Source organism: Paenibacillus sp. 2TAB19 (genome assembly GCF_052115185.1).
GTDB lineage: Bacteria > Bacillota > Bacilli > Paenibacillales > Paenibacillaceae > Pristimantibacillus.
On the sequence record NZ_JBFRGE010000037.1, the window covers coordinates 1 to 57,389 of the forward strand.

At 52.3% G+C, this 57,389-nt stretch carries 49 protein-coding genes and 1 tRNA gene; 40 read left to right on the top strand and 10 right to left on the bottom strand.

Going from position 1 to position 57,389, the window contains the following annotated elements:
- Positions 1–245: 245 nt before the first annotated feature.
- The 3 genes from AB4Z33_RS17435 to AB4Z33_RS17445 are packed head-to-tail and all read left to right on the top strand — an operon-like array spanning position 246 to position 5,322.
- Positions 246–2,057, top strand: coding sequence for a cache domain-containing sensor histidine kinase (locus AB4Z33_RS17435; RefSeq protein WP_442051127.1), 1,812 nt, complete (start codon positions 246–248; stop codon positions 2,055–2,057).
- Complete coding sequence (locus AB4Z33_RS17440; protein ID WP_442051128.1) at positions 2,054–3,682, top strand: response regulator transcription factor; 1,629 nt, start codon at positions 2,054–2,056, stop codon at positions 3,680–3,682. The genes AB4Z33_RS17435 and AB4Z33_RS17440 overlap by 4 nt, the downstream gene beginning before the upstream one ends.
- A 20-nt stretch (positions 3,683–3,702) precedes the next feature.
- A complete protein-coding gene (locus tag AB4Z33_RS17445; RefSeq protein WP_442051129.1) occupies positions 3,703–5,322 on the top strand; it encodes a glycoside hydrolase family 3 protein in 1,620 nt (539 codons plus the stop codon).
- 405 nt (positions 5,323–5,727) lie between these two features.
- Here AB4Z33_RS17445 and modA read toward each other — a convergent pair whose 3' ends face one another.
- Positions 5,728–6,543, bottom strand: coding sequence for a molybdate ABC transporter substrate-binding protein (gene modA / locus AB4Z33_RS17450; RefSeq protein WP_442051130.1), 816 nt, complete (start codon positions 6,541–6,543; stop codon positions 5,728–5,730).
- 244 nt (positions 6,544–6,787) lie between these two features.
- Here modA and AB4Z33_RS17455 point away from each other — a divergent pair, with 244 nt between their 5' ends.
- Positions 6,788–7,729 carry a substrate-binding domain-containing protein gene (locus AB4Z33_RS17455; RefSeq protein ID WP_442051131.1) on the top strand — a complete coding sequence of 314 codons (942 nt, stop codon included), beginning with the start codon at positions 6,788–6,790 and terminating at the stop codon, positions 7,727–7,729.
- 27 nt (positions 7,730–7,756) lie between these two features.
- On the opposite strand, the gene AB4Z33_RS17460 is transcribed toward AB4Z33_RS17455, so the two are convergent.
- Entirely contained in the window at positions 7,757–8,890 is a 1,134-nt protein-coding gene (locus tag AB4Z33_RS17460) for a YfbR-like 5'-deoxynucleotidase (protein ID WP_442051132.1), read from the bottom strand.
- A 209-nt stretch (positions 8,891–9,099) separates the two neighbouring features.
- Between AB4Z33_RS17460 and AB4Z33_RS17465 the strand changes: the two genes are divergently transcribed.
- The 3 genes from AB4Z33_RS17465 (at position 9,100) to AB4Z33_RS17475 (ending at position 12,689) form a co-directional block, all read left to right on the top strand.
- A complete protein-coding gene (locus AB4Z33_RS17465; protein ID WP_442051133.1) occupies positions 9,100–10,032 on the top strand; it encodes a bile acid:sodium symporter family protein in 933 nt (310 codons plus the stop codon).
- Between the two features lie 33 nt (positions 10,033–10,065).
- A complete protein-coding gene (pnpS, locus tag AB4Z33_RS17470) occupies positions 10,066–11,841 on the top strand; it encodes a two-component system histidine kinase PnpS (protein ID WP_442051134.1) in 1,776 nt (591 codons plus the stop codon).
- Positions 11,842–11,966: 125 nt separating this feature from the next.
- A complete protein-coding gene (locus AB4Z33_RS17475; RefSeq protein WP_442051171.1) occupies positions 11,967–12,689 on the top strand; it encodes a response regulator transcription factor in 723 nt (240 codons plus the stop codon).
- A 44-nt stretch (positions 12,690–12,733) separates the two neighbouring features.
- On the opposite strand, the gene AB4Z33_RS17480 is transcribed toward AB4Z33_RS17475, so the two are convergent.
- Entirely contained in the window at positions 12,734–13,600 is an 867-nt protein-coding gene (locus tag AB4Z33_RS17480; RefSeq protein ID WP_442051135.1) for a helix-turn-helix domain-containing protein, read from the bottom strand.
- Between the two features lie 94 nt (positions 13,601–13,694).
- Between AB4Z33_RS17480 and AB4Z33_RS17485 the strand changes: the two genes are divergently transcribed.
- Positions 13,695–14,564 (top strand): lipoate--protein ligase family protein, encoded by an 870-nt coding sequence (locus tag AB4Z33_RS17485; RefSeq protein ID WP_442051136.1) that lies wholly within the window; start codon positions 13,695–13,697, stop codon positions 14,562–14,564.
- Positions 14,565–14,571: 7 nt separating this feature from the next.
- Here the strand turns inward: AB4Z33_RS17485 and AB4Z33_RS17490 are convergent, their stop codons facing one another.
- Genes AB4Z33_RS17490 through AB4Z33_RS17510 form a run of 5 tightly spaced genes read right to left on the bottom strand, consistent with a single transcriptional unit; the run spans position 14,572 to position 18,832 of the window.
- Positions 14,572–15,510 (bottom strand): phosphotransferase family protein, encoded by a 939-nt coding sequence (locus AB4Z33_RS17490; protein WP_442051137.1) that lies wholly within the window; start codon positions 15,508–15,510, stop codon positions 14,572–14,574.
- 22 nt (positions 15,511–15,532) lie between these two features.
- Positions 15,533–16,009 (bottom strand): threonine/serine exporter family protein, encoded by a 477-nt coding sequence (locus AB4Z33_RS17495; protein ID WP_442051172.1) that lies wholly within the window; start codon positions 16,007–16,009, stop codon positions 15,533–15,535.
- Positions 16,010–16,012: 3 nt separating this feature from the next.
- Complete coding sequence (locus AB4Z33_RS17500) at positions 16,013–16,792, bottom strand: threonine/serine exporter family protein (protein WP_442051138.1); 780 nt, start codon at positions 16,790–16,792, stop codon at positions 16,013–16,015.
- Positions 16,789–17,967 (bottom strand): M20 family metallopeptidase, encoded by a 1,179-nt coding sequence (locus AB4Z33_RS17505; protein WP_442051139.1) that lies wholly within the window; start codon positions 17,965–17,967, stop codon positions 16,789–16,791. Before AB4Z33_RS17505 ends, AB4Z33_RS17500 begins: the two co-directional genes overlap by 4 nt.
- A 37-nt stretch (positions 17,968–18,004) precedes the next feature.
- Positions 18,005–18,832 (bottom strand): AraC family transcriptional regulator, encoded by an 828-nt coding sequence (locus AB4Z33_RS17510; RefSeq protein WP_442051140.1) that lies wholly within the window; start codon positions 18,830–18,832, stop codon positions 18,005–18,007.
- Between the two features lie 145 nt (positions 18,833–18,977).
- Between AB4Z33_RS17510 and AB4Z33_RS17515 the strand changes: the two genes are divergently transcribed.
- The 25 genes from AB4Z33_RS17515 to AB4Z33_RS17635 all read left to right on the top strand — a co-directional run bounded on the left by AB4Z33_RS17515 (position 18,978) and on the right by AB4Z33_RS17635 (position 49,711).
- Positions 18,978–21,047 carry a beta-galactosidase gene (locus AB4Z33_RS17515; protein WP_442051141.1) on the top strand — a complete coding sequence of 690 codons (2,070 nt, stop codon included), beginning with the start codon at positions 18,978–18,980 and terminating at the stop codon, positions 21,045–21,047.
- Positions 21,048–21,470: 423 nt separating this feature from the next.
- Positions 21,471–22,775: a methyl-accepting chemotaxis protein gene (locus AB4Z33_RS17520; RefSeq protein ID WP_442051142.1), complete on the top strand. Its 1,305-nt coding sequence runs from the start codon at positions 21,471–21,473 to the stop codon at positions 22,773–22,775.
- 101 nt (positions 22,776–22,876) lie between these two features.
- A complete protein-coding gene (locus AB4Z33_RS17525; RefSeq protein WP_442051143.1) occupies positions 22,877–23,881 on the top strand; it encodes a PstS family phosphate ABC transporter substrate-binding protein in 1,005 nt (334 codons plus the stop codon).
- 200 nt (positions 23,882–24,081) lie between these two features.
- Positions 24,082–24,945, top strand: coding sequence for a phosphate ABC transporter permease subunit PstC (gene pstC, locus AB4Z33_RS17530; RefSeq protein ID WP_442051173.1), 864 nt, complete (start codon positions 24,082–24,084; stop codon positions 24,943–24,945).
- 1 nt (position 24,946) lies between these two features.
- A complete protein-coding gene (pstA, locus tag AB4Z33_RS17535) occupies positions 24,947–25,822 on the top strand; it encodes a phosphate ABC transporter permease PstA (protein WP_442051144.1) in 876 nt (291 codons plus the stop codon).
- 24 nt (positions 25,823–25,846) lie between these two features.
- Positions 25,847–26,602 (top strand): phosphate ABC transporter ATP-binding protein PstB, encoded by a 756-nt coding sequence (gene pstB, locus AB4Z33_RS17540; RefSeq protein WP_337099055.1) that lies wholly within the window; start codon positions 25,847–25,849, stop codon positions 26,600–26,602.
- A 54-nt stretch (positions 26,603–26,656) separates the two neighbouring features.
- Positions 26,657–27,316, top strand: a complete 660-nt coding sequence (gene phoU, locus AB4Z33_RS17545; protein WP_442051145.1) for a phosphate signaling complex protein PhoU — start codon at positions 26,657–26,659, stop codon at positions 27,314–27,316.
- A gap of 179 nt (positions 27,317–27,495) precedes the next feature.
- Positions 27,496–28,602, top strand: coding sequence for an amidohydrolase/deacetylase family metallohydrolase (locus AB4Z33_RS17550; protein WP_442051146.1), 1,107 nt, complete (start codon positions 27,496–27,498; stop codon positions 28,600–28,602).
- Entirely contained in the window at positions 28,580–29,683 is a 1,104-nt protein-coding gene (locus AB4Z33_RS17555; RefSeq protein WP_442051147.1) for a DgaE family pyridoxal phosphate-dependent ammonia lyase, read from the top strand. Before AB4Z33_RS17550 ends, AB4Z33_RS17555 begins: the two co-directional genes overlap by 23 nt.
- 1 nt (position 29,684) lies before the next feature.
- Positions 29,685–30,440, top strand: a complete 756-nt coding sequence (dagF, locus tag AB4Z33_RS17560) for a 2-dehydro-3-deoxy-phosphogluconate aldolase (protein WP_442051148.1) — start codon at positions 29,685–29,687, stop codon at positions 30,438–30,440.
- Positions 30,433–31,467: a sugar kinase gene (locus tag AB4Z33_RS17565; RefSeq protein WP_442051149.1), complete on the top strand. Its 1,035-nt coding sequence runs from the start codon at positions 30,433–30,435 to the stop codon at positions 31,465–31,467. The genes dagF and AB4Z33_RS17565 overlap by 8 nt, the downstream gene beginning before the upstream one ends.
- A gap of 8 nt (positions 31,468–31,475) precedes the next feature.
- Complete coding sequence (locus tag AB4Z33_RS17570) at positions 31,476–32,189, top strand: GntR family transcriptional regulator (RefSeq protein ID WP_442051150.1); 714 nt, start codon at positions 31,476–31,478, stop codon at positions 32,187–32,189.
- 138 nt (positions 32,190–32,327) lie between these two features.
- Positions 32,328–34,100, top strand: a complete 1,773-nt coding sequence (locus AB4Z33_RS17575) for a sensor histidine kinase (RefSeq protein WP_442051151.1) — start codon at positions 32,328–32,330, stop codon at positions 34,098–34,100.
- On the top strand, positions 34,097–35,644 hold the full coding sequence (locus AB4Z33_RS17580; protein WP_442051152.1) for a response regulator: 1,548 nt from the start codon (positions 34,097–34,099) through the stop codon (positions 35,642–35,644). Before AB4Z33_RS17575 ends, AB4Z33_RS17580 begins: the two co-directional genes overlap by 4 nt.
- Positions 35,645–35,769: 125 nt before the next feature.
- On the top strand, positions 35,770–37,098 hold the full coding sequence (locus AB4Z33_RS17585; protein WP_442051153.1) for an extracellular solute-binding protein: 1,329 nt from the start codon (positions 35,770–35,772) through the stop codon (positions 37,096–37,098).
- A 112-nt stretch (positions 37,099–37,210) separates the two neighbouring features.
- Positions 37,211–38,086, top strand: a complete 876-nt coding sequence (locus tag AB4Z33_RS17590; RefSeq protein ID WP_442051154.1) for a carbohydrate ABC transporter permease — start codon at positions 37,211–37,213, stop codon at positions 38,084–38,086.
- A gap of 12 nt (positions 38,087–38,098) precedes the next feature.
- Positions 38,099–38,926, top strand: coding sequence for a carbohydrate ABC transporter permease (locus AB4Z33_RS17595; protein ID WP_442051155.1), 828 nt, complete (start codon positions 38,099–38,101; stop codon positions 38,924–38,926).
- Positions 38,927–38,994: 68 nt separating this feature from the next.
- Positions 38,995–40,941 (top strand): beta-N-acetylhexosaminidase, encoded by a 1,947-nt coding sequence (locus tag AB4Z33_RS17600; protein ID WP_442051156.1) that lies wholly within the window; start codon positions 38,995–38,997, stop codon positions 40,939–40,941.
- A 240-nt stretch (positions 40,942–41,181) separates the two neighbouring features.
- On the top strand, positions 41,182–42,693 hold the full coding sequence (locus tag AB4Z33_RS17605) for a GGDEF domain-containing protein (protein ID WP_442051157.1): 1,512 nt from the start codon (positions 41,182–41,184) through the stop codon (positions 42,691–42,693).
- Positions 42,690–43,946, top strand: coding sequence for an EAL domain-containing protein (locus tag AB4Z33_RS17610; protein ID WP_442051158.1), 1,257 nt, complete (start codon positions 42,690–42,692; stop codon positions 43,944–43,946). Before AB4Z33_RS17605 ends, AB4Z33_RS17610 begins: the two co-directional genes overlap by 4 nt.
- A gap of 123 nt (positions 43,947–44,069) precedes the next feature.
- Positions 44,070–46,748: a DNA polymerase I gene (gene polA / locus AB4Z33_RS17615; protein WP_442051159.1), complete on the top strand. Its 2,679-nt coding sequence runs from the start codon at positions 44,070–44,072 to the stop codon at positions 46,746–46,748.
- A gap of 48 nt (positions 46,749–46,796) precedes the next feature.
- The gene (gene mutM, locus AB4Z33_RS17620; RefSeq protein WP_442051160.1) at positions 46,797–47,633 is read left to right on the top strand and encodes a DNA-formamidopyrimidine glycosylase; all 837 of its coding nucleotides are present in this window, start codon (positions 46,797–46,799) and stop codon (positions 47,631–47,633) included.
- A 176-nt stretch (positions 47,634–47,809) separates the two neighbouring features.
- Complete coding sequence (locus AB4Z33_RS17625; protein ID WP_442051161.1) at positions 47,810–48,535, top strand: MntP/YtaF family protein; 726 nt, start codon at positions 47,810–47,812, stop codon at positions 48,533–48,535.
- A 16-nt stretch (positions 48,536–48,551) separates the two neighbouring features.
- Positions 48,552–49,148 carry a dephospho-CoA kinase gene (coaE, locus tag AB4Z33_RS17630; protein WP_442051162.1) on the top strand — a complete coding sequence of 199 codons (597 nt, stop codon included), beginning with the start codon at positions 48,552–48,554 and terminating at the stop codon, positions 49,146–49,148.
- Positions 49,145–49,711, top strand: a complete 567-nt coding sequence (locus tag AB4Z33_RS17635; RefSeq protein ID WP_442051163.1) for a lytic transglycosylase domain-containing protein — start codon at positions 49,145–49,147, stop codon at positions 49,709–49,711. Before coaE ends, AB4Z33_RS17635 begins: the two co-directional genes overlap by 4 nt.
- Positions 49,712–49,800: 89 nt before the next feature.
- Here the strand turns inward: AB4Z33_RS17635 and AB4Z33_RS17640 are convergent, their stop codons facing one another.
- Positions 49,801–50,022: a small, acid-soluble spore protein, alpha/beta type gene (locus tag AB4Z33_RS17640; RefSeq protein ID WP_442051164.1), complete on the bottom strand. Its 222-nt coding sequence runs from the start codon at positions 50,020–50,022 to the stop codon at positions 49,801–49,803.
- A gap of 144 nt (positions 50,023–50,166) precedes the next feature.
- On the opposite strand from AB4Z33_RS17640, the gene nrdR reads away from it, so the two are divergent.
- From nrdR to AB4Z33_RS17660, 4 genes are all read left to right on the top strand, one after another.
- On the top strand, positions 50,167–50,661 hold the full coding sequence (nrdR, locus tag AB4Z33_RS17645; RefSeq protein ID WP_337099079.1) for a transcriptional regulator NrdR: 495 nt from the start codon (positions 50,167–50,169) through the stop codon (positions 50,659–50,661).
- A 43-nt stretch (positions 50,662–50,704) separates the two neighbouring features.
- Positions 50,705–50,780 (top strand) — tRNA-Ala (locus tag AB4Z33_RS17650).
- Between the two features lie 586 nt (positions 50,781–51,366).
- On the top strand, positions 51,367–51,753 hold the full coding sequence (locus AB4Z33_RS17655; protein WP_442051165.1) for a hypothetical protein: 387 nt from the start codon (positions 51,367–51,369) through the stop codon (positions 51,751–51,753).
- Positions 51,754–51,876: 123 nt separating this feature from the next.
- Entirely contained in the window at positions 51,877–52,521 is a 645-nt protein-coding gene (locus AB4Z33_RS17660; RefSeq protein WP_442051166.1) for an S-layer homology domain-containing protein, read from the top strand.
- Between the two features lie 246 nt (positions 52,522–52,767).
- On the opposite strand, the gene AB4Z33_RS17665 is transcribed toward AB4Z33_RS17660, so the two are convergent.
- On the bottom strand, positions 52,768–53,658 hold the full coding sequence (locus AB4Z33_RS17665; protein ID WP_442051167.1) for an AraC family transcriptional regulator: 891 nt from the start codon (positions 53,656–53,658) through the stop codon (positions 52,768–52,770).
- A gap of 402 nt (positions 53,659–54,060) precedes the next feature.
- Here AB4Z33_RS17665 and AB4Z33_RS17670 point away from each other — a divergent pair, with 402 nt between their 5' ends.
- From AB4Z33_RS17670 to AB4Z33_RS17680, 3 genes are all read left to right on the top strand, one after another.
- Positions 54,061–55,422 carry an ABC transporter substrate-binding protein gene (locus tag AB4Z33_RS17670; protein ID WP_442051168.1) on the top strand — a complete coding sequence of 454 codons (1,362 nt, stop codon included), beginning with the start codon at positions 54,061–54,063 and terminating at the stop codon, positions 55,420–55,422.
- A gap of 71 nt (positions 55,423–55,493) precedes the next feature.
- Positions 55,494–56,420 (top strand): carbohydrate ABC transporter permease, encoded by a 927-nt coding sequence (locus tag AB4Z33_RS17675; protein WP_442051169.1) that lies wholly within the window; start codon positions 55,494–55,496, stop codon positions 56,418–56,420.
- Positions 56,417–57,286: a carbohydrate ABC transporter permease gene (locus AB4Z33_RS17680; protein ID WP_442051170.1), complete on the top strand. Its 870-nt coding sequence runs from the start codon at positions 56,417–56,419 to the stop codon at positions 57,284–57,286. Before AB4Z33_RS17675 ends, AB4Z33_RS17680 begins: the two co-directional genes overlap by 4 nt.
- Positions 57,287–57,389: the final 103 nt, after the last annotated feature.

Consider the following 57,389-nt stretch of genomic DNA (forward strand, 5'->3'; position numbering starts at 1 on the left):
CTGCCGACAGGCATGGCGACCTTTAACGACGGTTATCGAACGAACTTTGCTTCCCTATCGGCTGCCGTAATTATAAGTATCATTCCCGTTCTTATCGTCTATGTGTTCCTGCAACGTCAGATTATAGAAGGAATGACTGCGGGCAGCGTCAAAGGTTAATAGAATCGCTTTTCAATCAGAAGCAGCTTGCCGTCCATGGACGGCATCTGCTGTTTATGCTAGTTACCAACCAGGAGGCTCCCTAGATGAACTYGAGACCGAAGCTTATGCTCGCATTCATAGCTCTGATCGTCATTCCGATGATCGGCCTCGGCATCTWCTCGTTTCTGAATTCAGAAACGCTGCTTGAGGAAAAATATAGCGAGCAGACGGAAATTTCGCTCAAGGCGGTAGGAGGCAACATCCGCTATTTCTTCCGGGAACTCGATCAACTGTCAGACGGCAATCTGACAAGCTCCGAGGTTCAGGATACGCTCAAGTACAGCACTTATACGGCAATCGATCCAAGTACGCTCATCGCGATTAATCAGGCGGAGAAGGAGATGAACCGGATACTGTTCCAGCATCCGGCGGTCAGCTTCGTCGTGCTTTACGCGAAGGACGGTACGATGTTCCGCTCCTATCGCAACGATCCGACGACGTTTAAGCCGATTACCTTCGATATGTTCAAGCTGCATTCGATCTATGACGAGGTGATAGCGCTAGGGGGCCGTCCGCTATGGATCGGACCTTATGAGCAGCGAGAGCTGACGGGTGTTGACCCGCCCTTGTTTACTCAGCTTCGCGTCGTAAAGGATATTGAGACGTTCAACGATCTAGGCGTTATGATTACGCAGTACAAGACCGAAGAAGTGATGAGCATGCTCAAAGCTTTCCAGAATCCCGATAGCGATGTGCCAGAAACGCGTTATATGATTATTAATAATAGCGGACTCATTATGCTGGACAGCATGGGAGAAGCGCAGGGCAACAAAATCAACGAATACACGGCGCTTAAGCTGCAAAATACGGTCAATTACGAGAGCTCGCGCGAGACCTTCGATACGATTGACGCGCTTGTCTCGTCCTATCAGCTCGATCGGAGCGGGTGGATTCTCGTTTCGATTAAGTCGTGGAATTCGCTGACGAACGAGAATGTACGATTCGTGCAGTGGATCGGCATGATTACGGCGCTTGGCGTTATTTCGGCGATATTGTTCAACGTATTCTTTGTTAACCGCGTAGCGAGGTCGATTATTAAGGTCGTTCGCAAAATGCGTCTTGTAGAGCAAGGTCTATTGGATATTCGTATTACCGCCCAAGGCAAGGATGAGACGGTGCTGCTCGCAAATAGTTTCAATAGCATGGTCGAGCGAATCGGCAGTTTGCTTAATGAGGTCCGCAGAGAGCAGCAGCGCAAGCAGCATGCGGAGATGATGCTTATGCAGGCGCAGATCAAGCCTCACTTCCTGTTCAACACGTTGGAGTCCATTAATGCGCTTGCCGCTCAGAACGAAGGCAAGAAGATTATGCTGATGGTTCGCCGTCTGAGCAACCTGCTGCGTACGAGCATGCATCATTCCGAGGAAATTACGATCGCGCAAGAAATTGAGCATGTGCGAAGCTATTTGGAAATTCAGAAATACCGCTTTGAGGAGCTGTTCACGTACGAGATGAACGTTCCGGATGAAGCGCTCGATTATTCGATTTTGAAGCTGACGCTCCAGCCCCTTGTCGAGAACAGCATACAGCATGGACTTGAAGGATATGGCGACGGAGAAGGGGTTATCACGATCGAAGTGCGTGTTGAACTTCACCAAATTGTGTTGTTCATCCGCGACAATGGAGTCGGGATGAGCGAAAGCGTATTGCAAAAGCTGGCGCAGGGTTCAAGTCCAACAAGCAAGGGTCAGAATGCAGCGGAGCTTGGCGAAAGAAGAGGACTTGGTCTTAGAAACGTAGCGGACCGGCTGCGTATCCATTACGGACCGAACTTCGGTTTATGGATTTGCAGCGGCGAGGGATATGGTACCGTTATCCGCTGCGTCATTCCAAAGAGCAGAGGTGAACAGCAATGAGCGGTAAAGTACTCTTAGTCGACGACGAAGCACATATTACACGAAACTTAGAAAAGGTCATCCCCTGGGAAATGCTTGGCTTGACCGTAGCTGGCGTTGCCAAAAACGGCGTCGAGGCGCTCGAGCTGATGGAACAAGGGCCGATAGATTTGCTGCTATGCGATATTCGTATGCCGGTTATGGACGGTCTTGAGCTTGTCCGCCATATTCGCGAGAAAGAAATAGCTTGCGATATCATCATGCTTTCGGGATACCAAGATTTTACTTATACGCGTACCGCCATTCAATATGGCGTCAATGATTATATGCTGAAACCGATTCCATACGATGAGCTGACGGGCGTCATTGCCCGCATTATGGCGAACCAGCGGAACAAGCAGAAGCAGAAGCTCGAAGAGAAGCAGAAGCTGGGGCGAATGATCGATCTTGCTAGCGAAAAAATATTGTACGACATCATCATGGATTATACTGATGTGACGGCAGACAATTGGCTGCTTACAGGCGATGAACAGCAGCTTAAGGAGCAACAGTTCGTCTTGATTGTATTGGATCTGGACGTCAGCTCGGAGAAAACGAAGGATTGGCGCGACTGGTCCGACAAGGAGCGTAAGCTGTGGAACTTCGCGGTGTGCAACGTGCTTCGCGAGAAGCTGCATCAGCAGTCGCTTCACCATGCGGTCATACAAATTCGCGATGGCGAGTGGTGCGTGCTGATTGAGGTGGATAAAGATATTCCATACAATTTGGCTCAAATCAAAGAGTGGACGGAGATGCTGCTCATTACCGTAAGCGGTCATGTGAAGCTGAACCTATTCGCCGGCATATTCCGAGAATTCGCCTCTGTAGCAGACTTGTCCAGTGCGTATAAGGTTGTACAGCAAGGCATGCAGCTTACACCCGTGCACGATGTCATGGCGGTCTATCCATCGGAGCAGATGAGATCGTCGAAGGCAGATCAAGCGTTCTGGGATACGGCGGAGAAAATTATCGGCGCGGTGAAGCGCGGCGATTCGATCACCGTGGATTTCGAATTGCAGAGCGTGACGCTGCTGCTCCAGCAGATGAATGAGCCGAGTCTCGGCCGGGTGAAGCCGCTGCTCCATTTCTTCGTCCTGCATCTGATGCGGGAGATGAAGGAAATGGGCGTGTTTACCCGCGAGCAGGAGGATATGCTGTGGCGCAGGTTGGACCGCAGATTCGGCATTAAGGATTTGTTGTCAGTCATCAGGCAAGTGACAAGCGCGGTATCCGAGAAATCAATGGATAAGAAGAAGCAATCGGAGCGTTCGATGGCCGAGGCAAGATCGTTCTTGGATCGCAACCTATACCGCGATCTTAGCGTGGAGGAAGCGGCGACGCATGTGGGCCTAAGCACGTCGTACTTTAGCCTGCTGTTCAAGCAGACGTTCGGCGAGACGTTCATCGAATATGTAACGAGGCAAAGGATGGAGCGGGCGAAAGTCATGCTCGCCGATACGCAGAAGAGCGTCGCTCAGATTGCGAAAGAGGTAGGATACGCGGAACGGCGGTATTTTACGAAAGTATTCATGAAATATACGGGCGAGAATCCGACGGATTATAGAAGCAAGCATCAAGATGGGGAGCAGGGGACAGATACGTTATAAGGAGAGAGGATGGGAAAGCGGTGTCTATTAAGCGCGATTGGAAGCAATGGAGTCTTAAGGAGAAGATCGGACAGCTGTTCGTATTCGGCTTTCATGGGACGGAGCCGACGGAGCAGATTCAGGCTCTAATTCGCGAATATGGGATCGGGGGAACGATCTACTTCTCCCGTAATGTCGTGAATGCCCAGCAGGTGCATGAGCTGAGCGGCAATCTGCAGCGCATCGCAAGCGATGCGGGCAAGCCGCCTGTATTCGTCGCTATTGATCAAGAAGGCGGCATGGTTGCAAGGCTTGTAGAGGGCGTGACGCTTATGCCGGGCAACATGGCGTTAGGTGCTGCCAGTGAAGCCGAAGGTGCACGCGAGACGGCGCGAGTCTGCGGCGAGGAGCTTCGCAAGCTCGGCGTTACGATGAACTATGCGCCGTGCATTGACGTTAACAATAACCCGGACAATCCGGTTATTAACGTTCGTTCGTACAGCGACCGCTCGGGGGTCGTTGCCGAGCTGGGCGCGGCGGCGGTTCAAGGCTACCAGGCGGCGCGCATTGCCGCGACGGTGAAGCATTTTCCAGGGCATGGCGATACGTCGGTAGACTCGCATCATGCGCTGCCGGTATTGCTCCATGATCGCGCGCGTCTCGACGCGATCGAGCTTAAGCCGTTCCGAGCGGCGATCGAAGCCGGAACGGATTGTATTATGACGGCGCATGTATGCTTGCCGGCGCTTGATCCGAGCGGCGTGCCGTCGACGCTGTCGCAGCCGGTGTTGACCGGGCTGCTGCGCGAGGAGCTTGGCTACGACGGCATCGTCGTGACCGATTGCCTCGAGATGAGCGCAATCGACGAATTTTATGGTCCGGGACCGGGCGCTGTACAGGCGCTGCGGGCCGGAGCGGATATGGTGCTCGTCAGCCATACGTACGAGAAGCAATTGGCTGCACTGGAAGCTGTCGCAAGCGCGGTGGAGAGCGGTGAGCTTGCGATGGATCGGATTGACGAAGCCGTAGGCCGCGTCATGGCATTGAAGGAAAAGCTGGCACTCGATGAGCCATTGCTTCCATGGGAAGATGCACGGAGGGAGATTGCCACGGAGGACAATCAAGCGGTAGCCGCGCGTTGGAGCGAAGCATCCGTGACGCTTGTTAAGAACGAAGGCGGCTTGCTCCCGCTGAGCAAAGCAGCGAGAACGCTTGTCCTGTGGCCGGATATCGTGCCGGTATCGGTAGCTGACGAGATGCTGTCAGGTCAAGGTACGCTTGGCGATTTCCTTGGTCAGTTTCATTCGAATCTAGTGGAACGTAGATTGAGCGATCGTCACGCGCTGGCAGAGCTCGATACATTCGAGCAAATCGTCGTCGTCACCTATGACGCTTCTAAGCACCCGCCGGAGCGGGACATTGCGCGCGAGGTTGTGAAGCTCGCAGGCGAACGCACAGTTGCGGTATCCGTCCGCAACCCGCTTGATCTGCTGCTCTATCCGGATGTGCTTGCGTACATCGCGGTCTACGAATGCCGACCGCTGGCACTAGCGGCTGCGGCGAAAGCGCTCGTCGGTGAGCTTATCCCGCAAGGCAAGCTGCCGCTCGACTTTTCTAGCGACTACCCGTTCGGCTGGAGCGCTGGCGCATCGGCGTTATAATATGGAAACGGCTCCCTCTCGAAGCTATGAGCTTCGTGAGGCAGCCGTTTTTTACTAGTAATCTGACTTTTGAAAACAGAAGTTTTCCATCCCATCGGCTCAGGCAGTATGAAGCCGCATGTTCATTGGACACATTTGTTGTTTAACTCGCCTATGATTGATTGCAATAGCTCTGATTAACAGGAATTACTCCCGTTATTATCGTGTATTTCAAGTTGCAGAAACCATTAACGGGAATTTATCCTGTTATATTTACCTGAAATAGCTGCATAGGGCGAAACCGGAGGGAATAACAGGAGTTTTTCCAGTTAAGCAGCCAGGTATTGGTCTTGGACGTGAATATAACGGGAGTTTTTCCGGTTATTTAAGCAAAGGTGTGTGAAGGATCACTGGAGTAGGTTGAAGCTATTGACCGGGAGCGGTGAAGCCGTATTTCGTGAACACGGCCATCGCCTCATCGCTTTGCAAGTAATCGTAGAGCGCTGCTGCTTCATCGGGATATTTGGTCGCCTTCACGATGCCGATTGGGTATACGATCGGTTTGTGGCTGGCTGCGTCTACTTTGAACGCTACCTTCACTTTGTCGGATGTGAGCGCGTCTGTGGCGTAGACGAAGCCAATGTCGGTATTGCCTGTTTCCACGTAGGTCAATACTTGCCGAACGTCCTTGGCGAAGACAAGCTTAGGCTGTACGGCTGCCCATAGCTTGTAATATTCGAGTGCTTCTTTCGTATAGCCGCCTACCGGTACGGTTGCTGTCTCGCCTACCGCTATTTTGCCAAGTGCTGCTTGGGACAAGTCCGCCATCGTGCCGAGCGCCAAATCTGAATCTGTTGGCACAACGGCCACGAGTTCATTCGCGAGTACATTTACTTGCTGAGCTTCCTCGATAAGCTGCTTGTCGACCAAGGCTTTCATTTGCTTCGTACCTGCGGATAGGAATAAGTCTGCGGGAGCGCCTTGCTCGATCTGTTGCTGCAGCGTGCCAGATGCTCCGAAGTTGAATGTTAGCGTGACGTTATTATGCTCTTGCTCATAAGCGGATTTAAGTTCATTCAAGCTGTCTGTCAAGCTGGCCGCAGCCGAGATAAGCAACTCGACTTTCTTCGACGGAGCGTTGTTATCCGCGTCGGTGTTGGCTGGCGTATTGCTGGAGCAGCCGGCAATTGCGATTACCGCGGCGAGCAAAGCTAGCGTTAGCCATTTGGTTATTTTGTTCATTGATCGATTCTTCCTCTCCATTATGTATCTATCTATTTGTTAGCTATGTTAACATATGTTTGATTATAAATAAATATGTTTTGTTATAACTAGATATAAATAGATATAACTAAATATGAATGGACGCAATATGATGCCAGAAATCAATGATTGCGATATACTTTGGTTTAGTATTCAACGCGAAACGGGTTAGGGCCGCTCTCGGAGGCGGCAATCGTTTACGCTTGCGGAAGCAGGTGAAGGAATGACGGAACAAGTGTCCTATACGACGGAAGAAATCGCCAAGCTGCTTCGCATTTCGAAGCTAACGGTGTACGACTTAATAAAGAAAGGCGAGCTGCCCGCCTATCGCGTCGGTCGTCAGATGCGTGTGGATGCTGACGATCTTGAGCGGTACAAGCATCGGGCAAAAGGGAGCAATAGCCGAATGACGAACGTTATGCCGCATAGCGGTCAAGCGCAGACGGCAGCCACCGATGTTCGCAGCCTCGTCATTACAGGACAGGATGTGAGTCTCGATATATTATCGAAGCATATCGAGAAGCATACGAAAGAATATCGTCCGCTTCGCTCTCATATGGGCAGCATGGACAGCTTGATCGCCATGTATCAAGGACGGGCTGATATTGTTAGCACGCATCTGCTGGATGGGGATACAGGCGAATATAACTTGCCTTACATACGGAAGCTGCTCGTCGGCTTCCCTTATATCGTCATTAACTTGCTTACTCGTACTGCCGGGCTTTATGTGCAAAAAGGGAATCCGAAAAATATTGTCAGCTGGGCAGATTTGTCGCGAAACGATGTTCGAATCGTGAATCGAGAGAAGGGTTCGGGAGCTAGGGTGCTGCTCGATGAACAGCTGAGGCTGCATGGACTATCACGCAACAGTGTGAGAGGGTATGAGGATGAGGAATCGAATCACTTGGGCGTAGCGGGGAAAGTAGTAACGGGAGCGGCAGATGCGGGAGTCGGCATTGAGAAGGCGGCTTACATCGTAGGGGCGGAGTTCATACCGCTTGCGAAGGAGCGCTGCGACCTAGTCATGCTGCAAACGCCCCAAAATATAGCGTGGATTGAGCTCGTTCAATCAATCGTTGCTTCCCCCTCTTATCAAGAGGAGCTGCGATCGATACAGGGTTACGATCTTTCGCTCACCGGTGCGGTTCTTCTGGACAGCAAGTGAGCTGAGCCGGGAATCATTATTGTCCAATTAGATTCGAATCGTTAAGTCATGCAAAATGTAAGCGAGGAAAAAGATGACGCAAGGGTTTTCGTACCGATGCTGAATTTTGATCAACTGCTGATAGTACGTCTCCGCATAATGCGGATTGTTGCGCATTTCCAGACCGGCCTTGATTAACGCGTCGAGCTTATCGGCGATATCGACCATTTCGCCTGCGTAATCATCCGATTTGCTGTCTACGATGTAACTGGTCATCTCTTTGTGGAAGACAGCAGGCAGCAATTCAACGATAGTCGCGGCCGTTTCCTTCTCATATTGCTCGAAGGCGAGCTTAATCTCTTCATTGTTATGTTTGAAGTTCGTCACGACATCGCCGGACAGCACCTCCGGCAGATCGTGAAGAACTGCCTTTGCGACCAGCTCATACAGGTCGAACTCCGCTTGGCGGCCGAATCGCTCCCGCTCGAGCAGGCCGTTGAACAAGGCAAGCGATGCGACGCGGAAAGAATGTGTCGCATCATTATCCGGCACGAGGTTATAGCTGCCGTTCCAGCGCTTGACCGTATCGAGATCAACGATATAACCAAGGAAGGCGGCAACGCCTTCCTGCTTCTCGTATTCGGAGAGCAGCCACACGATCGATTGCTGCTTGGAGCCTGCCAGCAGCTGGCGCAGCTCCTCGTACTTAGCTTGGAAGAACGGATTCGAACCGTACTTCGCTTCGCGGTGGCAGAAGAGCATCGCATCGAAGGTATCGATTGCCTCGACCAATTGTCCGACAAACGTGTCGTCTTGGGCGTCCACGATGAAGTCGGCCGCGGCGGGCTGCAGCGACTTGGACAAGTAGGAGACGATCTCCTTGCTGAGCTCCTTCTCGAAGGAGCGGATATGGTTCATGACGAGCGTTTCTTTTTTCGTAACGTATTTAATAGAGCCTGTGCCCGTGTTTTTGAGATCGCCCCATAGGCAGCGTCCGAGCAGCTTCAGCTTGTCGATAGGGTTGTTATATAGATGATCCTCGGCTGCGGCGATAACGATCGATAACGCAGCGCATCGGAAGCTATGGCTTGCCGCGTTGTCCTCGAATCTTGGCGCGTATTCGCTCCATCGCGGGACGTATTGCATGCGGATGATCGTGTTCGTGAATTTACCGTTTTTCATATCAACACTTCCTTAGCAGCGCCTCATTGCGTCGGCGCATCTATTCGGGCTGCAACATGCCCGACTATGTTATTATAATGCTTATCATCTGAACCGAATAGATACAACTGGGATACGCTCAGCAAGCGTGTATGCTGCGCAAACCATTAAGGATGGGATGACTTACGAGAGAGTTAGGACTTGCTTTCAATCGGATTTTTGAAAAATGGATGTTCGTTATCATACCCGGATCGCTTATTCTCGGCTTCATTTTCTCGTCTAGCCTGCAGCCGTTAATCAAGGCTGTGCCGTATATGTTCGCTTATGTGACGCTGACGATGGCTATCGGCTGCGGTTTGACTCAACTGCGCGAGGTCGCGAAGCGGCCGGGGATAATGGCGCTTACGTTCGTTATCGCTCACATCGTGTCGCCGCTGCTCGCTTATGGGGCAGGTACGCTCCTATACGGAGCGGATTCGCCGTACGTCATCGGACTCGTATTATTCACCATCATACCGCTTGGCGTCTCAACGGTGCTATGGGTAGGGCTGTCGGGCGGCAGCGTGCCGCTTATGCTGGCGATGGTCGTGCTTGATTCGGCGCTGAGTCCGCTTGTTGTTCCGGCGGGCATCCATCTGTTCTTCAATACAGCGGTAGAGATCGAAGCAGGACCGCTTATCGCCGATCTGTTCATCTTAATCGTTCTGCCTACTATAATCGGGGTCGCGCTTAATCAGTTCAGCAAAGGGCGCATCCAGGGCATCGTCATGCCGTATACCGCACCGCTGTCCAAACTTTGCTTCGTAGGGGTCGTTGCGCTGAATGCTTCAGCTATTGCGCCCCATCTGGACAAGCTCAAGGAGGATATGGCAACGCTTATACCGCTTACCGTCCTCTTGGTTGGAGCTTGCTATGCGCTCGGCTTTATCGGAACGGCGAAGCTCCGCAACCGTGAGCAGCAGGTTACGGTATCGTACGCAACCGGCATGCGCAACATCTCGCTTGGCATCGTGCTGGCGCTTGGTTATTTCAGTCCTTTGACGGCAGTTCCTGTCGTGCTGTCGATCCTGATCCAGCAGCCGCTCGCGACCGTTCACCATTACATTTTACAAAAACTTAACAATAAGACGGCTGGCAAACCTAAGCCATCGCAGGTACGATAGGGGCAGGCAAGAAGATGAAGGAGAGAGAAAGAGATGAACAGCTTTCGCAATCGGCTTACGCTTATTATGATCATTATGGTTGCTATATCCGTCAGCTCGGCAGGCGTATTCATGGCGAAGACGTTCAAGGATAATCATATCCAGGCGCTGGAGGAAAATATGATTCGCGAGATGCGCATCATATCCTCGAAGATGGATTGGAGATCCGGCAATCTCGACGAGCTGTACGTCTTCTACAATAAAGAAGCGAAGGAATTGAAGAGTTATACGGACGCTAGGGTCACTTTCATACGGAGCGACGGCGCCGTACTTGGCGATTCGGATACCGAGCCGGAGAAGATGGACAACCATCTAGACCGGACGGAGGTAAGAGAGGCTCTGGAGTCAGGCACGGGAAGATCGATCCGGGAGAGCGAAACGATCGGTCAAAATATGATCTATGTCGCGATACCGGTGTCGGTTATTCCAGGCGAGGAGCCTTATATTATTCGGCTGGCAATGAGCCTGCAGCAGGTCGATGAAAGCATCCACAGGATGACGGCGGTGCTCATTATGGGCTTGCTCGTGTTGTTCCTTATTGTAGCGTTGATCAGCTATCGATTAGCGCTCAGTTTGACGAGACCGCTGGAGCAAATAACGAAGGTAGCTAAGCGGATCAAAAATATGGACTACGCCGCGCGCGTCAAAGTAACGAAGCAGGATGAGATAGGCGAGCTTGGCTATGCTATTAATGCAATGGCAGACAGTCTGAATGAGCAAATGACGCGCATTCGAGAGAATGAGGGACAGCTCGAGAGCGTATTGAACAATATGATTAACGGTATCGTTATGATCGATCAAACAGGGCGTATTCTGCTTATGAACCGCCGCGCAGAGGAAGTGCTTGGTTTCTCCGCGCGCGAGCTTGTCGGCCGTCACTTCGCGGAAGCGAAGCAGCAGTATGAACTGGCGCAAATGATTCAAGAGGGACTCGAYACGAGGGAGCATCTTCGCGAGGAGATTACGTTCTACTTCCCTGAGGAGCGGCTGCTGGAGCTGAACGTCGTTCCGATTCACCGGGAAGTGCACGTGTTCACCGGCGTCCTGCTCGTGCTGCAGGACGTATCGGCGATCCGCAGGCTGGAGCGGATGAGAAGCGAATTCGTAGCGAATGTATCACATGAGCTGAAGACGCCGATCGCAGCGGTGAAGGGGTTCGCGGAGACGCTGCTTGGCGGTGTCGTGAAGGACGAGGAGACGGCGAGATCGTTCCTGCAAATTATTTTTGACGAGAGCGATCGGTTGAATCGGTTAATCGGCGACATCCTTGAATTGTCCAAGATCGAGTCGCGCCGCGTGCCGCTTATTTTCTCGCCGATTGAGCTCGATTCCTTCGTCTCGAAGACGGTAACGCTGCTTGAATCGGAAGCGGCGCGCAAAAATATTAAGCTCCATATGCAGATCGAGCCAGGCCTCTATATGGAAGCGGACGAGGATCGGCTGCGGCAAATCATGATGAATGTGCTTGCGAACGGCATCAACTATACGCCGGAGGGCGGCCGCGTATCGATTAAAGTGCATGCCCGCGGCGAAGAGCATATTCATTTCCAAATTAGCGATTCCGGCATCGGCATTCCAAAGAAAGACCTTCCGCGCATCTTCGAGCGCTTCTACCGCGTGGACAAGGCCCGCTCACGCAGTTCAGGCGGCACGGGGCTTGGTTTGTCAATCGTGAAGCATCTCGTCGAGCTGCATAAAGGGACGATTACGGTGGAGAGCACCGTTGGCGTCGGGACGACATTTGATATTGAATTGCCCGTTCTGCACTAGGGACGGGGGCGTGTCTGCGCGCCGATGACAAAAACATTTACCTATTCTTTATGAAACCGTGATAAACTATAGGAGAATTCGATACTATGCGGACGGGTTTTCCGTTCGCGAAGTTGGAGGTAAGTATGCCGCATAAAGTGCTCGTAATTGAAGACGAACCGACACTAGCGCGATTGTTGTCGTACAACCTGACGCAGGAAGGCTATGAAACAACGGTCATTGATCACGGCGGAGAAGGTCTGCAGACGGCTTTGCAGCGCAGCTTCGACCTTGTTATTCTAGATATTATGCTGCCGGGCTTGAACGGCTTCGAAATTCTGAACAGACTACGCCAGAATGGCGTCAGAACGCCGGTCATCATATTGACGGCGCGCAATGCAGAGGAGGAAGTCGTGCAAGGGTTGAAGCACGGCGCCGACGATTACATTACGAAGCCGTTCGGCGTTGCCGAACTGCTGGCCCGCGTATCCGCCGTCCTTCGCCGCACGCAGGAAGGCGATGTGAAGCCGCTGCAGACTTCGGAGAAGGTAATAACGGCTGGCGATCTGTCCATCTATCCCGATAAGTACGAAGTCGTGCTGAATGCGGAGTCGATCCCGCTTAGGCCGAAGGAATTCGAAGTGCTGCTGTATCTTGTGCAGCGTCCCGGAATGGTCATTACGCGCGACGATCTTATGAATGTCGTATGGGGCTTCGATTACATCGGCGGACAACGCACGGTTGACGTTCATGTCAGCTCCCTGCGCAAGAAGCTGGAGCTCGGCCAGCAATCGGTTCAGATCGAATCGATTCGCGGCGTCGGCTACAAGCTCGTAATGCCCAAAAAGCTCGCCTCCCCCAAAGTATAGGGTGGACGAGCTTTTTTTGTCTTCCGCTATGCGAGTGGCTTGCGTTATTGCTTATTCCATACAAGCATCTTGCGCTGGAATTGCTTCGGCGAGCAGTCGTTGTATTTCTTGAACATTTTGTAGAAGTGAGCCATGTTGGGCATGCCGATTCGCTCGCCGACCTCGGATATGCTGAGATCCTTCGTAAGCAGGATGCGCTCGGCCCATTTGACTTTGCGATAATTGACATATTCGGTGAACGAGAGGCCGATCGTTTTTTTGAAATATTTGACGAAGTAGTAATAGCTCATATTGGCGATCTTGCATACCTCTTCAACCTGAATGCGGTCGGTTAAGTGCGTCTCGATATAATCAAGCACCGGGCGCAGCCGTGTTCGGTCGAAGTCTTCTTGCAGCGTAAGCACCTTGCGGCTGTCGCCGCGCAGCAGCAGCAATAGAATCTGCTTAATGAGTATGCTCACGGCAAGCTCGTAGCCGGTATCCTTGCGGGTAGCCTCTTCAAGAATCTCTTTCGCTAATGAAGCGGTCTGCTGCTTAATGGTATGATTCAGATGGAAAATATAGTTCGCTTTACTTAACGGCATCTGTGTCTCGGAAAAATAACGCATATAAGGAATCGTGCTCTGATCGTAAAATTGCTCCAAATCGAATTGAAGCACGATATAGTCGAGAACGCCGATGCTGCGGTCGCGGTGGAGCTCTGATGCGCCGATAAGAACGACATCGCCGCTTGCTAGATGGAAGTGCTCTTCCTCGACGTAGACGTCAAGCTCGCCGCCGAGAACGAGCAGCAGCTCCAACTGCTTATGATAATGCCAATTCGTTAGCCCCTCTTCATTGCGGATGGAGCGGAATACGCGTATCGATAGCAAAGGGTTCTCATAAGCTACCTTCTCGTTAAAGGCTTCCAATCAAATTGTCCTCCTTGGCGCGCGGCCTGCAATACTTATATTTTAGTGCTGAAATCTATCAAAGGCAATACGGGAAAGGGAGGGCGTAAGTATCATGGAATGGCAACAGGAGCTGAAGGACAGGATGAGCGGTATGCTTTTGCTCGATCGAATGAACGAGGTGAGGGAGCTTGATCCGCTGCACGCCTTCGCGCTTGACGACTGGTTATGTCGACGAACGGGGCAAGGAGGCCCGGCGATATGCCATCTATGGCGCCATCCGCAAGCATTCATTCTCGGAATGCGTGACAGCAGGCTCCCCCATGCKGACGAGGCGCGCGGGTGGCTTGAAGCTGGAGGCTGGCGCACGGCTGTACGCCATTCGGGAGGAGCGGCCGTTCCGTTAGATCTAGGCGTCGTCAATGTTTCGCTTATTATGCCGAAGCCTAGCGTCAACCACATGCACTACCATAATGACTTTGAACTGATGTACCGCTTCATTCAGGATGCGCTGCGGATGACGGGAAGACAGGTGGACAAGGGAGAAATCCAAGGCGCTTATTGTCCGGGAGATTACGATCTGAGCATTGGCGGGCTGAAGTTCTGCGGCATTGCGCAACGCAGGCAGACGCATGCGTTCATTGTGCAGGCGTTCGTTGTCGCGGAAGGCTCGGGAGCGGAACGGGCGAAGCTTGTGCGTTCTTTCTATGAGCGGGCAGCTGGTGCTTCCGATACGGAAGCGGAAAGTAATAATGGCGAATATCCGATCGTGGAGGCTGGCAGTACAGCCAGTCTGGAAGAGCTTGCGGGACTAGGGCCGCAGGCCGGTCAAGCGTTCGCGCAGCAGCTGCGGCGAATCGTGAGTGGGGGACAGACGGAAGCAGGCCTCTCAAGCGCTGCCGAACGGCTCGCGATGCCTGCGGCCGAGGAGCTGGAGAAGGATATTGCAGCGCTGCGAGCCAGATATGCCAGCACTTCGCATTAGCAGGAGCTCATAAGCTTTGGGCGCATTGGAGGAAGCTGGCGATTGTCTCATCCAGCTGTCGTCGCAATTGGTGCAGCGGCCAGATGCCGGCATCGGACTCGATATCCTTGGCGATGAGGCGGAGCATCCATAGCGAGTAGACGGCTGCGAACAAATAATAACCTCGCTTGAACTCGGCAGGCGTCGTTGCAGCCAAAGCTACATATTCGTCTAGCAGACGCTCTCTGTGAGCAATGGTCATTTCCTTCGGAAATGTAGGATGAGACATGTCGATGACATGATACAAGTCCCAATACGGGATGTTCAAATGAGCATGTTCCCAGTCAAGCACTTTAAGGTTGCCCATAACGATAGCGAAGTTGCCTAGATGAAGATCGCCATGCGACAAAACGAGCGGTTGATCGAGCAGCAGCTTACGCCCCTCGCGCTCTAGCGTATCGAGTACAAGACTGATGTCATGCTGCGGAAGTTGGAGTTGCGAGGCTAAGCTAAACCAGCTAGCGCGATTCTCCAGAAGCTCCGCTGCAACATGATCAGCATTCGGTTTTGGGCCTTGCAAGGAAGAGAACGCGGGGATATTGATCGCTAATGCATGCCAAGAGACGATATGCGGTATTAATGCTAATGACGCCCTGAGCTCGAACTGATGGCTTAATGGACCAAGATCCTCATAAAGCGTCCAGCTATGCTCGGGGACGGCATCTTTTGGCGACTTCGCCAGCAGCATCGGGTAGACCGGCTGCAAGCGTGGCAATATATGCTCATACACCCATGCCTCTGCACCGGACTGGCTGTCATTCGTAAGCGGCTTGAAGATGAGGCTGTCTGCGCCTGTTGGATGAATTCGTTCAACCGACTTCCCGTTCATTCMTTTGTATAGGATTTGTCTGCTTACAATTCGAGACGCAATAACGTTGCCGTATTGATCAATCCATGACGTATCCATCTTCTCCTGTCCCCTCCCCCGATTATTGCCGCTGGCGCTCCGAGCGTTTGATCATTTGACCGATCACTTCCGAGAATACAAGGCCGATCGCGATTGCGCCTGAGATCATGAACGCTTTGGCGCTTAGCTCTACAGCGGCATCATATTGATTCTCCACGACATTGCGCATGGCGTCGTACGCAATGCCGCCGGGCACAAGCGGAATGATGCCGGACACGCTGAATACGATCATCGGCATTTTATACAGCTTGGAGAACAGCTGGCTGACGACAGAGACGATGAAGGCGGCGATCAGCGTAGCCGGTATCGCATCCATGCCAAGTTCGGTAGCCATTACATAGATAAGCCAGCCGAGCATGCCGACGGCGCCGCACTGCAGCAAAGCGTTTTTGGGCACGTTGAAAATGAGGCCGAATGCAGCAGAAGCGATAAAGCTCGTTACGAGCTGTGCGAATATGTCCACTCCGTCCCTTCTCCTCTCAAGCTTCTCGTTCCATATCCGTTAATAAAATGAAAGCACCGCTGCGATGCCGGCCCCAATGGCGAAGGCGGTCAGAAAAGCTTCCGCCCCCTTTGACAGGCCGGATACCAGATGTCCTGCCATTAGATCCCTCACCGCGTTCGTTAAGTGAAGCCCGGGAACGAGCGGCATGACGGAGCTAATAATAATTTTGTCGAGGTCGGTGCCGAAGCCGACATGGACGGTAAGGACGGACAGCAGGCCGATCAGGACAGCGGTCAGAAATTCGGCGAAAAACGTAATCGGGACGATACGGTGGAGCGTCACGAAAAATAAATAGCCGATGCCGCCGCAAACGATGACGGGCCAGAAGTCCGACCAGACGCCTTGGAACATAATGAGGAAGCAGCCGCTGGCAATCGCGGCGGTGATGACCCGCAGCCAACTCGGGTAGCTGTAGCCGCCGTCGCCTGAATCGATGCGCTGGAGCAGCTGATAGGCTTCCTCGGGCGTCACTTCTCCGCGGCTAATCTGCCTCGAAATATCGTTTACAAGCGTAACTTTCAACAGATTGGTCGACCGCTCAGAGATACGCATGAGTCTGGTTGTATGAGCAGTGCCCTCGATGGCGAAAATAATGCCGGTCGGCGTTACGAAGCTTTGCGATTGCGAGACGCCGCAGGCGGCAGCGATGCGCACCATCGTATCCTCCACGCGGTAGGTTTCGCCGCCGTTCTGGAGGATGATCTTACCTGCCAGCAAGCAGAGCTGCGAGATGTCGCAGCGGCCGTTATCGTCGGTAGACTGAGCGTTTGCCGTCATGGCTGCTTCGTCTGCCGCTCGAACTCCTCGCGGATGCGAGCGAGCAGGGCTGGATCGGCGCATACGTCATAAGCCGTCGCAGCAAGCATTTTGGCGCTGAACAACATGCGGTCGTACGCTTGTTCTGTCATAGCCGCATCACGGAACGCTTCCGTGTGCAGCAGGAATCGTTCCTCGACTACTTTGACGTAGGGATGAATGGCCGGACAGCGAACGGATACGTTGCCGAGATCGAGGGATCCGTGGTCCTTGCCGAATGCAATTTCTTCGGGTAGGATGCCAGCGTCAATCAGATTTTGGTTGAATTGAGCCGACAGTGTTTCGTTCGTAAGCAGCTCGTCATACGAGAACTCATATTTGTTCGTGGTTAGCGTACATCCGGTTTGCAGAGCGGCTCCTTCGGCGCAGCGCAGCACCTTCTCTGTTAGCTCGTTCGTGTAGGTGCGTGAAGCGGAGCGCACGTAGAACTTGGCCGAAGCATAATCGGGAATGATATTCGGCGCTTTGCCGCCGTTGTCGATAATGCCGTGAATGCGAGCGTCACTGCGGCATTGCTGGCGAAGCGCGTTGATGCTGTTGAACAGCATAAGCACCGCATCGAGCGCATTCACGCCTTCGTATGGGCTTGCCGCTGCGTGAGCGGCAACGCCTGTATATTCGAATTGAATCGCGTCAAGCGCAAGCGATTCGCCGGAGCGCTCGAAGGTGTAATAAGGGTGCGCCATTAAGGCGAAGTCGCAATCATCGAATAGTCCGGCTGCAGCCATCGGCACCTTCGCGCCTTTCGTTTCTTCGGCAGGCGTGCCGTAGATGCGGATTCGGCCGCCTAGTTGATCGATCACCGACTTCAGTCCAACGGCCGCCGCAATACTCATCGAGCAGATGAGATGATGCCCGCAAGCGTGGCCGATCTCCGGAAGGGCGTCATACTCGCAAAGAAAGCCCGCAGTAGGACCAGGCTTGCCGGAATCGTAAACGGCGATGAAAGAAGTCTCTATGTCAAGAATGCCGCGCGTAACCTCGAAGCCGAAGCGCGCAAGCTCCTTTGTTAGCAGCTCCGCAGCGAAGAACTCCTCATGGCCAAGCTCCGGCCTGCTCCCGATCGAGCGGGAAATAGAGCGGAAAGTTTCGGCATGTTCGTCTATGGTACTAAAAACAGTCTGTTTGTTGGTCATCGCAGAGAATATGCCTCCTCATATCGTTAGTCTCATTTTACCGCATGCCGTGAATTTTTTTGAATTGCTCAGGACTAAGGCCTTCAAGCCGCTTGAATACCGAGCTGAAGTAGCTGGGGGAGTCGAAGCCGACCCGCCTTGCGATCTCGTTCATCTTAATATCGCTTTCATGGAACATAAGCTCCTTGCTGCGGTTGATGCGCTCACGGTTCACATATTCCAGCGGCCGCATCTTCAGCGCTTTCTTGAATAGCAGGCATAAGTATTGCGGCGTAATGTCGATACAAGCGGCTAAGTCCTTGATCGTAATAAGCTTGTCATAGTTGTCTTCAATATACTTCAGCACCGGCTTCAGTTTCAATATATGATGCTCCGCCGATTGCGAGCTTACGAGAATAACTTTCATCAAATCAAGCAAAAACATGTAAACGAGCTTAGAGCATTCCAAGCCGAGAAAAGAGCGGCCTGATTGCGTCATCGCAAAGATGTTTTTCATATGTGTCAACATCATATCATGATCGGCTGTCGAATAGACGCCAGATTGCTTAATCCCTGCTTGCCGCAGCATCGTTTCCGATAGATCGCCGCGAAAGCTAAGCCAGAAGATTTCCCAGGGCTCTTCCGTTGCATAATAAGCATGAGGATCGCCCGGTAAGAGACAGAAGCCTTGTCCGGCTTGAACAGACATTTTATGCTCGCCGACCTGAAGAATGCCTGCTCCGTTCATGACCTGCAGCCACTGAAAATGCGGATATCCGTCAGGACGGTCGATCGTTTCTTGGTTGCTCCAATGACCGATGCTCGTAAGGTAGAGAGGAAGCGTTGTATCGGCTTCTGTAAGCGTCGGGAAGACCATCGTGTCCATCTTTATGCAGCACTCCTGTTTCATATTTTGATATCTATGCGAAAATACTATTATTTTAATGGAGATGCTTTCATTTTATAATATGAATATCATTATAGTCTACCCAATTACGACGATTCACAAGACGATATAGGAGGCTCATATCATGACAACAAAATTCCCGCCGATCAGCGGCAAGATCCCGCAAATGCTGCATGGAGCAGATTACAACCCGGACCAATGGCAGAAGTATCCCGAGGTGCTGGAGGAAGATATACGCTTAATGAAGCTGGCTAGCTGCAATGTGATGTCGGTAGGCATCTTCGCATGGGCGGCGCTAGAGCCAGAGGAAGGCCGATTCACTTTCGAGTGGTTGGATACGCTGCTGGACAAGTTCGCTGCGAACGGTATTTTTGCCCTGCTGGCAACGCCAAGCGGCGCGCGTCCGGCTTGGATGTCGGAGAAATATACGGAAGTATTGCGCGTTGCTCCGAACGGCATTCGCAATCTGCATGGCGCTAGACATAACCACTGCTTCTCCTCGCCGGTTTACCGCGAGAAGGTAGAGATTATGAACAGCAAGCTGGCCGAACGTTATTCGCAGCATCCGGCTGTTATCGGCTGGCATATCTCCAATGAATACGGCGGCGAGTGCCACTGTAATTACTGTCAGGACGCATTCCGCGGCTGGCTGCAAAATAAATACGGATCGCTCGAAGCGCTCAACGATGCATGGTGGACGACGTTCTGGAGCCACACGTATACGAACTGGACGCAGGTGGAATCCCCTACTGCGCGCGGCGAGAATGCTGTTCATGGTCAAAACGTGGATTGGAGACGTTTCGTAACTGATCAAACGGTCGATTTCTGCCGTCATGAGATTGCGCCGCTGCGTGCCGCTAATCCGGAGCTGCCGATTACGACTAACTTCATGCTTGATTTCGAGCCGCTTAACTATTGGAAGTTCAGCGACCTGCTCGATATGATTTCATGGGACGCTTACCCGACATGGCATGACAACTTTGGCGACGACAGCTCGCTGGCATCTTGGATTGCTTTTAACCATGATGTATTCCGCTCGCTCAAAGGCGGCAAACCGTTCATGCTGATGGAAAGCACGCCGAGCATGACGAACTGGCAGCCGGTCAGCAAGCTTAAGCGTCCGGGCGTTCATATCTTGTCCTCTTTGCAGGCGGTAGCGCATGGCTCGGACACGGTTCAATATTTCCAATGGCGCAAGAGCAGGGGCTCGAGCGAGAAGCTGCACGGTGCGGTTGTTGACCATGTCGGCAACGAGCACACACGCGTCTTCCGCGAAGTGTCCGAACTTGGACAGACGCTGGAGAAGCTGACGGAAGTCGTTGGCACTTCGGTGAAGCCGGAAGTAGCGCTTATTAACGATTGGGAAAACCGCTGGGCGGTGAAAGATTCGCAAGGACCGCGCAACGGCGGATTGCACTACGAGCAAACGCTGCACAACCATTACCGTCCGCTGTGGGATCTGGGTGTATCGGTTGACGTTATTGATTCCGAATGCAGCTTCGATTCTTATAAGGTGCTTATCGCGCCGATGCTCTATATGGTGCGTCCGGGCGTTGGCGAGCGCATTGAACGCTTCGTCGAGAACGGAGGTACGTTCATCGCGACTTATTGGAGCGGCATTGTCGACGAGAACGACCTTTGCTTCCTTGGCGGCTTCCCAGGTCCGCTTCGCAAGACGCTGGGCATCTGGTCGGAGGAGATCGATTCGCTCCATGATCACGACTCGAACCGTGTCGTGATGAACGAAGGCAACGAGCTAGGCTTCGGCGGCGAGTTTACTGCTCGCGAGCTATGCGACCTTATTCATCTCGAAGGCGCTGAGGCGCTCGCAGTATACGGTGAAGACTTCTATGCAGGACGTCCAGCCGTAACGGTGAACAAGCTTGGCAAGGGTAAAGCGTATTATATTGCGTCGCGCAATGACAATGAATTCATTAAACAATTGACGGCAAGCGTACTCGAGCAAGCTGGCGTGAAACGCGTCATCGAGTCCGAGCTGCCGGAAGGCGTAACCGCTCAGCTTCGTACGGACGGCGAGCAAGACTTTGTATTCGTCTCGAACTTCACGGATGCTAGCAAATCGGTAGAGCTGGACGGCCGCGTTTACACGGAACTGCTGACAGGTGCGGCTGTAGGCTCATCAATTGATCTTGAAGGCCACAGCATGAAGCTTCTGAAGCGCGCATCGAAGTAACATTCTAATATTCCAATCAAACTGTGCAGCACGTACGAAAGACGTACGTGCTGCACAGTTTTTTTGCGTTGTGGTTGAACTGCCTCTGTAAGCGCACATGCGCACTTACACGCCGCCTCGCCAAGTTACTCCTTCGCCGTAAGAGCACATACGCACTTACAGCTCACATTCGAATAAGTAGCTTGTTCAAACTGGGCCTGTAAGCTCACATAAGCTCTTACAGGCTGTCCCACCAAGTTACTCCTTCGCCATAAGAGCACATGGGCACTTACAGCTCACATTCGATCATGCAGACTGGCAACTCATAAATCTATTTATCAATTATTGTCGAATTTAACATTCCGATAACATTTCGCGCCTCTACAGTTGATGCTTGAGACCTATAGTGTTTCTGAGAGGATATGGAAGGAAGGGTGATCGTGAATGACGGTGTCCGTTCTGGATAAGCAAATGAAGCAAGAAGTGGTTGAGCACGAAGAAGGAAAGTCTTCGGCAGCGATTGCAGCTGAAGTTGTACCACCTGCCGCAGAGGCCGTTTCCGAAGCTGCAACAGAAGCTTTGGTACAATCGGAGCTCCTATTTATTGAAAGAGAACTTAAYCAAACATCATTAACAGCTAAAGAAGAAACAACAGATGAAATGACAGAGGAGCGGTCCGTTCGGATTGCCGATTATATGCGCGGGGCGCCGACCGTTGAAGAAGAGCGCACCTGCCGCGAGACGATAAGCGTGTTCAAGCAGCATCCCGATTGCGAGTGCGTAGTCGTCATACGAAGCGGTGATCAGATTCCGGTCGGTCTCATGATGCGCAACCGGTTTTTCTTAAAGCTGGGTCATCGGTTCAGCGCCGATCTGTACTATGAGAAGCCTGTAACGAAGCTGATGGATACAAGCCCGTTAATGGTACATAGAGCGGATGCGCCGCAGCAGATCATCGACAGCGCGCTCAGCCGCGATGAGGGCATCCTATATGATTGCGTGATCGTGACGCAGCAGGACGGATTGTTGGCTGGCGTGCTGACCGTTTCGGACATGCTTAAGATGTCGAGAGAGCTGCAGCAGGAAGCGGTTCATGCGCAGCGCCGCATCATTGAATCGGCGGAACAGCGGGTAAGGCAGATTGAGCAGGCGGCAAGCGCAGTCCGAGGCTCAACCGAACAAGGGGAATCGCTGTCTGTAGAGATGGTTGATCTGACGTTAAGCGGCAAGAACGAGCTGGACAAGGTAAGCAACGCTTTCGTATCGATAGCGAACTCCTCACAGCGTCAAGAGCAGCGCATGAACGAGCTTCAAGCGGAAGCGGGTTCCATCAGCCGCGTGTCCAAGGTGATCCGCGAGCTGGCGGACCAAAGCAATCTGCTCGCGATCAATGCTTCTATAGAAGCAGCGCGTGCGGGCGATCACGGGCGCGGCTTCGCCGTTGTGGCCGGCGAGGTTATGAAACTAGCAGGCCAGACGAAGCAGCTGGCCGGAGAGATTACGATGCTGACGAAGTCGATCGTCGATGCGATCGGCGAGACGGCGGCGCTTACGCGATCGGGGCGGACAGAGACGACGGCCAGCGAAGCGTATGTTCTCGCCGCGGTTGAAGCGTTCAATCGCTTGTTCCAAGCGGCTGCGGATAATCGCGGAAGCGCGAAGCAAGTCGGAGAACTGTCGGAGCAAGCGCATCGTCAGTCGATTCATGTCGCCGATGAAATGGAGAAACTGCGGCAGTCGTATTTTTAACATGAAGTTTACAAAAAGAGAGTACCCGATTTACAAACGGCTAGTAGTATTGAACTCGTTAGGGAAAACACATACTAGACAAATTAAGAGGAGTGGTAGAGTTGTTTAAGGGGAAAAAGAAAGTTGTAGTAACGTTGATGATGTCCATGTTGATCGTATTCGCAGCAGCTTGCGGCAATAACGCCAATAGCGGAAATAACGGTTCGGAGAATAATGGCGGAGCAGCAACGAACAATACGGCAACCAATGCGCCAACTGAAGAAGCGGTTAAGCTGTCGGGCGAAATTAAAATAGACGGTTCCAGCACAGTGTTTCCATTAACGGAAGCAGCGGCTGAAGAGTTCAACAAAGAGCATTCGGATGTACGCGTACCAGTCGGCGTATCCGGCACAGGCGGTGGCTTCAAGCAGTTCTGCGCTGGCGAAATTGCAATCGCAGACGCATCGCGTCCGATCAAGGACGAAGAAGCTACAGCTTGTAAGGACGCAGCAATCGAATACACGGAGCTTTCGGTAGCATTCGACGGTTTGTCGGTTGTCGTTAGCAAAGAAAATGATTTCGTAGACCACCTGACGGTTGAAGAATTGAACAAAATCTTCACAACAGGCAGCACGGTTGCTACTTGGAAAGACGTTCGCGACACATGGCCTGCAGAGCCGATCGTTATGTTCTCGCCAGGTGCTGATTCCGGCACTTATGACTACTTCAACGAAGCAATCCTTGAAAAAGCAGGCATTCGCAACGATAAAGCAATCAGCTTCAGCGAAGACGACAACGCACTCGTTCAAGGTGTAGCAGGCAGCAAATACGGCATCGGTTACTTTGGCTTCGCATACTTCGAAGAAAACGCCGATAAGCTGAAAGTCGTTCCGGTTGACGGCGGTTCCGGCCCAATCGAGCCTACGTACGACACGATCAAAGACGGCACTTACGCGCCATTGTCCCGTCCGCTCTACATCTACCTGAACAACAAAGAGCTTGAGCGTCCTGAAGTGAAAGAATTCGCTAAGTTCTACATTGAAAACATCGGAGCATTGGCTGGCGAAGTTGGCTACGTATCGTTGCCAGATGAGCAATACGCAACAGAAGCTGCCAAAATCCAATAATAAATAAGCTCGTACTTGGTGATGAATATGTGATGTCTCGCGAGACATCACATTTTTCACGCCGCATATGTTAATGAATTGTAAATGGCAAGAAGGAGGCCGCCGGCATGCAAAGCGAAGCTCTGCAAAGCAAAGATAATGCGCAAACCACTACCGTAAAAGTCGACGCATACAATTTCAAAAACGAGCGCGTCAGCATCATGAACAAAGTAATGCCAATCCTGCTGTTTCTTTGCGCGTCCGTATCCATCATGACAACGATCGGAATCGTTGTGACATTGTTAACCGAAACCATCCAGTTTTTCAAAACGATACCGATAACGGACTTTTTGTTCGGAACGAAATGGTCGCCGCTAATCCCGCCTAAGAGCTTCGGAGTGCTGCCGCTGCTTACCGGAACGCTGATGATTACCGTCATTGCTTGTCTTGTTGCCGTGCCGATCGGGCTTGCAAGTGCCATCTACTTATCGGAATATGCGCCCAAAAAAGTACGAAAAGTCGTAAAGCCCATCCTTGAGGTGCTCGCCGGCGTGCCGACAATCGTATACGGCTATTTTGCGCTAAGCTTGATTACGCCGATTATTCAAAGCATCTTCCCAAGCGCCGGCATATTCAATGCGCTCAGCGCCGGAATTGTCGTCGGGATCATGATTATCCCGATGGTCAGYTCGCTAAGCGAGGACGCGATGTCGTCCGTACCGCGCAGCTTGCGCGACGGCGCTTATGCGCTTGGAGCTACCAGGTTCGAGGTTGCCCTTAAAATCGTTGTACCTGCCGCATTATCGGGTATCGTAGCATCTGCTGTACTTGCATTCTCACGTGCAATTGGCGAGACGATGATCGTGACGCTTGCAGCGGGATCGACGCCGAACATGACGATGAATCCGCTGGATAGTATTCAGACCATGACCGCCTACATCGTTCAAGTCAGCTTAGGCGATACGCCGCACGGTACTGTCGAATACGGCTCGATATTTGCAGTAGGCATGACGTTGTTCGTCATCACGTTCTTGCTTAATATTCTTGCCCAGTACGTAGCAAGAAGATTCAGGGAGGAGTATTAATATGAACATCTTTCACGATGCGAACCGCAAGCAGATTGCCGGCCGCCGCAGAACGGACTGGCTGTTGCATATCTTGTTCGTTACGGCAACCTCGATCGGCGTAATCGCGCTTTGCGCTCTGCTTATCGACATACTGATCGACGGTGTTGCACGTCTTCAGCCAGACTTGTTCACCAACTTCCCGTCCCGCAAGGCAGACGGCTCAGGCATGAAGTCCGCTCTTGTCGGCACGATCTATATGCTGCTCATTATGGCGCCGATCTCCTTTATCTTCGGCGTAGGAGCAGCGATTTACCTAGAGGAATACGCAAGCAAAAACCGCTTCACAAGGATCATTCAGCTCAACATTAGTACGCTTGCCGGCGTTCCTTCGATCGTATACGGCATTCTCGGCCTCGCCTTGTTCGTAAGGCTGCTGGCGCTCGATAAGAGTTTGATCGCAGGCGCACTTACGATGACGCTGCTCGTGCTGCCGATTATCATTGTGTCGGCGCAGGAAGCGATTCGCGCCGTGCCGAAGTCTCGCCGCGACGCCTCGTTCGCTCTAGGCGCGACGAAGTGGCAAACCGTGGCTCGCTCGGTAATGCCGTCGGCTATTCCCGGCATCTTGACCGGCGTTATTCTCGCGATGTCGAGGGCGATCGGGGAGACGGCTCCGCTTGTTATGATCGGCGCGCTTACGTACGTCGCTTACTTGCCGAAGGGCATTACGGATTCATTCACCGTTATTCCGATTCAAGTGTACAACTGGCTGTCCAAGCCTAAGGTGGAGTTTCAGGAGCTTGCGRCAAGCGGCATTATCGTATTGCTGGCGCTGCTGCTGCTTATGAATTTCTCGGCTATACTGCTTCGCAACAAATATAGCAAAAACGTTTAATAACGGTTGGAGGAGACGAGCGAAATGGAAGCACTTATTAATATTAACAAGTTGAATTTGTTCTACGGCACTTTCCATGCACTCAAAAATGTATCGCTAACGATTCCGGAGAAAGCGATCACCGCCTTCATCGGCCCGTCCGGCTGCGGCAAGTCGACGCTGCTCCGCACGCTCAACCGTATGAACGATATGATTCCCGGCACGCGCATCGAAGGCGGCATCGCCATCGGCGGAACGGAAATTTATTCGAACGAAGTAGATGTCGAGACGCTCCGCAAAAAGGTGGGCATGGTGTTCCAGCAGCCGAATCCTTTTCCTAAATCGATCTACGATAATGTTGCCTACGGCCCGCGCCTGCATGGCGTATCGAGCAAAAAGCAGCTCGATGAAATCGTGGAGACGAGTCTGAAGTCGGCCGCGCTCTGGGATGAAGTGAAGGACCACTTGAAGCGCTCCGCCTTCGGCATATCCGGCGGGCAGCAGCAGCGTCTGTGCATTGCGCGCGCGCTTGCGGTGAACCCTGATATTTTGCTCATGGACGAGGCTACTTCGGCGCTTGACCCGATTTCCACGCTGAAGATCGAAGAGCTGGCGCAGGAGCTGAAGGATAAATATACGATCGTTATGGTTACGCACAATATGCATCAGGCAGCAAGGGTTTCCAACCAAACGGTATTTTTCTTGAACGGCGAGGTCATTGAATATTCGGATACGGAGAAGCTGTTCTCCAACCCGACCGATCAGCGCACGGAAGATTATATTAGCGGACGTTTCGGCTAAGCCGCGACTGTATTCGCGATTGAACGAATACCTAATAGGGGGAAACTAGCTGTGATGACGAAACGCAAAGAATTCGATCAAGGACTGGAACAGCTTCATAATTTGCTGGTGGAGATGGGCGGCTTCGTAGAGGCCGCGCTTGTGGATTCCATGGAAGCGCTCAAGGTCGTTGATGTTGAGCGGGCTAAGCTTGTTATTAAGAAAGATCCGCAATTGAATCAAATGGAAGAAAAAATTACGGAGATCGGCTCGCGCCTTATCGCTACTCAGCAGCCGGTTGCGAAGGATTTGCGCCGCATTTTGTCGGCGTTCAAGATTGCCAGCGACCTCGAACGAATGGGCGATCTCGCGGTTGACGTGGCGAAGGTCGTATTGCGTTTAGAAGGACAAGAGCTCATTAAGCCGCTGATCGATTTGCCGCGCATGGCGGAGATCGTTCAGACGATGACGTATGAGTCGATTCAATCCTTCGTGCTGGAGAATGTAGATCTTGCTTACAAAATGGCAAAGGACGACGATCAGGTCGATGCGTTGTACGGTCAGATCACGCGCGAGCTATTCTCGCTCATGATGGAGAACCCTCGCAATATCGCCCAGGCTTCACTGCTTAGCTTCGTTGGCCGCTATATGGAGCGATTCGGCGACCACGCAACGAATATTGGCGAAAGCGTCGTTTACTTGGTTACGGGCAACCGTCCTGACCTGAATCAATAATTTAAATGATCGAACAATAAACCTTACCGCAGAGGAAGTCCGCGCCGCAGCTGGACTTCCTCTGCGGTTTTTTTCTATGTGAACAAACAAACATTATAATGTTTGTTGACCTGAGCCTAAAATCAGTGTACTTTAAACATTATAACGTTATAATCTTAACTGGATTGAAGGTGAGCTGCATGAAGCAAGAACGGATCGTATGGCGCAACGTTAAGCGAACGAATGGCGAAGCAATCGATATAGCCGTCGAGCACGGCATCATTACGGAAGTAACGGGTGCGGGCCGCGCGAATGAAGGGAATGACGTCAGAGACGGCTCTGGATTGTATGTCTCCAGCGGCTGGATCGATGTGCATGTTCACGCGTTCGCCGAGCTCGACCCGTACGGAGATGAGATCGACGAGATCGGCGTGGGGCAAGGAGTCGCGACGATCGTCGACGCGGGAAGCTGCGGGGCGGATCGGATCGGCGAATTGGCGTCAAGCCGGGAACAAGCGCTCACGAACGTGCTGGCGTTGCTGAACGTCTCGAAGATCGGATTGCATCGGATTGACGAGTTATCCGACCTCAGCTGGATCGACCGCGAGCTGGCGGTAGAAGCCGTTCGCAGCTACCCAGACTTCATCGTCGGCTTGAAAGCAAGAATGAGCGGGAGCGTCGTGAAGGAAAGCGGCATTGAACCGCTGAGGATAGCTAGAGCAATGGCAGATCAGATGAGCTTGCCGATTATGGTTCATATTGGCTCGGCGCCGCCTCGAATCCAGGATATATTGCCATTGTTGAATGAGARCGATGTCGTAACTCATTATTTGAACGGGAAGAGCAATAATTTGTTCGACGATGCCGGGCAACCGTTGCCGGAGCTTAAGGAAGCAATCGCCAGAGGGGTGCGTATGGATGTCGGACACGGCACAGCCAGCTTCTCGTTCAAGACGGCTGAAGCCGCGAAGGAGAGCGGGATCGGGTTCGACACTATTAGCTCCGATATCTATAGAGGCAACCGACTGAGAGGTCCCGTTCACAGCTTGGCGCATGTCATGTCCAAGTTCTTGTTACTGGGCTACCCGCTAGCCGATGTGGTTGACGCCGTTACCGTTCGGGCAGCGAACTGGTTGAACAAGCCCGAACTCGGACGTATCCAAGTAGGCGACAAAGCGCATCTTACCTTTTTCGCCGTGAAGCATGAGAAGACGGAGTTTATCGACTCCGAAGGGGAGAAGCGCGTGGGAGATCAACATATTGGGGCAAAAGGGGTAATCGTCAATGGCAAATTTGTTGAATGCTAAATACGGATTGAAGCGTGTCATTAACGCAAGCGGGCGCATGAGCATCCTCGGCGTATCGGCACCAACCGACACGGTTATGGATGCGATGAAGCGCGGGGGGCAAAGCTACGTGGAAATCGCCGATCTCGTTGATAAGGCGGGCGATCATATCGCCGGGATTCTCGGATCGGAAGCGGCAGTCGTTGTCAACTCTGCTTCTAGCGGTATCGCGTTATGCGTGGCCGGTATCGTAACGCAAGGCAATCGGCGCAGAAGCGAACGGCTGCACCAAGATCCGATAGAAAAGAACGAAATCATTATTTTGAAGGGTCATAACGTTCAATACGGAGCGCCGGTGGAGACGATGGTATTCCTCGGCGGGGGCAAGTTGCTAGAAGTCGGTTACGCGAACGAAGGCAAAGCCGAGCATATCAAGGATGCGATCAGCGAACGTACGGCAGCGATTTTGTATGTGAAATCCCATCACGCGGTGCAGAAGAACATGATTTCCGTCGAGGAGGCATGGGAGGTAGCGCAGCAGAGCGGCGTGCCGCTCATCGTTGATGCGGCAGCGGAAGAGGATATTCGCAAGTACGTGAAGTTCTCGGACTTGGCGATTTATAGTGGCTCCAAAGCGATCGAAGGGCCGACATCGGGCATTGTCGGCGGCAAACGGCATTACGTGGAGATGGTGAAGGTCCAATTGCATGGTATCGGCCGCAGCATGAAGGTCGGCAAGGAGACGACGTTCGGCTTGCTCCAAGCGCTGGACGAGTATCTGAACAAGCCGGATAACAGCGAGCGGGAGAAGGCGGCGCTTCAAGCGCTTATGCCGCTCGGCGAACAACCGGGCGTTCAAGTGACGATCGTACAGGACGAGGCGGGGCGGGCGATATTCCGCGCTAGAATTCAGATCGATCCTGCGCTGACGGGCACATCGGCCAAAGAAGTCGTCCAGCGGCTGCAGAACGGCGACATCGCTATCTATACGCGCGACTACGGCGTGAAGCAGGGCTACTTCGACATCGATCCGCGTCCGCTGCTCGGCGACGACATTGACGTGATTGCAGCAACTATTAGCAAGCTAACGGGAGGCAACTAATATGTCCAACATGAACAGACGATTGTATAATAGCCGCGCAGCGCTGAATGTGCTTGCGAACAGCGTAGAGAATGCCAAAGAAGTATTCGATGCCGCAGAAGGGCATGTGCTTGTTGGCGTACTGTCCAAAGACTATCCGACTGTCGAAGCAGCCGTCGAAGCGATGAAGCAGTATGGAGAGGCGATCGACGACGCTGTCTCCATCGGTCTCGGAGCGGGAGACAATCGGCAAGCGGCGGTCGTAGCGGAGATTGCGAAATATTATCCGGGCACGCATATTAACCAAGTATTCCCGGCGGTCGGCGCGACTCGTGCCAACTTGAACGGTCAAGAGTGCTGGATCAACAGCCTTGTCTCGCCGACGGGGCAAGTGGGGTACGTCAACATTTCGACTGGACCCTACAGCGCTGCTCAGCCGGAGCAAGCGATCGTGCCGGTCAAGACCGCGATCGCGCTCGTCCGGGACATGGGCGGCAACGCGCTCAAGTATTTCCCGATGAACGGATTAAGCCGGGAAGACGAGCTTCGAGCAGTAGCGAAAGCATGCGGCGAGGAAGGCTTCGCGCTTGAGCCTACGGGAGGCATTGACATGGACAACTTCGAACCGATTTTGCGCATTTCGCTGGAAGCGGGCGTCCCTCAAGTTATCCCCCATGTCTACTCGTCGATCATCGACAAGGCGACGGGCAAGACGAACGTGGCAGACGTCCAGACATTGCTGGCTACGATGAAGAGATTGGTTGACGCCCATGGCTGAACGTAACCATGACGATCGTAAGGCAGTTGCTGTCTTCGGCGAAGTGATGATGAGGCTGCAGACGCCTGGTTACGAGCTGCTGACACAAGCAAGCAGCTTGCATTATTCGTTCTCCGGAACAGGCGTTAACGTCGGTTCCGCGCTCGCTCGCTTCGGGCATCGTGCGGAGCTCGTCACGACGTTGCCGGGCAATCCGCTTGGAGACGCGGCCGCAGCGTTCGCGCGCAAGCTCGGGTTGTCGACGGATTTCGTCGTCAGGTCGGGGCAATACATCGGCATGTATTTTCTGGAGAACGGCTTCGGCGCACGCCCTGGCCGGGTCACTTATTCCAATCGTCAGGCAAGCAGCTTTAACACGGCGCCAGCCGGAACATACGATTACGAGTCAATCGCAGAGCGCGTCGAAATCGCGCATTTTTGCGGCATTACGCTGGCGATGAACGACCTCGTCCGCAGCCACCTGATCGCGCTGGCACGGGCGGTCAAGGCGAAGGGCCGCCGGATCGTATTCGATTGCAACTATCGTCCTGGTCATTGGGGAGAAGACGGCCATGCGAAGGCGCGGCCTTATTACGAAGAGATGCTTTCCCTGGCCGATATCGTCCTGATGAACGAGCAAGACGCCATACGAACGCTTGGCATGGCAACGGAACAAACAGGGCGGTTCGACCAGTTGACCGAGCTTATGCCCCAAGTCGCAAGGAAGTACGGCATCTCCGCGATCGCGGGCACGCATCGCACCATCAACGAGAATAATACGCATACGCTGCAAGGTTATTTGTACAAAGACGGCTTCTTCTTCGCTGATCCGGTAACATTTGCCGTTCACGACAGAATTGGAGCGGGCGACGCGTTCGCAAGCGGTATCCTGCATGGCGAGCTCAGCGGATTCGAGCCGGACCGTACGGTCCGCTTCGCCRTCGCGGCAGCCATGCTCGCTCATACGATTAGCGGAGATACGCCGATGTCGGGTGAGCAAGACATTATTCGCGCCATGACGGGAGCCGTCGGCGACGTGGAAAGGTAGGTGCCGCTGTGCGGCGTTCTCGCAACAAACCGCTTTACTTGCAGGTCATGAGCGTATTGAAGGACCGAATTCTTCACGGGACGTACCCGGTAGGCACGTTGATTCCTTCCGAGCCGCAATTGGAAGCGGAATTTGGCGTCAGCAAAATTACGGTGCGCGCCGCCATCAAGGAGCTCGCGCAAGATGGCTACGTGGACAAGGGAAGCGGCAAAGGCACGAAGGTCATCCGCAACACTTCGTCCTCGAAGCTGTCGAAGCTGAAGCGGTTCACGGAGGTGCTCGTCGACGAAGGATACCGCATCCGTAAGGAGCTGCTTGCTGCGGAAGTCATCTTGACCGAGGAAGGCTCGGTCGCCAGGCAATTGTTTGGCGATCGATGCGTGAAGATCGAGCGCCTATATCGGCTTAACGGTGCGCCTTATATTTACTACACGCATTATTTGACTGACAAGGTGTCCGGGATCGAACCTAACGACTTGAATGAGCAGTCACTATACGACTTACTCGAAGAGCGTCAAGTGACGCTGGACAAGTACCGCGACGAGTTTTCCGTTACAGCCAGCGCGCCTCCACGTGCAATGGAGGCGCTTGAGCTCCGAACAGGCAAACCGCTGCTGAAGCGAGCGCGCTACTCTTACGACGAGAATGGCGAGCCGGTCGAATATAGCGAAGGCTTGTACGATACAGATCAACATCATTACGTCGTCAATTACGACGTGTGAACGGCTTACTCCCTCTCTTCCGAGAGGGAGTTTGTTTTGAAATATAGGAAATTATAATATTCACTCTGGCTTAATAGCTCAGAATATGTAGTAGAGCTGCTATATAAATGAACTTCATTTTGAACGGACGGAGGTCGAATGGACGGCATGAACGGCTGGTTCAGAAGATCGTTGAAGCGCAAAATCACGTTCCTGCTCCTCATTTCGATTTTGTTGCCGCTATTATCATTAGGTTTGTTTTCTTATTTTATCGCGTCCGATTTAACCGAGAAAAAACAGAAGGAATCGGGTATGAGCATCATGAAGCAGATGGCCTCCAACCTCGAGTTTATTATGCGCGACATCGAGAACAGTTCTTTGTTCCTCATCGGAAATAAGGACGTTCAGCTATATTTGAAYGTCTCTAAGGAAGAAGCGAACATGCGGCAGAACCGTATGACCGAATTTTTGTCCAACCTGATGTATTCCAAGAATTATATATCGGATATTACGATTTATCCCGCTAGCGAAGCGCTTCCAGTGTCCAACACGACGATCTTCAAGGTAAGCGTACCCGATATTACGATTCACGATCCGGATTATTTCGCCAATCATCCCTACTGGTGGACGTCGCTTTATCCGATTCATACGGCGGCGGGGAAGAAGAACATCATTTCGCTCATTCGTCCGATCCGCAACGTAAATTCGTTCAAAAACTTGGGTAAGCTCGTTATCAGCCTTGATGAGAGGGTAGTGGAGAATACGCTCAAGAAATCAGGTATCGGCGCTAACGGTTTCATGCTGCTCATTGACGGGAAGGGTAATGTCCTGTCGGGCTCGATGTCCCCGCTTCCGAACAACATCGCCAACATTCTGCCGGAGCTGTCGCGCCTAGAAGAAGGAGCAGGCTCCGTCAACTACGGAATCGGGCGAGACAAGAAGACGGTGTTGTATCACAAGCTGTCCGAGGCCGACTGGACGTTAATCGGCGTCATTCCTTTCGCCGACTACAAGGCGCAGAACCGATACGTGCTTACGCTTACCGCCGTGGCAGTCGGCGTCTCGCTGCTGGCCATCGTTGTGCTCGTCGTGTTCTTCGTTCAACGGCTCACCCGTCCGCTTCGCATGCTGACGAATTTCTTGAACAAGACCGACCCAGAGGAGCCGATGCGCATGTATCCGGTGGAATCGATGGATGAGGTAGGTCAGCTCGTGCGCAGCTACAACAGGCTAAGCGGCAAAATCGAGGCGTTGACCGACCAGGTAAAGCGCAACGAAGCGATAAGGACGGAAGCCGATATGCAGGCGCTGCAGGCGCAGATCAATCCTCACTTCCTATACAATACGCTCTCGTCCATTCATTGGATGGCACTAATGAGCAAGGATCACCAGACGGCAGATATGGTCGGCAACTTAAGCGACTTTCTTCGCTTCAGTCTCAACAAGGGCGCCCAGTTCACTTCCGTCGAACAGGAGATCGCTCACGTACGCCATTACGCGAACATTCAGGCGATCCGCTACCCGGATCAGTTCGACATCGAGTTCGCGATCGATCCGCAATTGTACCGCAAGAAGATACTGAAGCTATTGCTCCAGCCCCTTATCGAGAACTCGCTCGTCCATGGCTTGCTGAAGAAGCCGGGCAGGGGGGAGATCAGCGTGTATGCGAATCTGCAAGCGTCGTCGATGGTGTTCACCGTGGAAGATTCGGGAGCGGGCATCGAGCCGGACAAGCTGGCGCTTATTCTTGCCCGGCTTAACGAGCCGGAAGATACAAGAGGCGAGTCCAAGGACCATTACGGACTTCGGAACGTGCATCTGAGGCTGCTGCTTCATTATGGTGCCGACGCGGGGCTAAAAATCGAAAGCACGGCAGGCGTTGGGACGAAAATTTCGTTCGCGCTGCCGGTAACGGAGGATTCAATCGCATGAAAATCATGATCGTGGACGACGAGGTCATCATCCGCAACGGACTCAGCACTGTCATCAATTGGGAGGAGCTTGGCTTCAAGCTTCTCCCGCCCGCCGCTTCAGCCGAGGAAGCGCTGGACCGGTTCCAGGACGAACAGCCGAACATAGTGCTCTCCGACATACAGATGACGGGCATGGACGGCATCGGCTTGGCGGCCGAGATAAAGAAGCTTTCGCCGGATACGGAAATCATTATATTGACCGGCTTCGATATGTTCTCCTATGCCCAGCAAGCACTCCGCGAAGGGGTGAGTGATTACTTGCTGAAGTCGAGCCGACCCGAAGAAATCATCAGGGCGGCGATGAAGGCGAAGCAGCGGTTGCAGTTGCGCTGGGAGTCCATTAAGCAGGAGAGCCGCGGCCGATCGGCGGTCCGCGATCGTCTGCTCGAGAAGCTGGCCAGAGAAGGGATGCTAAGCGATCAGACGGTCGAATCGGCCAGCGTGCTGCTGCCGTGTCTTGGGCTTGCGGAGCAGAAGTTGTCGTTGCAGGTGCTGCTGCTGTCTGCGAGCGGGTGGGGAGGACGGCCGGAGGACTTGTCGCTCGCGCATTTTGCCGTCGCAAACATGGTACAGGAGATATTGCCTTGCGAGACGCTGCTGCATAAGGATCGGGTTCTCGTTGTCGTGAACCTCAATGCAGGCGTGACAACTTCGGAGAGGCTCGAGATGGAGCTCGGAAGAGTCAGCAGGAAGCTCAAGTGCAAGTTGTTCGTGGCCATTGGTTCTGCCGCAAGGTCGATCGAGGAACTGAAGCGATCATTTGAGGAAGCCGAGCATGCATTCACGTACCTATCCATTTCCAAAGAAGATGCGTTCATCCGGTATGAGATGGTGAAGGACCGGGCGGGGGGCAAGACGGTCTGCTCGGAAGAGGAGGAAACGAAGTTCATCGCCATCGTAAAGTCCGGAAGCGTGATCCAGCTGCGCCACTGGGTCGACGAGACGGTGTCCGCCCAGCTGTCTGATCCCGAAGTGACGCCGGACACTATGCACGCGTATTTACAATCGATCGTTCTGTCTGGACGACGTTGGCTGGAGAGAGTCATTGCAACGGTTGGGGGCCAGCCTCCCATGGCTGAGCAGTTACGCACAGATCTACTCAACCGCTCGGAAAATGTGCACGAGTCGTTGTTCCGCTCGCTGAAGTCGATCATGGACCTGTACACGGAAACGATGTCTGGAGAGCGGGTATCATATATCAAACGAGCGATTGCGTACATTAACGACCATCTGGACAAAAACTTAACGCTGCAGCAGGTGGCGAAGCATGTCCATCTGAATCCGAACCACTTCAGCGAAGTGTTCAAACGGGAGACCGGTTTTACCTATATTGAGTTTGTAACAAAGGAACGTATTACCCGCGCCAAGGAACTGCTGGACAGCACCCCGATCAAGATCAGCGATATCGCGGGCCGTGTCGGCTACGAGGACGTTAAATATTTCGGCCAGCTGTTCAAGAAGGCGACCGGGCAGACGCCGTCCGAATACCGCAATAAGACCTGATCGATGTCCCCCCTCGATCTGAAGTGTGTCCCCTGCCTCTCCGCAATCGACGGGCTTATACTGAAAGTATTCCATCGCAACACTGTTGCAGAAGACTACAAACATTTATCAGGGGGGATTTTTAGATGAACAAGAAGCTTTCTATCGTTGCTACATCGCTCGTCACCGCCTCACTCGTACTGGCCGCTTGCGGCAACAATACTGAAGCTGGCAAGGCTCCCAACGGTTCCGATAACAACGGCAAGGAGAAAGTAACGCTTTCGATCTGGCACAACTATACAGGCGACGATCAACGCGCCCAAACGATGCGCTCCATCATCGAGCAGTATCAGAAGGATCACCCGGAAGTAGAGCTAGACGTTCAGGCTATTCCGCCAGACGGCTACCGCACGCGACTTAAAACGGTAGCGGCAGCAAATGAAATGCCTGACCTGTTCGTGATGTGGCCGGGCGTTATGACAAAGGAATTCCAAGCTGGCAACCTGCTTCAACCAGTGAACGAGCTGCTGGACAGCAAGCCGGAGTGGAAAGAAGGATTCCTCCCAGGCTCCTTCGACGGCTTCACGATCGGCGAAGACATCTTCAGCGCACCGATCGCGTTGTCCCCGACTTCGATTCTGTTCTATAACAAATCGATTCTCGAGGCGAACGGCTTGCAGCCTCCGAAAACGTGGGACGATCTGATGAATGCTGTCGGAGTATTGAAAGAAAAGAAAATTACGCCAATCTCGCTAGGCAACAAAGCGGCATGGCTGGCGCAATCGAGTATTTTCAGCTCGCTGGCTGACCGCGTGACGGGTACGGAATGGTTCTTGAAAGCGGCAGCCCAAGATGGTGCGAAATTCACGGATCCTGAGTTCGTGCAGTCGCTCGCTTACCTTCAAGAGCTCGGTAATGCAGGCGCCTTCCAAGAAGGCTTCAACTCCATCGACAATACGCAAATGGAACAATACTTCGCTCAAGGCAAGTCGGCTATGATGATCGACGGCGGCTGGGCATTGACGAATCTAGCGGCTTCGGCTTCGAAGGAAGCTCTTGATCAGATGGGTGCGGCCGTATTGCCTTCCATCCCTGGCGGCAAAGGTGATCCGAACACGATCTCCGGTGTCGTTGGAACAGGTATCGGCATGAGCGCGAAAGTAGATGGCGCGAAGAAGCAAGCGGCATATGATCTCATGTACGCGATGGCTGGTCCGGACGCTCAGAAGCGCGTTCTGGAAAGCAACCAACTCGTCAGCTACAAGGTTGATCTTGATAAATCGAAGGTTACTCCGATCTTCGCCGAAGTATACGAGCTTGTGAACAGCGTTACTCGTACTCCGGTATATGACGGTGTCTTGTCCTCCGCAGTAGCCGACGAACTGAACAACGGCCTGCAGGAGCTGCTCATGGGCGGCAAGCCGGAAGCAATCGCGAAGAAGGTACAAGCAGCAATCGAGAAAGAATCGAAGTAATCTTCACTCTTCACACAATAACAATTCATTCGGGATTCGTTCTTCCTCTTTAGTTAAGGCTGGGGGAAGAACGGATTACCATTCTACTAGCGATCGAAATGGAGGGGGCGTTATGACGTCTGCCGTACGCACCAGAAGATTTATCGTTATCGGTCTTCTTCCCGCGCTGCTTTTGTTTTCTTTCTTCGTCATTGTCCCGATTATATGGTCTGCCTATTATGGTTTCTTTGATTGGAAAGGAATCGGAGCCGCGAAATTCATCGGCTTCGAGAATTATTCGGAAATTATTCATGACGAAGTGTTCTGGCGTTCATTAAAAAACAACATGCTCGTCGTTGTCGCATCCGTGTTCGGCCAAGTGCCAATCGCGTTGGTGCTGGCGTTGCTGCTACTCAAAAACAATTGGCTTCATAAGTTCATCCGTACCGCAGTATTCATGCCCATGGTGTTGTCGTCGGTTGTCGTCGGTATCATTTGGGGCTATATTTATCACCCGGAAATCGGTATCTTAAACTTCCTGATGGATGGTCTCGGCCTCGGAGCTTGGAAGCGTCAATGGCTAGGCGACCCGGACATCTCGATGTATTCGCTCATGGTCCCAATCATATGGAACTACATTGGTCCTTACTTGGTCATGTTCATAGCTGCGCTTCACAACATTCCAAGCGAGATTGACGACGCAGCCAAAATCGACGGAGCTCAAGGCTCCCGCAAACTGTTCTCACTAACTTTGCCATTAATATGGGACACGATCAAAGTCGCTGTAGTCCTCTGCATCTCCGGCAGTCTCAAGTCGTTCGACTTGATCTATATCATGACCGGAGGCGGTCCTGCACATTCGACAGAATTGCTCGCGTCTTATATGTACAATAATACATTCGCGATTTACCGTTTCGGTTACGGCAGCGCAGTATCGACCGCAATCATCATCATCAGCTTGATCCTGGTCGCCGGCAGCCAATATCTCATGAAATCGAAAAACCGATAAGGGGGACCTCACATGTTGCGTCGCCGTTTCAGCAGCGKACTCGCGAACGGTCTGATGACCCTTTACGCGCTCGTCACGCTCTATCCGCTATACTGGTTGTTCATTAGTGCATTCAAATCGAACGAGGAATTTTACTCCCGCCCGTTCCAACTGCCGACCAGCTGGAAGTTCGACAGCTTCGCCYGTGYGTGGAAAGTATCCGATATGGGAACGAGCATGCTCAACTCCGTCATCGTGACAGGTGCGTCGCTCGTGCTTACGCTCGCGATCGGTGCACTCGCCGCGTACATTCTGTCCCGGTTCCAGTTCCGTTTCAAGTTAGCTGTCATGGGCATATTCCTGCTTGGCATGCTCATTCCGATCCATAGCACGCTCGTCCCGCTGTTCATCGTCATGAACAAGATTCATCTTCTCAACACATACGGTGCGCTTATATTTCCGTACGTTGCGTTCGAGCTGCCAATCGCTATTTTTATCATCCAAGCATACATGAACACTTTTCCGAAAGAAATCGAAGAAGCGGCACACCTCGACGGCTTGGGATACTGGGGGATTTTCTCGAAAATCATGCTTCCGCTATCTGCTCCGGCGTTATCGACGGTGGGCATCTTAGCTGTCCTGCGGTTCTGGAACGACTTCTCCTTCGCGCTCGTGTTCATCAGCAAGCCTGCGCTTAAGACGTTGCCGCTGAGTCTGTCGCAGTTCGCAACGGGCTACATGACCGACTACGAATTGACGATGGCCGCGCTGGCGATAGCGGTCGTGCCGACGATTATTGTCTATTTGATATTCCAACGATCGATCATGCAGGGCATGGTCGCAGGCGCCGTCAAAGGTTAAGCCAAACTCTCTGAGTCCGTACCACGGTGGTGCGGGCTCAGCGTCATATTCGGGGAGGAGTGTTCCTTATGAAATTGTATTTCGAAGGTTTATACGAGGAGTTACTGCCGGGCATTCGGGCCATCGCGACAGAGCTAGGCATCGAGCTTGAATCGGATTATGCGCTCGAAGAGAATGAGGGGATAAAGGTGGTCGTCGGCCGTGCATCGGACGGCTTGGAAGTCGGATACGTGCCGGGAGAGAGGAAAGCGTGTATCCGTTATGAGCGAAAGCATCAATTCTATCGCGGACTTGGCCTGGTCGTGCAGCATGCGCGCAAGAGAGAGTCGTTAATGCGCATAGAGAAGCAGCAGTTCGATTCGATCGGACCGATGTTCGATCTATCCCGCAACGGCGTGCTGACGGTAGGCGCATTCAAGACGATGCTGAATCGAATGGCGCTTATGGGACTTAATACGGTCATGCTGTATATGGAAGATACTTACGCGATCGAGGGCGAGCCTTATTTCGGCTACATGCGCGGGCGCTATTCGGCGGTGGAATTGAAGGAAATCGACGACTACGCCGACATGTTCGGTATCGAAGCGTTCCCGAGCATCCAGACGCTCGCGCATCTGGAGGAGTTCCTCAAGTGGGAGCCGGTGAAAGCGTACAAGGACACGAAGGGCGCTCTGCTCGTCGGCGATGAACGGGTGGACCAGCTCGTCGAGCGCATGATTCTTTCGGCTTCCGCGCCATTCCGCAGCCGCAAAATCCATATCGGAATGGACGAGGCGGAAGAGCTTGGGCGGGGCAAGTACTTGGATCGCTACGGATATGCTGACCGAATAGACATCATGACCGGACATCTGAATAAGGTGCTTGACGTCACTCGTCGCCTTGGCTTGAAGTCGATGATGTGGAGCGATATGTTCTTGAAGCTCGCGGTCGGCAACGGAGGCACTGAAAGCGATTATTACAATACAGATACGAAAATTCCAGAAGAGATGGCCAGTCGAATTCCGAAGGATGTAGACATGGTGTACTGGGATTATGTTCATATGGAGCCAAAGCATTATGCGAGCGTCATATCCAATCACCGCCCGCTCGGCTGCAACCTTGTGTTTGCCGGAGCGGTGTGGATCTTCAATACATTCGGCGTCAATTACGGCATGTCGTTGAACGCTTCCGATGTCGCGCTGCAAGCATGCAAGCGCGAAGGCATACGCGAGGCGTACGCGACGATGTGGGGCGACGACGGCAACGAAGGCAATCCGTTCGCGGCGCTGCTAGGCTTGCAACTCTACGCGGAGCACGCTTATTCGGAAGAGAAGCCGGACTGGAGCGTCGTTGCCGAACGGGCGAAGTTCTGCACCGGCATCGAGGCAGACGCATACCTGCTGATGAAGGACTTGGACGAAGTGCCCGGCTCCGAGCCGGACAACCGGAAGCAAAGCAATCCTTCGAAGTTTTTGCTGTATCAAGACGTTTTGCTCGGATTGTTCGACTTCCAGATCGACGGCTTGCCGTTAAATGCGCATTATGCGGCGCTTGAAGAGAAATTCCAGAATGCGAGAGTCGAAGGCGCTTCACTTGATTGGATCTTCGACGTTCCGCAGAAGCTGAGCGCGGTACTGAAGCAGAAGAGCGAATTAGGCTTACAATTGAAGCGAGCGTATGATAACGGGGATAAAGCGACGCTGCGCCATGCGGCGACCGAGGCGATTCCTGCTATCGCGGCGGCGGTCAATGAGCTTCGCATCGCTCACCGCACGCAATGGCTGAGGATGTTCAAGCCGTTCGGATGGGAGGTGCTAGACATTCGCTACGGCGGCGTCATCAATAGGCTCGATACCGCAGCGGTCCGTTTGCTCGCTTACGCGAGCGGAGAACTCGACCGGATCGAGGAATTGGAGCAGGAGCGGCTGCCGTTCAGCACCGTTAATCGGTTCAATAGCAAAGGCGTCGGCTGGAGCAGCCATTACTACCGGATGGCGAGTCCGAATGTGTTCTTCCACGTCATGAATCCATTCTAATWTATAAACCCATGGAGCCTATCAACATCTGTTGATGGGCTCCGTTCATTTTTTTTAAAACATCCACGTCATTGTCCTTCAATGAACGATAAGCTTGGCTGAGTCGATATCGATTCCTAATGTCACAATTTGTAGAAGTTTACCGAAATTTAACGTTTTCACGCATCTTACTTCACAAATGTTTGTTAGTGTTAAGACTAAAGTGAGCATTAACGACATGCAAGCAACGAGGGGATCCTAATGGAAGAGATTGGTTATGGTCTGTTCAACAGGGATATGATTCGGGGAATTAAGGAGCGCTGGAATAATGGAGGCATCGGCGCGATCTATGTCCGCATCGATAGCGGGCAGACGGCAGCAGAGCCGTCGCTTCTGCTATGGGAGAGCGACCAACGAAGGATGTTTTGGCGGCTGAGACTGGAGAACGAATATTATTATTTGCTTGCTAGGCAGACCGGTGATCAGCCAATCGAGCAGCTCGCGCAATCGGCCGCCGATCAATTGAACAATCGAATGAATATGGGCGATTCCCACACGAGGAGGGATTCGGTGAAGGCGCATATCGGATTCGCCGTGGCGTTCCCTTCCTCCGCCGGCCGCTCGACAGAGACGGTCGTCTACCGATTGCTGCGGGACGCTATGCTGCTGAATACATACTCGGCTGCCGTGCCATACGTCTTCGGGCAGGCTGATGCAGGGGAGCCGGCTGAATTAACCGTTCAGCCGAGCGAGAAAGCAAGAAAGCAGCCGATTGAGCTTTACCATACGGGTAAGCCTATTGCAATCGGACAGCTGGCAGGTCCTTTTCCCGTGTTCCAATCAAAGACGCTCGTCTCTGAGGTTGCCTACATGTTCGACACGAACCCGAAGGCGCCCGGCGCGATAATAGTCGTAGACAACCGCCCAGTCGGGCTGCTCATGAAGGAAAAGCTGCATCAGCTGCTGGCGGGGCAATTCGGTCTGCCGCTCTATTGGAACAGGGGGGTGGAGCGAATCATGAATGATCAGCCTCTTATCGTGGACGAGCAGATGCCGGTGGAGCAAGTGTCGCAGCTGGCGATGAGCAGGCATTATGCCCATCTGTACGATGTCGTTATTATCACTCAGAACGGTCAATTGGCTGGTGCGGCCTCGATTCGGTCGATACTGGAATGTATGACTGCGATGCGAACGGAGGCGGCTAGGGAGGCCAATCCGTTGACGGGTCTGCCAGGCAATGAAGGCATTCAGTCAGAGCTTCAGCGAAGAATTCAGGCAGGTATTCCCTTCGCTGTTATTTATGCGGATCTAGACTATTTCAAATGGTTCAACGATTGCTTCGGCTTCGGACTTGGCGATGAAATGATTCGATACTTGGCCGAGACGTTATGCAAGGAGCTGGAGCTGCAAGGAACGCAGGGTGATTTCGTCGGTCATATCGGCGGCGATGACTTCATTATCGTAGCGGGAGCCGGCCAAGCAGAGTTGATCTGCCAATCGTTAATTATGAGGTTCGAGCAAGGTGTCAAAGCTTTCTATGGGGGAGTCGAGGTTACATCCGTAGAAGACCGCCACGGCAATATCGTCGAGCAGGAAGGCGTCACGTTATCCTTATCGCTCATGCTCTGGGACGGCATTGTGCCCTTGACGCCTGAGGACATATCAAGACTTGCCGCGAAGCTGAAGAAGCGGGCGAAGGCGAGCAAGGGCAGCGTCTATGTGCTCGAGCATATAACAGGAATGCATCATGGAGAGGATCGAAAATATACGTGAAACGTCTACGTGAAAGTCAGCGTATCAGCCAGTTTGGAAGCGGAATATGGACAATGTCAGGCGTATTAGCCGGTCAATCCGGATTAATCGGCGTTCTGTATTTGTCATGGCAGCAATCCGGCRAACCGGAACAGAGCGGCAGCGGCAAGTCGTTTCGAGCGGAGTGGAAGCAGTTCGCCCAGCGCGAGAGCGAGGCGGCGTTCCAGAGCTCTGTGTTGTTCGAGGGAATGGATTGGATTCATGACGATCTATTCATCTATATGCGTCTTCCGGGCGGTCGCCGAGAAACGATGGAGGGCTGGCTGCTGGAGACGGCGTTCAAGCATACGTCGAATTGGGAACAGCGCTTCGCTGCGCATATGCGGGAGCAGACCGAGCAGAACTGGAGCGGCAAGCTGTACATCGGCGCAGCCGTGGCCGAGCTCACGAGCAGCGAGGACGAAGAACCTGCTTGGTACGAAGCGGTCAAGCAGGCGATGCTGCACGGGCAATCGGCGGGCGGCATGGAGCGGAGCATCAAGCGCAGGGCATTCGATCGACTGATGGAGCAGCGGTCGATCGATCCTGTCTACCAGCCGATCATGGCACTCGGCGAGGATAAAGTGTTCGGCTTCGAGGCACTGACGAGGACGCGGGAGCGAACTTGGTTCGAAGGACCGCTGGCTTTATTCTCGTTCGCTGAGCAGGAAGGGGTAGCCTATGCGCTTGATCGACTGGCGAGAGAGAAGGCGATCGAAGGCTGCGGCGGTCTTAAGCGCGAGCAGAAGCTGTTCATCAACGTGATGGCTCAAATTATCGAGGACCCGGAGTTCTCGCCCGGTCAGACGCTTAGCTTATTGGAGCGGCGGGGCTTGTCGCCGCATAACGTTGTTTTCGAGATAACGGAACGCAATTCGATCGAGGATTTCGGAGCCGTCAAGAAGGCGCTGGAGCATTACCGCAGCCAAGGCTATCAGATTGCCATCGACGATGTAGGCGCCGGTTATTCATCCCTGCAATCGATCGTCGAGCTGCGTCCGGATTACTTGAAGGTCGACAGGTCGATTATTCAAGATATTCATCTCGATGAGATGAAGGCTCACATTCTTCATACATTGGCGCAGCTTGCTGCCAAGATGGACATATCGATCATAGCCGAAGGCATTGAACAGCAGGAGGAGCTTGCCAAGGTTAGAGAGCTTGGCGCTTCTTATGCGCAAGGGTACTTGCTTGGACGCCCGGCTGCGATGTCGGACGATCATGGCATGTTGTGAATGGATAGGCTTCAGGTATGGGCTTTCTCAAAGCGGACGATGCTTTGGGAAAGCCCATTTTGCGCTAGGCATTTTATGGTATGATAGAAGGCAAGCAGGTCATTAGGCGAGGTGTTGATGTTAATGGAAAAATGGATGTTAATTGATGGCAACAGTATAGCGTACCGCGCATTCTTCGCACTGCCGCCGTTGACGAATTCGGCGGGTCAGCATACGAATGCGTTGTACGGTTTCACGACGATGCTACTTAAACTATTGGACGAGCTTAAGCCTACCCATGTTCTTGTTGCTTTCGATGCGGGGAAGGTCACGTTCCGCCACGAAGGCTATAGCGAGTACAAGGGCGGACGGCAGAAGACGCCGCCGGAGCTGTCCGAGCAATTCCCGGTTCTGAAGGATCTGATTCGTTCCTTCGGCATCGCGCAATTCGAGCTGTCCGGCTATGAGGCGGACGACATTATCGGCACGCTCACCAAGCGGGCCGATGAGCAAGGGGTAGAGACGGTCGTCGTATCCGGCGATAAAGATATGCTGCAGCTTGCTTCGGACAAAGTTACGATTGCCGTAACGCGCAAAGGCGTAAGCGAGGTCGACATGTACTCGCCGGAAGCGATTCAAGAGAAATACGGGTTAGTGCCGCAGCAGATTATCGATCTGAAGGGTCTTATGGGCGATACGTCCGACAACATTCCTGGCGTGCCCGGCGTAGGCGAGAAGACAGCGCTTAAGCTGTTGCATGAGCATGGCTCTGTAGAGCAAGTATTGGAAAATGTAGGCGAGCTGAAAGGCAAGCTGAAGGAAAATATCGAGACGCACAAAGACAGCGCTCTGATGAGCAAGAAGCTTGCGACGATCTTCCGCGAAGTTCCGGTCGAGAGCGGAACGGAGGAGATGCGCTATAGCGGTTATGACGGCGCTGCCTTGGCTGAGGCGTTCCGCAAGCTGGAGTTCAAATCCTTGCTGGAGCGTATGGATTTCGGCGAGTCAGTCGTGGATTCAGCCGAGGCGGCGAAACAGTCCGCTGCCGAACTGAATATTTCGATCATCGCATCCGAATCGGATGGCGATTCTCTGGCGCAGCTGCTATCTGCGCTGAAGACGAACGAGGAACACGGCTTGTACATCGAAGCCATCGGCGAGAACCCGCATCAGGCGGAGATCATCGGCGTATCTGTAGCTGTTGCGGAAGCCGTGTACGTTCTTCCTTACAGCGCGCTTAAGCAGCCTTTCACAGCGGGGTTAGTCGAATGGCTTACTGGGTCGGATATGCCGAAGTATGGCTTTGATTTACATAAGGTTGAGCTTGCGCTTGCATGGAGCGGCATTAAGTATGCGGGAACGGCATTCGATGTTCAGCTAGCGGCGTATTTGCTTGATCCGACTGATACAGCGTTATCGCTTAGCGCAATTACGGATAAGCAGGGGCTGCCTGGTATCGCTTCCGATGAAGCGGTCTATGGCAAGGGAGCGAAGTTCAAGGTGCCGGAACCGGACACGCTGTATCGCCATTTGGCGCTGCGCGCTGACGCGGTTCGGAAGCTTGTGCCGATCTTGACGGCAGAGCTTGCGAAGGGCGGCATGAGCAAGCTGTATTTTGAATTGGAGCAGCCATTGTCTCGCGTGCTTGCAGGGATGGAGCTTCAAGGCATAACGGTGAAGAAACAAGAGCTTGAAGATTTGGGGCGCAGCTTGGAGTCGCAGCTGACCACGATTATGAGCGATATATACAAGCATGCGGGCGTGGAGTTTAACATAGGTTCTCCTAAGCAGCTGGGCGATATATTGTTCGAGAAACTTGGTCTGCCTGCGCGCAAGAAGACGAAGACCGGTTATTCAACCGATGCCGAGGTGCTGGAGGATCTGGCTCCGTATCACGAGATCATTCCTCTTATTCTGCATTACCGCCAGCTTGCGAAGCTGCAATCGACGTATGTCGAGGGGCTGCTGAAGGAAGTGCGCGGAGAGACGGGCAAGATCCATACGTATTACCGTCAGACGATAGCGGCAACCGGACGTCTTAGCAGCCAATTTCCGAATTTGCAAAATATCCCGATCCGGCTGGAGGAAGGCCGTCAGATCCGTAAGGCTTTCGTCCCTTCCGAGCCGGGCTGGTACATCGTTGCCGCCGACTATTCGCAGATCGAGCTTCGTGTATTAGCTCATATTGCAGACGACGAGAACTTGAAGGAAGCGTTCATTCACGATATGGATATCCATACGAAGACGGCGATGGACGTCTTCGGCGTTACTGCCGAGCAAGTGGATTCCAATATGCGCCGTCAAGCAAAAGCCGTTAACTTCGGCATCGTGTATGGCATTAGCGATTATGGTCTTTCGCAGAACTTGGGCATTACAAGGAATGATGCCGCTAAGTTCATTGAGCAGTACAAGGAAGTGTTCAAGGGCGTCCGCCAATTCATGGAGGATATCGTCGTCCAAGCAAGACGCGACGGTTACGTAACGACACTCCTTGAACGCAGACGGTATTTGCCGGAGATTAAGGCGTCGAACTTCAATCTGCGCTCATTCGCGGAGAGAACGGCAATGAACTCCCCTATTCAAGGGACTGCCGCTGATATTATTAAGCTAGCCATGGTGCAGATGGACGAAGCGCTGCGCGAGCGCAAGCTGAAGAGCCGCATGCTGCTCCAAGTACATGACGAGCTTGTATTCGAAGTGCCTGAGGACGAGCTGGAGCTCATGAAGTCACTTGTTCCGGAAGTGATGTCCGGCGCGCTGCAGCTGCATGTTCCGCTGAAAGCAGATGTCAGTTTCGGTGTCAATTGGTATGAGGCAAAGTAACCCGCTAGCTCTCTATTTGCGTTATAATAGATGGCGAGGTGAGGACAAATGCCGGAATTGCCGGAAGTAGAAACCGTAAGACGTACATTGATCGATCTAGTCGCGGGCAAACGTATTCAATCCGTAACCGTTAAGCTGCCGCGTATTATACAACGTCCTGTTGAGCCGGAGCAGTTCGCTGCCGCTTTAGCTGGACATACGATTCAAACCGTAGAAAGGCGCGGGAAGTTTCTGCTAATCATGCTCGACGGTCTGGTGCTCGTATCGCATCTTCGTATGGAGGGGCGTTATAGCGTTAATGGGGCTGATGAGCCGACTCCGTTGCATACGCATGTCATTTTTCATTTTGACGATGGCACAGAGCTTCGTTATAAGGATGTCCGTCAGTTCGGAACGATGCATCTATTCGAGCCTGGGCAGCACTTCGAGATGGCGCCGCTTAACAAGCTGGGCATCGAGCCGTTAGAGCCGGGGTTCACCCTGCAGGCGCTTCGCGATAAGCTGGATAAACGCAAGATGAGCATTAAGCCGCTTCTGCTGAATCAAGAGCATATCGTCGGGTTAGGCAATATTTATGTCGATGAGGCGCTGTTCTTGGCGCGGATTCATCCGGAGCGATCAGCCAATTCGCTGAAGCCTGCGGAGTGGAAACGGCTGCATGAGGCGATTCGCACAACGCTTGGACGCGCTGTCGAGGCGGGCGGCTCGTCGATCCGATCCTATGTGAACGGGCAAGGCGAGATGGGCATGTTCCAGCATTCATTCTCTGTATATGGCAGGAAGGACGAGCCTTGCAAAGTATGCTCGCGTCCCATCAAGAAGTTCGTCCTGGGCGGCAGAGGAACGCATATATGCGAGAAGTGTCAGCCCGTTCCTAAGGAATAGCTGCACCGAAGTATCATAAGCCGCTTAATCGGCTAGGCTTACAGTTATGCACCGTCATCCGCTATCCGCATATGATGTTCTTGTTAAGAGAACATAGGCGATCGCCCGTATCAACGGCTTCTGTCCTAGACATAGGCCGCTAATACCGGGCAGTCGCGATGCGGGGAGGGAATTCGTTGTTCGCGCATTTGGCTCCACTGTTAGTGATCGCTTTTGCAGTTAGCTTGGATGGTTTTGGCGTTGGAGTTACGTACGGGCTGAGGCGAATCAAAATTCCGTTTTTATCGGTTTTTATTATTGCCTGCTGCTCTGGACTTATTATTTGGCTATCGATGCAAGTAGGAAGCTGGCTGTCGGGTTACTTATCCGAGTTCGCCGCTCGCTTGATCGGCGCATGCGTGCTCATCGTGATTGGCGGTTTCGCCTTGTTCCAATTAAGGCGCGGGCGCGACGATCAGAGCGCTACAGCCGATGCGGAGGAAGTGGCGGCAACTATCGAGCATAAGGCTGTGGAAACGTCTTCCGCTTCTGCAACGGAGCGTATTCTCGCTTCCAACACAGCGCTCGTAGTGATGGTGGAGCTTAAACGGCTCGGCCTCGTCATCCAGATCCTGCGTACGCCACAGGTCGCCGACGTCGATAAGTCGGGTACGATCTCGGCCTCGGAGGCCGTTATGCTCGGTGTCGCTTTGTCGCTTGATGCTTTCGGCGCAGGGCTTGGCGCCGCGATGATAGGTTTGCCTGCTCTAATGACGGCGCTTATTATCGCTGCATTCAGCGCTATTTTTCTCCTTGGGGGAATCCGGTTTGGGTTCCAATGCTCGAATTGGCGCGGGATGCAGACGCTGTCCTTCCTTCCAGGGATATTATTGATCATCATGGGTATTATGAAGCTGTTATAACTTCGAGGTGAATGGAATGATAATCGGATTAACCGGCGGTATAGCCAGCGGCAAAAGCACCATCGCTCAGCTGCTCGCCCACCGCGGCGCGCTGCTGGTCGATGCCGATCAAGTAGCAAGAGAGGTTGTTCAGCCGGGAGAGCCGGCACTTGAGGCGATCGCCTCTTCTTTCGGACAAGCTGTACTTCAGGCGGACGGCTCCTTGGATCGTTCCGCGCTTGGCGCAATTGTGTTCCAGGACAAGGCGTCGTTAGCGAAGCTCGAGTCGATCACGCATCCCGCGATTAGACAGCGCATGCAGCACAGAATACATACATATGCCGAGCAGAATCCGGGGGCACTTGTTGTTGCCGACGTCCCGTTGCTATACGAGACGAATCAGCAAGCATTATATGAAGGTATAATGGTCGTTTATGTACCTGAGACGATTCAACTTACGCGGTTAATGGGGCGTAATCAGATGGATGAGACGGAAGCGAAGCGGCGAATATCGCTGCAGATGGATATTGAAGAGAAGCGAAGACGCGCAGATTGGGTGATCGACAATAGCGGTCCGCTAGCAGAAACGGAACGCCAGATCGATGATTTTTGGCGCAGTCAGGGAATATTATGAAGGTACTTTTGCGCAAACGAGTTGTGCTCGTATTATTGCTAGGATTTATCGCTATCCTTTTCTTGAAGTCGGACTGGCTTGGCGAGTATATGTATCCCGTGTATTATAAGGACGATATTCGTGCAAGCGCCTCGAACTACGGATTGGAGCCTCATTTGGTAGCTGCCGTTATTCGAACGGAATCCAATTACAAAACAAGCAGTCAGTCGGATAAAGGCGCTGTTGGGTTAATGCAGATGATGCCGAATACGGCTAAGGATGTTGTTCGGAGGGCAGGATTCACCGAAGTGACGGAGGACATGCTCAAGCATCGCGCGGATGTTAGCATAGAGCTTGGGTCATGGTATTTAAGCTCCTTGCATCAAAGGTTCGATCAGAACTCCATCGCTGCAATTGCCGCATATAATGCCGGACCGACGAGAGTCAGTGAATGGCTGAATACGGGAGAGTGGGATGGAAAGCTGGATACGGTGAAGCAAATTCCGTACGGCGAGACCCGCCACTATGTACAACGCGTCATTTATTATTATAATAAGTACAAGGAATTGTACCCTGACTTTTAACTTAGAACATAAGATGAGCCTTGAGAGGCTCGCCGCTTCATGGACGAGCTTCCCAAGGCTTCTGTTATTCATACAAACTTAATGAATCATTATTTGTATTGGCCGGCAAGAGATTGCTCGGCGATTTGCACCAGGCGACGAGTAATGGAACCACCGATCGAGCCTGCGTCACGGGTTGCCATGTTTCCATAATATCCGTCTTGCGGAATGGCAATACCCAGCTCTTGTGCCACCTCATATTTCAGTTGGTCCAATGCTGCAGTGGCTTGTRGTACAAGCAATTGGTTGCTGTTGCTGCTGTTTGCGCTCATGTATGTTCACCTCCTTGCGGTTGGTAACTGTATTATGTGCGTTATTCTAGAGTTCATTACAGGTAAGGTATGGGAATAACTTAAGCTAAAGTCGATATCGGTATGATAAATAAAGCATCAGGATGAATGGAGGGAAACAATCCAATGAAGTGCCCCTATTGCGATTACGCAGGTACGAAAGTGTTAGATTCACGTCCGGCTAACGAGAACAAATCGATCCGCCGCCGCCGCGAGTGCGAGAAGTGCAACCGCCGCTTTACGACGTTCGAAATGATTGAGGAAACACCGCTTATCGTCATCAAAAAAGGCGGCAGCCGCGAGGAATTCAGCCGCGACAAAATATTGCGCGGACTTATCCGCGCCTGCGAGAAGCGTCCCGTTCCAGTCGAGCGCCTCGAGGTTATTGTCTCAGAGGTCGAGAAGGAGCTCCGCACGACGGCACTGGCCGAGGTAGAGAGCCGTGATATCGGCGAGATCGTCATGAGCCAGCTCTACCCTGTAGACGAGGTGGCGTACGTTCGCTTCGCGTCCGTGTACCGCCAGTTCAAGGACATCGATATGTTCATGAAAGAGCTTAACAACCTGTTGTCCAAGCACCCTTTGAACAGCCCACTGAACAGCTTAAGAGATATAGATTGACAATTTTGGCGACATCATGCTATCATCATCTTTGTCGTCATTTGGGGCCATAGCTCAGCTGGGAGAGCGCTTGCATGGCATGCAAGAGGTCAGGGGTTCGATCCCCCTTGGCTCCACCATAATAAACAAATCAACCACGTCCACCGGACGTGGTTTTCTGTTTATTATGATGGTTAGCCAAKGGGAGATGAACCCCTAGATTGGGGTTCGCCCGCGCGGACGGAGCGGTTGATAATGCTTCGAAGCAATTACATCAAGTGCAGGAGCACGGCGTCTGAATCCACCGCTAAAAGTCCTCGTCGACTAAGCCTCGACAGCCATTCAATCAAGATTCGGACATCCCATGTTGGATAGACGAGCCAAGCGAGTCGTATCCCCCTTGGCTCCACCAAACAATAAATTCAACCACTTCATCCGAAGTGGTTTTTTTATTGTTTGGTAGAGCCAAAAAGGGGGCGAACCCCGAGGTTCAGCCCGCGCGGACGGAGCGAATGCGGAGGAGCACGGCGTCTGAATCTACCGCTAAAAGTCCTCGTCGACTAAGCCTCGTGAGCCATTTAATCAAGATTCGGACATCCCATAATGAAAAGACGAGCTAGAGCGAGTCATATCCCCCTTGGCTCCAATAAGGTAAAAAGCCTTTAGCTAACTCTCCCGTCAGCTCAGGAAAAGAGGCAATTCAGCGCATCGCCGACCAAGGGATCGGTGAAGATAACAGTGGCAACCGACGGAACGGGTAGCGATATTGTGAAAATGAAGTGGACGAATGGTGCGCGGACAGAAGACTTTTTTGCAAGCGTCGGTACGCTGTTGACTGGAGACAGCTTTGACATAACTTCAAACGGAGTCTATACAGTATACACGGAGGATCAAGCCGGCAACGGAGCGGTCGAGATTATCACAATCAATAATATCAATACAGTAACGCCAAACGCCTCAACGTCAAACGGCTCGCCTCTAATCGACTTGAACGGGCAACCGCTCGATTCGTCGACTATCGACGCGTCGAAGCCTTCCGTTACGTTGGAGGTAAAGCCTAAGGAAGGCGTAGCTTTTGTGACTATTCCGGCAAAAGTATTATCCAGCTGGTAGCGTAAAAACGAAATCTTCGTCATAGAGATAAAGACTCCCTACGGCAGTTATCAGGTACCAGTCAATCTGGCATCGCTTATACCGGGTCTTAAGGATTTACTTGCCGCTAATAACCTTACAGCCGTGGATATCAGCTTCAAGATCACACTGACTGACAAGTCCGGTGTTAAGGACATTCAAGCGGCGTTCGCAAACGGTTTGCCGAACGGCAAAGCGAGGGGCGCGATTGTGGATTTCAGCATTGAAATCATCAATACCAAGACAAACGAAACCATTGGAACGGCAGATAGGTTCAGCCAAGCGCTGACCAGAGTAATTCCGATGCCGAAGAATATGTCTGACATGCCGGAGCAATGGGGTGCGTTCCGCTATAATGAAACATCGAAGAAGCTTGAGTTTGTTGCAGCGAAGAAGGTGCAAATCAATGGCGTATGGTACGCGATGATTAGCTCGTACACCAACAGCATATACGTTGTAGCAGACAATGCGGTGAGCTTCACCGATGTGCAGAAGCATTGGGGCAAATCGTTCGTCGAGCTTGCAGCGGCGAAAGGATTAGTAGCCGGTATTGGCGGAGGACAGTACGCGCCAAATCAATCCATGACCAGAGCGGAGTTCACCGCTATGCTCGTCAGAGCGCTTGGACGCGGTACAGCTGCAAGCAGCACAGCGCCATACGAGGATGTAAAGCAAAGCGCGTGGTATTTCGACGGGGTAGCGATAGCCAAGGAGCATGGACTATTAGACTTTGTGGAAGCGGAAGCTTGAGGCCCCGATCAGCCGCTATCCCGAGAGGAAATGGCGAGTATGCTGGCGGCGGTCATTGCACTTGAGAAGCTGCCGACGACGAAGGAATTTGTCAGCTTGTCGTATTCATCAGACTGCTCTAAGCATTAGGAGCAATTGAATAGAAAAGATATAAGCAAAGCCTGCTTGAGCAGAGAAATATATGCTCAGGCAGGCTTTGTCTGTATCAAGCTAAAGTTCTCGTCGACTAAGCTGCGTCAGCAGAGGTCAGCGCTCCTTGGCGAATTTGCTGCGGAAGCCCGAGGGAGAGAGGCCTTCTTTCTTGGAGAAGGAGGTAGAATAATGCGAGATATGATGGAAGCCGACCTCATCTGCGATTCGGGCAATAGACCAGGAAGTTTGCAATAGCAGCCGCTTGGACTGTTCGAGCCGGTAATACAGGAGAAAGGTCATGGGAGTCATACCGTACACTTTGAGCATCACCTTAGCCAGGTAATTGGGATGATAGTTCATCTTCTTTTGCAGCACCGAATTCGTGATTTCGCTGGCATAGTTCTGGCGGATGAACAACTCGATCCGCTCGGCGAGCTGAATCGCGGTGACGTTCGTGGGGGAAGCGAGATCGCGATCCAGGTGCTGCAGGAACAACTGAAAGGAAGCTTGTCGCCTCCAGTTTCGAAGCGACTGCGGCTCGTGCTCCTGCTGGAAGAAGGTCTCCAGCGCCTCCATGGCCTTCGTCGACAGCTTCATATGCTTCGGAATGAAGATAGAGCAGACATCGGCATGGTTGAGATACGCTAAATTTTTGTGTTCCTCGATCAATTTCAGCTGGTTACCGAGACATTCGTCCATGTCACCGCACATCTGCCAGCTGCCGAAGGTTTGAAAATGAATCCAGATGATTTCTGTGTCTACCTTGCAGGGGGCGCTGCCGTAATGGTGTCCGTCAGGAAGAAGAATGAGTCCTTCTCCCTCATTGATTTCCCAGGTATGGCCGTTCTCGCCGATCGGGAGAACCCCTTTGCGGACGACAATCAGATCGAATACTCTGATGCAGTTCCGGTCGATATGGGTATCTCCTACCCCGTAATGGGCATATCCGCAATCTACGAAATAGGGAATCGGCGGCGAGATAAAGTGAAGAATCGCAGAATCCACACTCGTTCCTCCCAATGTAAAGTGAATATAAATCTAGAAAATGTTGTTATTTTTATGATACAACATACTCATCGTTTAAATAAAGAGTTTCCTGCAGATCGTCCGGTATCGGGAAATCGGTGGAGTGATCCGTGGAGTGCATCGAAATTCCGAGGCAGTCTTGCTAAGGTTGTAAATATTAAAAATCAGGTTGAAAAATGTTGTTTTTTTTGAAGATATTTCATGTCACAATTCAATTAAAGCGCTTTCCGAAAAAAGTGTCCTGGTATAACGGACACAGCCTGAGGATAGGGCAGTTATGTTGATGCTAAACGTTTAACTTATCAACTTGGGATGTCCAAGGAGTCGGGTCAAACGGTTAGACATAAATGTTATTTCAAATGATGAAGGGGGAACGAGGCAATGAAAGCAGGAAAGAGACTTGGTGTAGGTCTGCTCTCGGCTGCATTGGTATTCGGGGTCATTGGCTGCAGCAACAACGACGATACAAAAACGACTTCCAAGAATGAGAAAGTCAAAATTATTTACTCGATGTGGGGAAGCGCAGAAGAGGGAAGCAAAACGCAAGAAGTAGCTGACAAGTTTAACGCTACCCAAGACAGAATCGAAGTGGAAGTGCAAGCCATTCCATGGGAGAACTACATGACCAAATTGAATACGCTTGCAACGGCAAAGCAACTGCCGGATACGGGAATGATGCGGGAAGACGGCGTTATCCAATGGTCCTCCCAAGGCATGCTGAACGACGTAAGCGCTATGTACGAGGGAAGCGACAGCAAGCCGCTGGATAGCTTGGCCTACACATACAAAGGCAAACCCGTTGCCTATGCGGCTGCCAATGAAATCCTCCTTCTATACTACAACAAAGACATGTTCGACAAAGCGAACGTACCTTATCCGCCGTCAGCACTGGATAAAGCATGGACATGGGATGAATTCGTAGCAACAGCCAAGAAGCTGACGAATGACAAGAACGGCAAACATCCAGGCGATGATGGCTTCGATCCGCAGGGCATCGTCCAATACGGCGCATCCGTCGAGAACTTGCCATGGCAGTTGGAAACTTGGGCGATCAGCAATGGCGGAGGATACTATAACGCTGACGGCACAGAAGTGAAAATCGGGGAAGACTCCAGCATAGAAGCGATTCAGAAAGTCGCGGATCTGTACTTGAAAGATCATGTTGCCCCGTTGTCCGTCGGACAGACCGATGACGGCATTCAGCGCACGATTATTGCGGGAACGGTCGCCATGGCCACGAACGGCCAGTGGAACGTAGGAACGAGCTTGAACACGGCTAAGGAAGCAGGACTTAATTACGGCGTAGCCGTACTGCCTTACATGAAGGAGAAGATTACCCTTAACACAGGCGGCGCCAATGTCGTATTCTCCCAAACCAAGCATCCGGAAGAAGCGATGGAATGGCTCAAATGGTACAGTTCCGAAGAAAACAACTGGGGACTCATCTCGTCGGGCATTTGGATGCCGGTGCTGGATAAGTGGTATAAGGACGAGACGCTCACCCGCAAATGGGTTGAGAATCCGAACTTCCCTCCGTATGAGGAATACAAGTCTGCGGTAGTCGATTATGCGCAATCCTCCGCAGCGAGACCGGCTTCCTGGTTCTTTACGAATAATACGACGGAGTTCAACACCTTGCTCGGATCGGTTCTTGGGGATGTATGGACCGGTAAGACGACTGCCAAGGACGCGATTACCAAAAATCTCGATGCTTTGAAAGCGGCAAATAAAGGCGAAAAATAAAGGTTTGAAGGGTGACCGCCAAATCACGTTAAATGGCGGTCATCCTTCCTACATGAGGTGGGGAGCGAGCTATGGAAACAATCAATAAACGTACGGTGAAACGTCGTTCCCGCATACATTCGAGCGAGCAACGCGTTGCATATATTTGTTTGATTCCCGCATTCCTTGGGCTGTTCTTTCTGACCTATGCGCCTCTTGTCGGGGTGCTCGGGATCAGCTTGACGAATTGGACGGGGTTGGCCAAACCGGAATTCATCGGCTTCGATAATTATATCAATCTATTTACTACCGATCCTTATATCAAAGATTCGATAATCGCGACGATCTACTTCGCCATGTTATCGGTAGTCGGAAGCATGATTTATTCGCTTTTTATCGCAATCATGTTGAACCGAAAAATTCCGGCAAGAGGTTTCTTTAGAGCCATATTTTATGTGCCGTTTGTTTTGCCTGCCGTAGCCATATACGTAGGGTGGTCTTGGCTGTATGAAGCGAATTTCGGATTTTTCAATTATATCCTTTCCGAAATGGGATTAAATAAAGTTCTGTTTATTGCAGATTCCAGCTACGTGGTCCCATCCCTTTCCATGATTGCGGTCTGGCTGTCTGGGAACTTGATCGTTATTTTTTTGGCCGGGCTTCAGAACGTTCCGAACGTCTATTACGAAGCGGCGGAAATGGATGGCGCGAACGGATGGAAACGTTTCTTGCATATCACGTTGCCCTGCATGACGCCGATTATCTTTTACAATTTGCTGATGAGCCTGATCGCCAATCTCCAAATCGTTACGCCAGCCCTTGCTCTGACTAATGGCGGCCCGGGCAACTCGTCAAGGTTCATGACTTACCTGATGTACGATCAAGCTTTTGTCAATTACAAGTTGGGCTATGCTTGTGCGACGACCTTTATTATTTTTGCCATCCTTGCCGCCTTTACCGGCGTGTTGTTCAAAACGTCAAATCGGTGGATCTTCTCTGAAGGAGGCGATGACAAATGAGCGAAGCCGCATATAGCAGACTAAAGAGCAAAAAACRCAATGATCGAATTATGAATTTCCTAACGCTTGCCGTCGTTATTTTCTTTGCCGTACTCGTACTCTTCCCGATTTGGTGGATATTCCGAACGTCTCTGATGACGAATGCCGAGATTTATAGATTTCCTCCCTCATTGTTGCCGGACAGTTGGCTGTTCTCCAATTATGAAAAGACACTGGAAATATTTAAATTCTGGAAKTATTTATGGAATACGATGATAATCATCATTCCTTCCTGCTTGGCGGGAACGTTTACGGCCACCTTGTGCGGATATGCCTTTGCAAGGCTGCGGTTTAGAGGTAAACAGTTGATCTGGGCTCTTTGCGTCGGTTCTATGCTATTGCCTGCCATGGTAACGCTCATCCCGCTATATATCGGGTGGACGCGGGGTCTAGGGCTAAGCGACAGCTATCTGCCATTGATTTTGCCTTATTTTTGCGGCGGCGGCGCTTTTAATATCTTTTTGATCCGGCAGTTTATTCTTTCCATACCGAGAGAACTCGACCAAGCGGCAACAATCGACGGCGCCGGATACTTCCGCATCTTGTTCAGCATTATTATTCCAGTGATCAAGCCGGCTATGATCGTCGTCGCATTGTTTATCTTTATCGGCTTATGGAACGATTTGCTCCAACAGATGATTTACATTAATTCGAGCGACAAATATACGATAGCGCTCGGGCTTACCAACTTTAGAGGTCAATTAAAGTCAGACTGGTCGCTGACGATGGCAGCCACGTGCATGTCCTTTGCGCCTGGCGTCATTTTTTACCTGATCGGTCAAAAGTATTTCGTAGAGGGAATCACGATGACCGGGTTGAAAAATTAGTCCGGTCGTTGTGTTATTGAAAGGAGAATTATCGATATGCATGTTAAGCTTATTGATCAATTCTGGCAGCCCAAGGTGAGGCAGACTGTCCAGGAAACGATTC

Coding starts and splice junctions, on each gene's coding strand:
- AB4Z33_RS17440 (WP_442051128.1), top strand. CDS start 2,054: ATGAGCGGTAAAGTACTCTTAGTCGACGACGAAGCACATATTACACGA.
- modA (WP_442051130.1), bottom strand. CDS start 6,543: ATGAACAAAATAACCAAATGGCTAACGCTAGCTTTGCTCGCCGCGGTA.
- AB4Z33_RS17455 (WP_442051131.1), top strand. CDS start 6,788: ATGACGGAACAAGTGTCCTATACGACGGAAGAAATCGCCAAGCTGCTT.
- AB4Z33_RS17460 (WP_442051132.1), bottom strand. CDS start 8,890: ATGAAAAACGGTAAATTCACGAACACGATCATCCGCATGCAATACGTC.
- AB4Z33_RS17465 (WP_442051133.1), top strand. CDS start 9,100: ATGTTCGTTATCATACCCGGATCGCTTATTCTCGGCTTCATTTTCTCG.
- AB4Z33_RS17475 (WP_442051171.1), top strand. CDS start 11,967: ATGCCGCATAAAGTGCTCGTAATTGAAGACGAACCGACACTAGCGCGA.
- AB4Z33_RS17500 (WP_442051138.1), bottom strand. CDS start 16,792: ATGACGGCAAACGCTCAGTCTACCGACGATAACGGCCGCTGCGACATC.
- AB4Z33_RS17505 (WP_442051139.1), bottom strand. CDS start 17,967: ATGACCAACAAACAGACTGTTTTTAGTACCATAGACGAACATGCCGAA.
- AB4Z33_RS17510 (WP_442051140.1), bottom strand. CDS start 18,832: ATGGACACGATGGTCTTCCCGACGCTTACAGAAGCCGATACAACGCTT.
- AB4Z33_RS17515 (WP_442051141.1), top strand. CDS start 18,978: ATGACAACAAAATTCCCGCCGATCAGCGGCAAGATCCCGCAAATGCTG.
- pstB (WP_337099055.1), top strand. CDS start 25,847: ATGGAAGCACTTATTAATATTAACAAGTTGAATTTGTTCTACGGCACT.
- phoU (WP_442051145.1), top strand. CDS start 26,657: ATGACGAAACGCAAAGAATTCGATCAAGGACTGGAACAGCTTCATAAT.
- AB4Z33_RS17555 (WP_442051147.1), top strand. CDS start 28,580: ATGGCAAATTTGTTGAATGCTAAATACGGATTGAAGCGTGTCATTAAC.
- dagF (WP_442051148.1), top strand. CDS start 29,685: ATGTCCAACATGAACAGACGATTGTATAATAGCCGCGCAGCGCTGAAT.
- AB4Z33_RS17580 (WP_442051152.1), top strand. CDS start 34,097: ATGAAAATCATGATCGTGGACGACGAGGTCATCATCCGCAACGGACTC.
- AB4Z33_RS17585 (WP_442051153.1), top strand. CDS start 35,770: ATGAACAAGAAGCTTTCTATCGTTGCTACATCGCTCGTCACCGCCTCA.
- AB4Z33_RS17590 (WP_442051154.1), top strand. CDS start 37,211: ATGACGTCTGCCGTACGCACCAGAAGATTTATCGTTATCGGTCTTCTT.
- AB4Z33_RS17600 (WP_442051156.1), top strand. CDS start 38,995: ATGAAATTGTATTTCGAAGGTTTATACGAGGAGTTACTGCCGGGCATT.
- AB4Z33_RS17605 (WP_442051157.1), top strand. CDS start 41,182: ATGGAAGAGATTGGTTATGGTCTGTTCAACAGGGATATGATTCGGGGA.
- polA (WP_442051159.1), top strand. CDS start 44,070: ATGGAAAAATGGATGTTAATTGATGGCAACAGTATAGCGTACCGCGCA.
- mutM (WP_442051160.1), top strand. CDS start 46,797: ATGCCGGAATTGCCGGAAGTAGAAACCGTAAGACGTACATTGATCGAT.
- coaE (WP_442051162.1), top strand. CDS start 48,552: ATGATAATCGGATTAACCGGCGGTATAGCCAGCGGCAAAAGCACCATC.
- AB4Z33_RS17635 (WP_442051163.1), top strand. CDS start 49,145: ATGAAGGTACTTTTGCGCAAACGAGTTGTGCTCGTATTATTGCTAGGA.
- nrdR (WP_337099079.1), top strand. CDS start 50,167: ATGAAGTGCCCCTATTGCGATTACGCAGGTACGAAAGTGTTAGATTCA.
- AB4Z33_RS17670 (WP_442051168.1), top strand. CDS start 54,061: ATGAAAGCAGGAAAGAGACTTGGTGTAGGTCTGCTCTCGGCTGCATTG.
- AB4Z33_RS17675 (WP_442051169.1), top strand. CDS start 55,494: ATGGAAACAATCAATAAACGTACGGTGAAACGTCGTTCCCGCATACAT.